Below are 57,671 nucleotides of genomic sequence, written 5' to 3'. Positions count from 1 at the left end.
CATCGTCTGGACATGGCAACCAGCGGCGTGATTGTAGTGGCTCTGAATAAAGCGGCGGAGCGGGAGCTTAAACGCCAGTTCCGCGAGCGCGAGCCGAAAAAACAGTACGTGGCGCGCGTATGGGGTCACCCGGCGCAGGAGGAAGGGCTGGTGGATTTACCGCTGATTTGCGACTGGCCGAACCGGCCAAAGCAGAAAGTGTGTTATGAAACCGGCAAGGCGGCGCAAACCGAGTATGAAGTGCTGGAGTACTCGCCGGATAACACCGCGCGCGTATTGTTAAAGCCAATTACCGGACGCTCTCACCAGCTGCGCGTACATATGCTCGCTATGGGGCATCCGATTCTGGGCGACCGCTTCTACGCACCGCCTGAAGCGCTGGCCTTAGCGCCACGTCTGCAGTTGCACGCGCAGACGCTCACCATCACTCACCCGGCCTTCGGTAACGCGATGACGTTTAAAGCCCCGGTGGACTTCTAAAAAAAGCCCGACACCGTCGGGCTTTGTTTATTTGAAACCTTTCTTCTCTTTAATGAGCTCGTACGCCTTCTGGATTTCCTGCGCTTTTTGCTTCGCCATCTCCATCATTTCTGGTGGCAGGCCTTTCGCGACCAGTTTGTCCGGATGATGCTCGCTCATGAGCTTACGATAGGCACGTTTAATCGTGGTCTGATCGTCAGAGGGCTTTACGCCAAGCACATTGCAGGCGTCCTCCAGCGTCGGGCCACGCTGCGCCTGCTGCCAGGCACCGCCAGACGACTGCTGGTGATAGCCGCCGCCAAATTGCGCACCGCCCTGCATCATCCGCAGGAACTGGTCGAACTGCATACGGGAAATCCCCAGTTCCTCCGCAATGACGTATAAAACATCACGTTCATTAGGATGAAGCGAGCCGTCGGCGAATGCCGCCTGAATTTGAATCTCCAGAAACATCCGAATTAAATCGAAACGACCGAAGCAGATGCTGCGGAACTGACGCATTTTTTCGCGCAATGGATAGTTATCAGATTTACCGATGCGGAACGCATTTTGCGCCTCCAGACGGGAGTCTCCATGCAGATTCATACGATCCATAAAGACGCTGGCAATCTGAATATCGGCTTCTGTCACGCGTCCTTTGGATTTGGTTAAGTGCCCCATGACCTCAAAGGTGGTTGAGAAAAAGAGGGACTGGCGCTCGCGCTGGTTGGCAAACCAGGCCATTTTGCGGCTGCGCGCCTTATCAAACATATGGCCGATAATAAGCCCAAGCACAATTCCCCAGAACCCGGCACCCATGATGATGGCGAACGCAACGCCGATTATTTTACCCCAATACTGCATATACTCCCCGGATAGTCATATTCCTGTACGACGCAACGCCATCATCACAGTGTTTAAGCCACGGTCAATTGAAGGACATCGCCTATAATTTGCTTTATCATACTCGTCATTCGATAGCGAGCCTAACACTCTGGCACGCAAACGGCAGGATTAACGCTGGTACTGCGCTGATGAGTAAGATAGTCTCTGAGCGTTTGTAAGCCGTAGCCACTGATGACGGAACAATAAAATACAACGTATGAAAAAACGTATCCCCACCCTCCTGGCCACAATGATTGGCACAGCCCTGTACAGTCAACAGGGGCTGGCGGCCGATCTCGCCTCGCAGTGTATGCTTGGCGTCCCAAGTTATAATCGTCCTCTGGTGAGTGGCGATACAAATAACTTACCGGTAACCATTACTGCCGACAGTTCCAAAGGTACCTATCCTGACAATGCCACGTTTACGGGTAATGTGGATATTAACCAGGGTAACAGCCGCCTGCAGGCAGATGAAGTGCAGTTGCACCAGAAGCAGCCGGAAGGTGCGGCCGAGCCGGTACGAACGGTGGATGCGCTGGGTAATGTGCACTATGACGACAATCAGGTCATCCTGAAAGGTCCGAAAGCCTGGTCAAACCTGAATACTAAAGATACTAACGTCTGGAAAGGTGATTACCAGATGGTGGGTCGCCAGGGGCGCGGTGACGCAGACCTGATGAAACAGCGCGGTGAAAACCGCTATACCATTCTGGAAAATGGTACCTTTACCTCCTGTCTGCCAGGTTCGAATACCTGGAGCGTGGTCGGGAGCGAAGTCATCCATGACCGTGAAGAACAGGTTGCCGAGATCTGGAACGCGCGCTTCAAGCTGGGTCCGGTTCCAGTGTTCTACAGCCCTTACCTGCAACTTCCCGTGGGTGACAAACGTCGCTCCGGCTTCTTGATCCCTAATGCCAAATACAGCACCACGAACTACTTTGAGTTCTACCTGCCGTATTACTGGAACATTGCGCCCAACATGGACGCCACGATCACGCCGCACTATATCCATAAGCGCGGCAACATCATGTGGGAAAACGAGTTCCGTTATCTGACTCACGCCGGTGCGGGTCTGATGGAGCTGGATTATCTGCCGTCGGATAAAGTCTTCCAGGACGAGCATCCAACGGAAGGTAACAAGCACCGCTGGATGTATTTCTGGCAGCATTCCGGGGTGATGGATCAGGTCTGGCGTTTCAACGTCAACTACACCAAGGTCAGTGACCCGAACTACTTCAACGATTTCTCGTCAAAATACGGTTCAAGTACCGATGGCTATGCCACACAGATCTTTAGCGTTGGCTATGCGGTGCAGAACTTTGATGCAACGGTCACAAGCAAGCAGTTCCAGGTCTTCTCCAGCCAAACGGCAAGTACCTATGGTGCTGAGCCACAGCTGGACGTCAACTGGTACCAGAATGACGTAGGTCCATTCGATACCCGTATTTATGGTCAGGCGGTGCATTTTGTAAACACAAACGCCAATATGCCGGAAGCCACGCGTGTTCACCTGGAGCCGACCATCAACCTGCCATGGTCGAACGACTGGGCAAGTCTGAACACAGAAGCCAAGCTGATGGCGACCCACTATCAGCAGAAAAATATTGATGATTACAATACCACCAACAATGCCCATCTTGAGGAATCCGTAAACCGTACGCTTCCTCAGTTCAAAATGGACGGTAAGCTAATCTTCGAACGCAATATGGGCCTGCTGGCGGATGGCTATACCCAGACGCTTGAGCCACGTATGCAGTACCTGTACGTGCCTTATCGCGACCAGAGCAACATCAATAACTACGACTCCTCTTTACTGCAATCTGACTATAGCGGCCTGTTCCGCGACCGTACCTACGGTGGCCTTGACCGCATTGCATCTGCGAACCAGTTAACGACCGGCGTCACATCGCGTGTTTATGATGATGCTGCCGTTGAACGTTTTAACGTTTCTGTTGGTCAAATCTACTATTTCACCGAGTCACGAACCGGTGATGACAACATTAACTGGGAGAAAGACAACAAAACGGGTTCACTGGTTTGGGCTGGTGATACTTACTGGCGTATGACTGAGCGCTGGGGCCTGCGTGGCGGAGTGCAATATGACACTCGCCTGGACAATATCGCCAACAGTACTGCGGCCATTGAATATCGCCGTGATGAAGACCGTATGGTGCAGTTGACCTATCGTTACGCCAGTCCGGAATATATTCAGGCCACATTGCCAAACTATGGTACTGGGGCACAGTATAAAGACGGCATCTCGCAGGTGGGTGGCGCAGCAAGTTGGCCAATCGCCGATCGCTGGTCAATCGTCGGGGCTTACTACTTTGACACCAACACCAGTAAATCAGCTGACCAGATGGTGGGTCTGCAATATAACTCTTGCTGTTACGCGCTGCGCGTCGGTTACGAGCGCAAACTTAACGGCTGGGATACTAAAAACAATCAAAGCGAATACGATAACGTGATTGGCTTTAACTTCGAGTTACGCGGTTTGAGTTCCAATTACGGTCTGGGTACGCAGAAAATGCTTCGTTCGAACATTCTGCCGTACCGTAGCTCTTTGTAATGTGCTTGATTTGCAACGTAATCCGCTTTGCGGTTAATTGAAATGGAAAAAGTATGAAGAACTGGAAAACGCTGCTGCTCGGTGTCGCTATGGTTGCGAATACCAGCTTCGCGGCCCCCCAGGTTGTTGATAAGGTCGCTGCTGTGGTTAACAACGGCGTCGTGCTTGAAAGTGACGTTGACGGTCTGATGAAATCTGTGAAGCTCAATTCGGGCGAAGCAGGCCAGCAACTTCCGGATGATGCAACGTTGCGCCACCAGATCCTGGAGCGTCTGATCATGGATCAGATCGTTCTGCAGATGGGTCAAAAAATGGGTGTGAAGGTCACTGACGAGCAGCTCGATCAGGCGATTGCTAACATCGCGAAACAGAACAATATGTCCATGGATCAGATGCGCAGCCGTCTGGCCTACGACGGTATCAGCTACGCCACCTACCGCAACCAGATCCGTAAAGAGATGCTGATTTCGGAAGTGCGTAACAATGAAGTGCGTCGCCGTGTCACGATCCTGCCTCAGGAAGTGGACGCGCTGGCAAAACAGGTCGGTAACCAGAATGATGCCAGCACTGAGCTGAATCTGAGCCACATTCTGATCCCACTGCCAGAGAATCCAACCTCCGATCAGGCTGCTGAAGCAGAAAGCCAGGCACGTTCTATTGTCGAACAAGCGCGTAATGGCGGTGACTTTGGCAAGCTGGCGATCACCTACTCCGCAGACCAACAGGCGCTTAAAGGCGGCCAGATGGGTTGGGGACGTATTCAGGAGCTGCCATCCATCTTTGCCCAGGCACTGAGCACAGCGAAGAAAGGCGATATCGTCGGTCCAATCCGTTCAGGTGTGGGTTTCCACATTCTGAAAGTGAACGATCTCCGTGGGCAGAGCCAGAATATTTCCGTTACGGAAGTCCATGCTCGTCATATCCTGCTGAATGTCTCTCCGATCATGAATGATGATCAGGCACGTGCGAAACTGGAACAAATTGCTGCTGACATTAAGAGCGGTAAAACATCCTTCGCAAATGCTGCAAAAGAGTTCTCTCAGGATCCAGGCTCTGCTAACCAGGGCGGCGATCTGGGCTGGGCGGCTGCGGATATTTATGATCCTGCATTCCGCGATGCACTGATGAAGCTGAACAAGGGCCAGATCAGTGCTCCGGTTCACTCTTCGTTTGGCTGGCATCTGATCGAGCTGATGGATACCCGTAACGTTGATAAAACGGACGCGGCGCAGAAAGACAGAGCCTACCGGATGCTGTTTAACCGTAAGTTCTCTGAAGAAGCGGCAACCTGGATGCAGGAACAACGCGCCAGTGCTTACGTGAAAATTCTGAGTAACTAATGAAACAGCATCGTGTTGTTATCACTCCCGGCGAACCCGCCGGGATTGGGCCTGACCTCGTTGTCCAGCTCGCCCAGCGCAGCTGGCCGGAAGAACTGGTTGTCTGCGCTGATGCAACACTGTTACAAGACCGGGCAACACTGCTCGGTCTGCCTTTAACGCTTATCCCTTACGTTGAAGGTCAACAGCCAGCACCGCAACAAGCCGGTACGCTCACGCTGCTTTCTGTTCCCCTTCGTACGCCTGTTGTCCCAGGCCAGCTCAGCACGGAAAACGGCCACTATGTCGTTGAAACCCTTGCACGCGCCTGCGACGGTTGTCTGAAAGGTGAATTTGCCGCGCTTATCACCGGCCCCGTGCACAAAGGCGTCATCAACGAAGCGGGTATCCCGTTTACCGGCCATACCGAGTTCTTTGAAGAACGCTCGCACAGCCCGAAAGTGGTGATGATGCTGGCGACGGAGGAGATGCGCGTTGCTCTGGTGACAACCCACCTGCCCATTAAGGCCATCCCTGATGCCATCACTCCGGAACTGCTGCGGGAGATCATCGGGATCCTGCATCATGACCTGCAAACCAAATTCGGCATCAAACAGCCACACGTTCTGGTCTGCGGCCTGAATCCACACGCTGGTGAAGGTGGGCACATGGGCACCGAAGAGATCGACACCATTATTCCGGTACTTGAAGAAATGCGTGCAAAAGGGATGAATTTAAGCGGGCCACTGCCTGCTGATACCCTTTTCCAGCCGAAATACCTGGATAATGCCGACGCCGTACTTGCGATGTACCACGATCAGGGCCTGCCCGTGCTAAAATACCAGGGCTTTGGCCGCGGGGTGAATATCACCCTCGGCTTACCTTTTATTCGAACGTCCGTTGACCACGGTACTGCGCTGGATCTGGCAGGCCAGGGGAAAGCGGATGTCGGCAGTTTTATTACGGCGCTTAATCTCGCCATCAAAATGATTGTTAATACTCAATGACTAATCGAGTCCATCAGGGCCACTTAGCCCGAAAACGCTTCGGGCAAAACTTCCTCAACGATCAGTTCGTGATCGACAGCATCGTCTCTGCCATTAATCCGCAGAAAGGTCAGGCTATGGTCGAAATCGGCCCAGGTCTTGCCGCACTGACCGAGCCAGTAGGTGAACGCCTCGACGAACTGACCGTTATCGAACTGGACCGCGATCTGGCCGCACGCCTGCAAACGCACCCGTTCCTGGGGCCAAAGCTGACCATCTATCAGCAGGATGCCATGACCATGAACTTTGGCGAACTGTCAGAAAAAATGGGACAGCCTCTGCGCGTATTCGGCAACCTGCCGTATAACATCTCCACACCGCTAATGTTCCATCTCTTTAGCTATACTGATGCCATTGCTGATATGCACTTCATGTTGCAAAAAGAGGTTGTTAACCGACTGGTTGCAGGGCCGAACAGTAAAGCGTATGGTCGTTTAAGCGTGATGGCGCAATATTTCTGCAACGTGATCCCGGTCCTCGAAGTTCCGCCATCTGCCTTTACGCCGCCACCGAAAGTAGACTCTGCGGTTGTGCGCCTGGTGCCGCATAAAACGATGCCGTACCCGGTCAAGGATCTGCGCGTACTGAGCCGTATCACTACGGAAGCCTTTAACCAGCGCCGTAAAACAATCCGTAATAGCCTGGGTAATCTGTTTACGGTTGACGTGCTGGCTGAGTTGGGTATCGACCCGGCAATGCGTGCAGAGAACATCTCCGTAGAGCAGTACTGCAAGCTGGCTAATTACATCAGTGAAAATGCGCCTCCGAAGGAGAGTTAAGCCATGATTGATTCGCCCCGCGTCTGTGTCCATGTACAAAGCGTCTATGTTGAATCTCAATCCTCACCGGATGAAGAACGCTATGTCTTCGCTTACACCGTGACCATTCGCAATCTGGGGCGGATGCCTGTGCAACTGCGCGGGCGCTACTGGCTTATCACCAACGGTAATGGCCGTGAAATCGAAGTTCAGGGTGAAGGTGTGGTCGGTGAACAACCCCATATCGATCCTGGCGAAGAGTATCAGTACACCAGCGGCGCGGTGATTGAAACGCCGCTGGGTACCATGCAAGGCCATTACGAAATGGTCGACGTTGATGGCAATGTGTTCCGCGTTGCTATTCCTGTGTTCCGTCTCGCCGTTACAACACTCATTCATTAATCTAATGTCTACATATCTGATTGGCGACGTTCACGGTTGCTACGATGAACTGATCGCATTATTAAAACAGGTCGACTTTACGCCCGGACAGGACACACTCTGGCTAACGGGAGATTTAGTTGCGCGTGGCCCCGGCTCTCTTGATGTTTTACGTTTCGTCAAATCGCTGGGAGACAACGTGCGCATGGTGCTGGGCAATCACGATCTGCATTTACTGGCTGTCTTCGCCGGGATCAGTCGCAACAAACCCAAAGACCGGCTCACGCCATTGCTGGATGCACCGGACGCGGACGAGCTGATCAACTGGCTACGCCGTCAGCCCTTGCTGCAGGTCGACGAAGAGAAAAAGCTGGTCATGGCCCATGCCGGGATCACGCCGCAATGGGATCTTGAAACGGCGAAAACCTGTGCGCGTGATGTTGAAGCGGTTCTGGCAAGCGACTCATATCCTTTCTTCCTCGATGCCATGTACGGCGATATGCCGAACCACTGGAGCGAAGATCTCAGCGGTCTGGCCCGCCTGCGCTTTATCACCAACGCTTTTACCCGAATGCGTTTTTGTTTCCCGAACGGGCAGCTGGACATGTATTCAAAAGAGACACCGGAAAGTGCGCCCGCCCCGCTCAAACCGTGGTTTGCCATTCCGGGGCCTGTGACAAACGAATACAGCGTGGTGTTCGGTCACTGGGCTGCGCTGGAAGGTAAAGGCACGCCTGAAGGGATCTACGGTCTTGATACCGGATGCTGCTGGGGTGGAGAGTTAACCTGCTTGCGCTGGGAAGATAAAGCTTACTTTGTCCAGCCATCCAACCGACAGCTGGACTTAGGTGAAGACGAGGCCGTTGCCTCCTGAGGTTTATTCCCTCTCCCGGACGGGAGAGGGAAAATCACTTAACGACGTTCCAGAATCTCGAAGCAGTAGCTGTGGGAGTTCTGTGCATCCGCATCGTGAAACTCACTGAAGACAGACTCCCACTCATCCGGATCGTAATCCGGGAAATGGGTATCCCCTTCCACTTCTGCATCAATGTGCGTCAGATACAGCTTCTGCGCTTTTGGCAGGAACTGCTCGTACACGCGCCCGCCACCAATCACCATGATCTCTTCGGCGTTACCGCATGCGGCAATCGCCTCGTCCACGGATTTCACCCATTCAACGCGATCGTCAGTGCCAGGCTGGCTACTGATAACGATATTCTTACGGCCCGGCAATGGACGACCAATCGACTCCCAGGTCAGGCGGCCCATCACTACCGGCTTGTTTAACGTCGTACGTTTAAACCATGCGAGATCGGCAGGCAGGTTCCACGGCATGGCATTTTCCATACCGATAACACGGTCCACCGCCAGCGCTGCAATCAGACTGATCATTGAAAATTTCCCGGATGCAAAAAATTGCCGCCACTATACGGAAAGCTTAATCTTTCGTCGACTGGCGGCAGGGTAAAGAAACAGAAATTTTTTATTATTGCTGGCAACACCTCTTCACACTGAGGGTTTACTCTCTGGTTCGTCTTCCGGGTTACCCGTGTGCTTGCCCTCTTCCGTGCCCTGCCAGCCATGACGCTGGATCAGCGACAGATGATTACGATCTTCATTGATGATCTCTGTCAGCATCGCACTGGTACGTTTAAACACTGCAGCACGCTCAGTGGCCGTACTACCCGCCATCGCCGCCATCTCTTCTACCATATCGGTATTGAAGCGGCGGAACAGGTCTGCACGCTCTCGCGCTTCATACGCGCCAAGCCCCAGATTTTCCAGCGCCATACGGCCAGATTTCAGCGCACCTTCAAACGTCTCACGCTCAGGTGCGTCGACGCCCGCCTGCCGCAAGCGGATATAATGATCCACATCGCGTGCACGGGAGATAATGGTCAGCTCCGGGAAATGTTCTTTTACCAGTTCCACCATCTGCATGCTGGTCTCTGGATCGTCGATGGCGTTAATCAGCACCTCGGCTTTTGCCGCCCCGGCAGACTCCAGCAGATCAACACGGGTCGCATCCCCGTAAAAGACTTTCATATCAAATTTACGCAGGGTATCGACATGGTCAGGATCGTGATCGAGGATGACCATTTTAACCCCGCTCGACAGCAGTAAACGACCAACGATCTGCCCATAGCGACCGAATCCGGCGATAATCACCCGCGGCTGTTCTTCATCAATTTCATCGGCCTCCCGCTCCTGCTCACTGCCCGATTTTTCCAGACGCGTCAGCACCACCAGCAGAACAGGCGTCGCCGCCATCGACAGCGCCACGGCAAGCGTCAGCGCTTTCGCCCACTCAGGCTCGAGTACGTTTGCCATCTGCGCCGCACCAAAGACCACGAACGCAAATTCGCTTCCCTGCCCCAGCAGCACGGCAAACCAGCGACGCTGTTTGCCCGGCACCTTCAGCGGACGGGCAATCAACCACAACATCGCCATTTTAATGACCAGGAAACCGACCAGCAGGATGATGATCCGCAGCGGATGTGTCACCAGCGTGCCGAAGTCGACCGACATCCCCACACCGATGAAAAACAGTCCCAGCAGTAGCCCTTTGAACGGCTCAATATCGCTTTCCAGCGCGTGACGATATTCAGAACTCGCCAGCAGAACGCCTGCGAGGAACGCTCCCATCGCCATCGACAGGCCGGCCTCTTCCAGCAGCAGACCAAAACCGAACACCAGGAACAGTGCCACCGCACTGAAGACTTCACGCAGTCCTGAGCGGGCAACAAACCGCAGCAGCGGACGAGTCACGTAGCGGCCAAGCAGGACCACCAGCGCCAGCGCCCCTACCACCTTCAATGCCGACAGCGCGAAAGCGCCAAGCGTCGTAGAGGAACCACTTGCCGCCAGCAGCGGGATCATTGCCACCAGCGGAATAGCAGCAATATCCTGGAACAACAGCACCGAAAACGCACTGCGCCCCATCTGAGAGACCGTCAGATTTCGCTCGTTCATGGCCTGCATAGCAATGGCCGTCGAGGAGAGCGCCAGCGTCATGCCGATAAGCTCAGCCACTTTCCAGTCCATTCCCAACAGAATGCAGAACCCAGCCAGCAGCAGGCCGCAGGCCACCATTTGCAGCGCGCCACCGCCAAATACCGAGGCACGAAGTTTCCACAAACGCTGCGGGTCGAGCTCAAGGCCAATCACAAACAACATCAAGACGACGCCAATTTCAGCGAAATGGAGAATCGCCTCTGCATCCGTGACCAGACGAAAGCCCCACGGCCCAATGACGCAACCCGCAATCAGGTAGCCGAGGACAGACCCCAGCCCCAGACGTACTGCCACGGGCACAATCAGCGCCGCCGCGCCGAGGTAAATCAGCGCCTGTATCAGCGTATGGCTATCCATGGTGCGCCTCCTGCCACTCAAGTAAGCGTTGTTTATAATGACGAGCCTGCGCCTGCAACGTTTCATCGTCGCATACAAAAGTACAGTGCATCGCAAAAGGCGGAAGCCAGTTCATCCCGCAATAGAGCGCGGTGGCCTGCAGCGGCTGTGCCAGGACGTCAAAACCCGGGAAGGAGCCAATATCAAAGTGGCTTTCCCCACCGCCGGTCGTGACCGCCCACATCAGGTTTTTGCCCTTCAGTGCATGGCCGTTATGACCATATGCCCAGCCATGGGAGAAGACTTTATCAATCCACAGTTTCAGAAGCGGAGGGGTGCTGTACCACTGCATAGGATGCTGCCAGATAATCAGATCAGCGCGCGAAACCGCTTCCTGCTCAGCGGCGATGTCGATATTAAAATCGGGATAAAGTTGATAGAGGGAACGTACCTCTACGTTATCAAGCGTCCTTACCTGCTCAAGCATCCGCTTATTCGCATGCGAGTGCTGCGGATAGGGATGTGCATAAATTATCAGAATCATTGATTAGCCTGTTGTTACTGCTTTCTTTTAACAAAAGAGTGTAGTCAGTAATTCAGCAGGCTAATAGTGAATATTATTGACGGGCTAACGGCAGAATTCTGAATTAGTTATCCAGCTCGCCCATAGATTTTACCTGGTCACGGTTAATCTGCTCGTTTTGACCGGTTTCGGCGTTTTTATACGACACCAGCCCGGTATCGTCATCCACCTGCGGTTTGCCGTCGGTGACAATGGTTTTGCCATCAGTGGTTTTTACGGCCTGATTAGACGAACAGCCCGCAACGGTAAACATTGTCGTGGCAGCCAGAACGGAAGCGATCAGTAATTTATTTTGCATGGTGTTTTCCCCTGCATTCAGTTGGATTTCGTTATCGACCTAACCATTTTAGGCTAACTGACTGAATGTGGATGGAAAACCAGAAGGTTCTGAAGGTGGGGATAATGCCCGGCAACAGAGTGCTGCCGGGCATTTTTACTTACTTGTTAATCTGCGCGTGCATTTCCTGCACCGAAATCACCTTCTCGGTGGCATCCGCGTTCAGCGCCATGGCTGTTGCGAAACCGCCGTTCAGGGTGGTGTCGTAGTGCACTTTGTACTGCAGCGCGCTGCGGCGAATCAGCTTGGAGTCTTCAATCGCCTGACGGCCCGCCGTGGTGTTGATGATGTAGGTGTATTCGCCATTCTTGATACGGTCCTGAATGTGCGGACGGCCTTCATGCACCTTGTTCACCAGACGTGGATTGATACCTGCTTCACCCAGCACAATCGCCGTACCGTGGGTCGCATCCAGCTCGAAGCCCTGTTTCAGCAGCTTGGCAGCCAGGTCAACCACGCGCTCTTTATCGCCTTCGCGAACAGAGAGCAGCGCACGGCCTGATTTTCTCATGGTGGAGCTGCTGCCCAGCTGCGCTTTCGCAAAGGCTTCTGCGAAGGTGCGGCCTACGCCCATCACTTCCCCGGTGGAGCGCATTTCTGGCCCTAACAGTGGGTCAACGCCCGGGAATTTGTTGAACGGCAGTACCACTTCTTTCACCGAGTAGTACGGTGGGATGATCTCTTTGGTTACGCCCTGCTGAGCCAGCGTCTGGCCTGCCATCACGCGCGCCGCCACTTTCGCCAGTGGAACACCGGTCGCTTTGGAGACGAACGGTACGGTACGTGCCGCACGGGGGTTCACTTCAATCAGGTACACTTCGTTGTCTTTAACGGCGAACTGGACGTTCATCAGACCACGAACCTGCAGCTCGAAGGCCAGCTTCTGCACCTGCTGACGCATCACGTCCTGAATCTCCTGGCTCAGGGTGTACGCAGGCAGAGAACAGGCAGAGTCACCGGAGTGAACGCCCGCCTGCTCGATGTGCTCCATGATGCCGCCAATCAGCACCATTTCGCCGTCGCAGATAGCGTCAACGTCCACTTCTACTGCATCGTCCAGGAAGCGGTCGAGCAGCACTGGCGCATCGTTAGAGACGCTTACCGCAGTCTGGAAGTAGCGACGCAGGTCTGCTTCGTCATAAACGATTTCCATCGCCCGGCCGCCCAGTACGTAAGAAGGACGCACCACCAGTGGGTAGCCAATCTCTTTCGCCTTCTCAACAGCCTGTTCAATCGCAGTTACGGTGGCGTTTGCCGGCTGTTTCAGTTTCAGACGGTCAACCGCCTGCTGGAAACGCTCACGGTCTTCTGCACGGTCAATCGCATCCGGGCTGGTACCGATAACCGGTACGCCAGCCGCTTCCAGCGCGCGCGCCAACTTCAACGGGGTCTGGCCGCCGTACTGCACGATAACGCCTTTTGGCTTCTCGATACGCACGATTTCCAGCACGTCTTCCAGTGTTACCGGCTCAAAGTACAGACGGTCAGAGGTGTCGTAGTCAGTGGATACGGTTTCCGGGTTACAGTTAACCATAATGGTTTCGTAACCGTCTTCACGCAGCGCCAGAGAGGCGTGAACGCAGCAGTAATCGAACTCAATGCCCTGGCCGATACGGTTTGGACCACCGCCCAGTACCATAATTTTGTCGCGGTCGACTGACGGGTTCGCTTCGCACTCATCTTCATACGTGGAGTACATGTACGCGGTATCGGTCGAGAATTCTGCCGCACAGGTGTCCACACGCTTGTAGACCGGGTGCAGGTTGAACTGGTCACGCAGCTTGCGGATTTCCGCTTCGCGCACGCCTGCCAGCTTAGCCAGACGCGCATCGGCGAAGCCTTTACGCTTCAGCACGCGCAGGAAGTCAGCGTCCAGACCGTTGATGCCCAGATCCGCCACTTTCTCTTCCAGACGCACCAGCTCTTCAATCTGCACCAGGAACCAGCGGTCAATGTTGGTCAGGTTGAAGACGCCGTCCACAGACAGGCCTGCGCGGAAGGCATCGGCGATATACCAGATACGCTCTGCGCCCGCGTCTTTCAGCTCGCGGCGAATTTTTGTCAGTGCTTCCGGGTCGTCCAGGCTCACTTTCGGGTCAAAACCGGTCGCGCCTACTTCCAGGCCACGCAGCGCTTTCTGCAGGGATTCCTGCTGGGTGCGGCCAATTGCCATCACTTCGCCGACAGATTTCATCTGGGTAGTCAGACGGTCGTTCGCGCCAGCGAATTTCTCGAAGTTGAAGCGAGGTATTTTCGTCACAACGTAGTCGATAGACGGTTCGAAGGACGCAGGGGTGCGGCCGCCGGTGATGTCGTTCATCAGCTCGTCGAGGGTGTAACCCACCGCCAGTTTCGCTGCTACTTTGGCAATCGGGAAGCCGGTGGCTTTAGAGGCCAGCGCCGAGGAACGGGATACACGCGGGTTCATTTCGATAACAATCAGGCGTCCGGTTTTCGGGTTCACCGAGAACTGTACGTTAGAACCGCCGGTTTCCACGCCGATTTCACGCAGTACCGCCATCGAGGCGTTACGCATGATTTGATACTCTTTGTCGGTCAGGGTCTGGGCAGGTGCCACGGTGATGGAGTCACCGGTGTGGATCCCCATCGCATCAAAGTTTTCAATGGAACAGACGATGATGCAGTTGTCGTTTTTATCACGCACCACTTCCATCTCGTACTCTTTCCAGCCAATCAGCGATTCGTCAATCAGCAGCTCTTTGGTTGGGGAAAGATCCAGACCGCGTTCGCAAATCTCTTCGAACTCTTCGCGGTTGTAAGCGATACCGCCACCGGTGCCGCCCATGGTGAAGGAAGGACGGATGATACATGGATAACCCACGTCAGCCGCGACGGCCAGCGCTTCTTCCATGTTGTGTGCAATACCGGAACGCGCGGTGTCGAGGCCGATTTTTTTCATCGCCACGTCGAAGCGACGACGGTCTTCTGCTTTATCAATCGCGTCGGCGGTCGCACCAATCATGGTTACGCCGAATTCGGCAAGCACGCCCTGACGCTCCAGCTCCAGCGCACAGTTCAGCGCCGTCTGGCCGCCCATCGTTGGCAGTACCGCATCCGGGCGCTCTTTTTCGATGATTTTGCGCACTACTTCCCAGTGAATTGGCTCGATGTAGGTTGCATCAGCCATTTCCGGGTCGGTCATGATGGTTGCCGGGTTAGAGTTCACCAGAATGACGCGGTAGCCCTCTTCACGCAGAGCTTTACACGCCTGCGCACCGGAGTAGTCAAATTCACAGGCCTGGCCGATAACAATCGGGCCAGCGCCAAGGATCAGGATGCTTTTTATGTCTGTACGTTTTGGCATTGTCTTCTCAGCTCCTGATTATTTAGCGGTCTTACGGTATTGCTCGATAAGTTCGATGAAGTGATCGAACAGCGGTGCGGCATCGTGCGGGCCCGGGCTGGCTTCAGGGTGACCCTGGAAGCTGAACGCTGGCTTGTCGGTACGGTGGATACCCTGCAGGGTGCCATCGAACAGTGATTTATGCGTCACGCGCAGGTTAGCCGGCATTGAGGCTTCATCGACAGCAAAACCGTGGTTCTGCGCGGTGATCATCACCGTGTTGTTGTCGATATCTTTCACCGGGTGGTTACCACCGTGGTGACCGAATTTCATCTTAACGGTGTTCGCACCGCTCGCCAGCGCCAGCAACTGATGGCCGAGACAGATGCCGAAGACCGGGATATCGGTTTCCAGGAAAGATTTAATGGCGTTGATAGCGTAATCGCACGGAGCCGGGTCACCCGGACCGTTAGAGAGGAAGATACCGTCCGGGTTCATCTTCAGGACTTCTTCCGCAGAGGTTTGTGCAGGCACAACGGTCAGACGGCAACCGCGGTCAACCAGCATGCGCAGGATATTGCGCTTGGCACCGAAATCGTAGGCCACCACGTGGAATGGCAGTTCGCTCTCTTTTTTCGCTTCTGGCAGGTCGCCTTCCAGCGTCCAGCTACCCTGCGTCCAGTTGTAGGCTTCAGCGGTAGTCACCTCTTTCGCCAGGTCCATGCCGTTCAGACCCGGGAAGGCTTTCGCTTTTTCCAGCGCCAGGGCCGCATCCAGGTTATCACCCGCAATGATGCAGCCGTTTTGTGCACCTTTCTCGCGCAGCAGACGCGTTAACTTACGGGTATCAATATCGGCAATCGCCACAATGTTATGGCGCTTCAGGTAAGAAGAGAGGTCTTCGGTGTTGCGGAAGTTGCTGGCAATCAGCGGCAGGTCGCGAATGACCAGACCTTGCGCATGTACCTGAGAGGATTCTTCGTCAGCCGCATTGGTGCCGACATTGCCGATATGAGGATAAGTAAGAGTAACGATTTGGCGAGAATAGGAAGGATCAGTGAGGATTTCTTGATAACCGGTCATTGAAGTATTGAAAACGACTTCCCCAACCGCCGAACCTGTTGCCCCTATGGCCCGACCGATAAACTGGGTTCCGTCTTCCAGAACCAATAGCGCTGACTTAATCAAAACACCCTCCAGAGAATATTCACTCACTTTATTTGCATATTAATTCATAACCATGTCATGGATCAATGCAAATGTGTTGCCAGCGGATTTTTGGCAAACGGCGGCATTCTGGAGATTTGGTAGGTAAAAGTCAACTTAAAACGGAGATTTTGTTTGTTCTTTTGCAAGCCTGGAGACCCAAAGGCGGCTTAACCGACAAAAAGATCAGGTAAATCACCGCAGAAAACGCTTGCGCGGCAAGTTTAATGAGAAATCTGGGGTGAGAACTATAAAAAGTAGACCAGATGGTCAAAATTTACATTTCAGCAACGAAAAAAGAGATTTAAAAGCGTGTTTTTGTATGAAAAATAGAGAATAGACAATGAAACAGGTAAAATAAAAGGGCAATAAATTATTGCCCTATGCAATCAAGTAATTACGACTGCAATAACCACATCACGATGGGTAATAAGCTCTACAAATTGTTGAGATCAAGCACATCCCGCATATCAAAAAGACCATTTCTTTTGCCTTTTAACCACAAAGCAGATCGTACGGCACCGTTTGCAAAGGTCATACGGCTGGAGGCTTTATGCGTAATTTCAACACGCTCGCCAATATCGGCGAACATCGCGGTATGTTCGCCGACGATGTCACCCGCTCGCACGGTTGCGAAGCCAATGGTTCCCGGCACGCGTTCGCCGGTGTAACCTTCGCGGGTATAGACCGCGCAGTCTTTTAAATCTTTATCAAGTGCATGAGCAATCGCTTCACCCATTGCCAGCGCCGTACCTGATGGCGCATCAACTTTGTAACGGTGGTGCGCTTCAACAATCTCAATGTCGGTATAGTTGCCCATCACCTTCGCCGCTTTCTCCAGCAGCTTGAGCATGACGTTTACGCCCACGCTAAAGTTCGCAGCAAAGACAATCGCAATTTCTTTTGATGCGTCCTGAATGGCCTGCTTACCTGCGTCGTCAAAACCGGTAGTACCGATGACCATTCCTTTGCCGTGCTGGCGGCAAAACGCCAGATGCGTCAGCGTCCCTTCCGGGCGGGTAAAGTCGATGAACACATCGAAGTCATTTTTAACCGCGTCAAGGCTGCTCTGGACGGTAACGCCCGTCTTTCCCGCCCCCGCCAGTTCACCTGCGTCGGCACCAAGAAGTGAGGAACCTTCACGCTCCAGGGCCGCACCCAGCGCCACACCATCCATCTGTAGCGCCGCCTGAATCAGCTGACGGCCCATACGTCCACCCGCGCCCGCAATCGCGACACGGATCTGTGCATCATGCATAGTTATTCTCTTACGTTAAAATGATGTAAACCGTTTTCAGATTAACCAGCCTTGCTCTGTGCTGCCAACTGAAAACACCAATAATTAGAATTTAATGATAAACAGGAAGAAATATCAGTAAAAAGCATAACGATCAGCGAAAACCGCAGGATTCCCGCACCACGAGGGCGGGGGGAAGGATAATCCGTTTTGCCGGTTCATCATTTCCTTGCATGCGGCTATACAGCAACTCTCCTGCCTTGCGCCCAATCTCTTTCGCGGCGACAGATACCGTCGTTAGTGCAGGCTGAACCAGCGCCGCTTCGGTGATGTCATCGAATCCCACCAGGGCAAAATCACGTCCGGGTTCCCGGTTCAATTTGCGTAAACACTGCATAACCCCGAGGGCCACAATATCCTGATAACAAATCGCGGCGGTGATTTCCGGATTATCGGTCAGCAAACTCTCTGCCACCCGTGCACCATCGCTTTGGCTGGCCTGTGAAGTCACAATCCAGGCCGGATTCGGCGTAATACCGTATTCCAGAAGTTTACTGGTAAATCCGCCAATACGCTGCGCCCGTGACCCCGAATTCTGGCTACCGCCGATAAATGCGATCCGCCGGTGTCCCATTTTTAAAAGATGTTCGGTCGCCATTTGGGTGCCAAGAAAGTTATCTGTTCCAACAAAATCGAACCCCGGATCGCTAAGCGGTCGTACAACCATAATCGCCGGAATATTGCGTCGCTTCAGGCTATCAAAAAATGATTGGGGCGTTTCGCGGGCGGCACAGAGCACCATGCCACCCACGTTGTTACGCATCAGCGAATCAACAAACTTTTGCTGTCGCTCGGCGGATTCTTCGCTATTTGCCAGAAACAGCATCAGCTCATGGCGCTCCATCTCATGGCTTAAGCCGGCGGTCATCTCGCCGTAGAAAGGGTTGGTGATGTCATGCAACAGCAGCCCCACCTGATTACTGCTGCGGTTTCGCAGGTTTGCCGCCGTCTGGTTATAGACATAGCCCGATTCATCCAGCGCCTTCAGTACCCTTTCGCGTGTGCTTTGCGAAATGCGCCCTTTATTGCACAGCACCATTGATACCGTTGCCGTAGATACCCCTGCGTACTTCGCAACATCTGCCAGCGTGATTCCTGTCATGTTGTCTCCTTAGTCTTCACTACAGATTAATCGAATAACCTTTTTTTTGCATTTTTCCCTGTGAGTCTCTTCACATTACGGCTATCAATCAGGATCCCATTCGTATTTATGGCGGGTTAATCGCGTTAACCACTCTTCTCAAATGCGGTTAATCGAATAACCTTAAATAACGATTACGGAGGATAAGATGACAACTTACGACAAATTCCCCACGGTGATGATTCAGGGTTATGACGACAGCGCCTGGCAAGGTTGGGAGGCGATTATCAGCAGCCTTGATGCAAAAACCCGACAGTGCAGCCGCACCGTACTGGTGATTGATTGCTATCCAGGCGTGCGCATGACCGAACTTGAGAACGCTTTGCTGCCGCAATTGCGTCCGACACTCACAATCAATGTCGAACAAGCGCGACAGGATGAGCGCACCATTCATGAAATGCTGGCACGCAACCTCACCGACGATCGCGTCTTTGGCGTACTCTCCTGCCACCAGCTCGGTGAGTTTTTCGATCCCACTCGTCTGGAAACATTGCAGGCTCAGGTGAGCCAATGCTCTGAAGGGCTGATTGTGATTTACGGCCCCGGTGCGGCGCTCGTCCATCCGGGTGATGTGCTGGTGTATGCCGATCTTCCTCGATGGGAGATCCAGCAGCGTATGCGCAGCGGTGAGATGGGGAACTGGGGCGTAGAGAATCAGCATGAAGATATCCTTCGTCGCTACAAACGCGCCTTTTTTATCGAATGGAGAGTCTTCGATCGCCACAAAACGCCGCTTCTCAAACGCGCCGATTTTTTACTGGATACAACCCGGGCAAACCAGCCCGCGATGGTCAGCGGCGAAGCCCTGCGTGCCGGGCTTGAACAAACGACCTCGCAGCCTTTCCGCGTAGTCCCCTTTTTCGACCCCGGAATCTGGGGCGGCCAGTGGATGAAACAACAATTCGATCTCGATCCCTCTGCACCCAATTACGCATGGTGTTTTGACTGTGTGCCCGAGGAAAACAGCCTGTTACTGCGTTTTGGCGCAGTGCGGATCGAGATCCCCTCTCAGGATCTGGTTCTGCTTGAGCCTCGCGCTCTGCTGGGTGAGAAAGTTCACGCACGTTTCGGCGCGGAGTTCCCGATTCGCTTTGACTTTCTCGATACCGTTGGCGGCCAAAACCTAAGCTTCCAGGTCCACCCCGTTACCGAGTACATCCAGCAACAGTTCGGGATGCATTACACCCAGGATGAGAGCTATTACATCCTGGACGCCAGGCCAGATGCCGTTGTTTATCTGGGCACCAAAACCGGTATAGATCCTAAGGACATGATGGACGATCTCAGGCGTGCGGGGCGCGGTGACAAACCGTTTGATGATGCCCGTTTCGTTAATCAAATCCCGGCCAAAAAACACGACCATTTCCTGATCCCTGCAGGCACAGTGCACTGCTCCGGCGCCGGGACCATGGTACTGGAGATCAGCGCTACGCCGTATATCTTCACCTTCAAACTATGGGACTGGGGCCGCCTTGGGCTGGACGGTCTGCCGCGCCCGGTACACCTGGACCACGGTGAAAAGGTGATCGACTGGCAGCGCGACACGCAGTGGGTGCATCAGCATCTGGTGAATCAGTTTGAACCTATCGCAGAAGGAAATTACTGGCGCGAAGAACGAACGGGGCTGCACGAGCGAGAATTTATCGAAACCCGTCGTCACTGGTTTAGCGAACCCGTGTTGCATCATACCGGTGGCGGTGTGAATGTGCTGAATCTCGTGGAGGGAGACGAAGCCATTGTCGATAGCCCAACCGGTGCGTTTGCACCTTTCACCGTCCATTACGCCGAAACCTTCATCATTCCGGCAAGCGTCGGTGAATATCGCATTTCACCGCCCGCCAATTCCTCCAGCCAACCACTGGCGACTATCAAAGCCTGGGTAAGGAGTTAACGATGATTCATTTTATTGTCGCCACCCACGGTCCGCTTGCCAGCGCTCTGCTGGAGAGCGGCCGGATGGTTTATGGCGATCTGCCCGGCGTGCACGCCGTTTGTCTGACCGAACAGGCAGGGATAGAGGGCTTCCGCCGTGACTTTTGCGCCACTCTGGAAGCAGCAAGCATAAATGCTGATGGCGTGCTGGTGCTGTGTGATATGCAAAGCGGCACGCCCTGGAATGTGGCTTGCGAGGTCGCGTTTAACCAGCATACACATCCACCTGTCGCCGTGGTCGCGGGGGTCAACTTCCCGATGCTGCTGCAAACCGACGAGGTGATGATGGCACGCGATGTTCATCATGCTGCCGCGCAAATAATCCAACTCACTCTGCCGACGCTGGTACAGGCGAAACAGATAGATTCTGAACCGACAGACGATTTTTAAGGAGCTGCATATGAGTATTTCTTTTGTTCGCATCGACGATCGCGTGATCCATGGGCAGCTCATCACACGCTGGGCCAAAGAGCTGCCCTGTGACGGCATCGTTGCCATTGATGATGCCGTTGCGGCCGATCCGCTGCTGTCGTCGGTCATGAAAGGCGCCGTCTCTGACACCAAAGTGTGGCTGTTCGATACCGCAACGGCGATTGAAAAACTGCCCAAAGTGATTGCCAGCGAGAAGCGGTATTTTGTGATAGGCAAATCGCCGCTTACGCTGCAGCGAATTGAACAGGCAGGCATTAGCCTGAAAAACAGCAACGGGAAAATCAACGTGGGGCCGATGAGCGCTCGCGCTAACACGATCACCATCGGCCCGAATCAATCGGTCACGAAAGATGAAGCGGCGGCGTTCGAGTGGCTCACCGTCCAGGGACACGCGATTGAATTCCGCCTGGTTCCAGATGCCAGTTTTTATACCTGGCAGGACGCCAGACAAAAGCTGAAATAAGGAGCGGATCATGTTTATCGAAGCGTCATTAATTGGCCTGCTGTGTTATCTGGGTGCACTCAGCAGTCCGTGGCTTTTAGGGTTGACTGGCGGTTGGTATCTCATCTCCCGACCGCTTATTTCCGGGATGCTGGTTGGCCTGATCCTGGGCGATATCAAAACCGGAATTATGATTGGCGTAGCGGTGCAGGCAGTGTATATCGCGATGGTGACCCCCGGCGGCTCGATGCCAGCAGATTTAAACTTTGTGGCTTATCCAGCCATTGCGCTGGGGATCCTTTCCGGCAAAGGACCTGAGGTTGCCGTCGCACTGGCAGCAACTATCGGTATCGCCGGAACCATTCTCTTCAATGCGATGATGGTGCTCAATTCATTCTGGAATCATCGGGCGGATGTCGCGCTGGAAAATGGCGATGAGCGAGGAATCTACCTCAACAGCGCCATATGGCCACAGGTGATGAATTTTGTGCTGCGCTTTGTCCCCACGTTTATCGCCGTCTTTTTTGGCGCGCAATACATTAGCGGCTTTATGGACAGCCTGCCGCAGATCGTACTCTCGACCATGAACGTGCTGGGCGGTATTTTGCCCGCCGTCGGTATTGCCATCCTGCTTAAGCAGATCATCAAAAGCTACACCATGCTCATCTATTTCCTGGTGGGCTTCGTCTGCATCGTTTTCCTGAAACTCAATATGGTTGCGCTGGTGATCGTGGGCGCCCTGCTGGCGCTGATTCATTACAACTACAAACCTGAGACGCCGCAGGCCGTGGCCTCTGCACCAGTCCCTGACGACGAGGATGAATTCTGATGGAAGAACGTAAACTGACCCGCAAAGATCTGCGCCGCTGCTGGCGGGCGTGGATGATGCACAACCTCTCTTCAATGAGCTTTGAACGGCTGGAATCTTTCGGCTTCTGCCTGAGCATGCTGCCGGTGGCAAAAAAACTCTATCCCGATGCAGCACAACGCACCGAGATGCTGCGTCGTCACGCGTCGTTCTACAACACAGAGCCGCAAATTGGCGCGATTGTTAACGGTATGGCGCTGGGTCTGGAAGAGAAGAAAGCCAACGGCGAGCCGATTGATGGTGAAACCATCAACACTCTGAAGGTGGGCCTGATGGGGCCGATAGCAGGGATCGGCGATTCGATGATCCCCGGAATGCTAATCCCCATCCTCCTCAGCATCGGGATGGCGCTGGCGGCAGGAGGGAACATACTTGGCCCGCTGTTTTATACCGTTGCCTGGCTGGCCATTATTATCCCGGGCTCATGGTTCCTGTTTCTTAAAGGCTACCAGATGGGATCAGGCTCTGTGGAGATGCTGGTCAGCAGCAAATCCACCCGCCTACGGGAAGCGCTCTCCCTGCTGGGCGTATTCGTCATGGGCGGCGTGGCGGCCAGCTATGTGAAGCTCGGTACCGGGCTGGAGTTCATCACCCGCGACGGCGTTAACATTCACGTGCAGCAGATGCTGGACGGTATTTTCCCGCAACTGCTTCCGCTGGTGGTGGTGCTGGGTACCTGGTACCTGATGGCAAAACGCGGCGTGTCGCCAGTCAAAGCCATGGTTCTACTGCTGGTACTCGCAGCGCTTGGCGTGGCAACCGGGGTGTTTGCAGGATAAAAAAGCCGGGGCTCTGCCCCGGCTTTTTTTATGGATGGAAATGGTGCCACAGCTCTGCCGTTCTGTCCGGGCGCGAGATAAACTGAAACCGAGCCGGATCGTCAATAAACTGCTGATAAATAGGCTCGTCCGTAATACCAAACTCACTGTAACGACGCGGTGTGATCATCTGTAACCGCCCTGCCATATAGTGGCTATTATGCTGCCATATAATATTTTTTCCCTGAACCAGCGGATACCAGGCCAGCCCCTTGCGCGCGCGAACCGCGTCATATTCAAAGCCGTACTCACGATCGCACCAGGCACCAAAAGTCAGCGGAGTATCAGGCGAGGCCGAAATAGTCGCATGACCCCAGCCAGGTGGCACCAGCACCTTTTCTCCTGGCCCCGCTAAAACGGCAAAACAGCGTCCGGGATCGTCCTCGACGTACTCCTGCATGTAAATAATCGCTTTACCTTGCCAGATCTCATAAAGCTCCGGCGGTGACCATCCGCTATGCTGGCTGATGCGGTGAATATGCCCCTGGCTGCGAATTGGCTCATCGCCGAGCGTACCTGCGGCGTAGGTAACCACACCAAAGAGCAACATCCGTTTTTCCAGCTCCGGCCTGTCCATCAGTCGCGCGACATCCATGGCGATGGCATACACCAGATCCGGCCCCTGACAGTCAGGATCGCGCAGTGACGGGCGAATCTGATCCAGACTACGGATTTCCGGCATCGGCCCGGTGACATCATCACCATAGCTAAAACCCAGCGGTTGATGGGTAATGGTCATATCAAGGCCATAGTCAGACATGACGCACCTCGACACCTTGCCCGGCGGCAAAGACTCGCAGAGCGAAACCCTCTGCCAGCGCCGCGTAGTCGTGCCCCGCGACGCTTGGCCAGACGGCCAGCGAGGAGAGCGTCTCATTACCGGTGTTGATCAAACGGTGCGCCGTAAAAGGAGGAATAATGTGTACCGACCCTGTTGCTACCTGCTCAATACGCGCATCGCCCGCCTCCGTTTGCAACAACAGTAAGCCGCTGCCACGCAGGCCAAAATAGACTTCCCCCTGTTCACGGCGCTCATGAAAATGACCGCGCGTCATAAAGAACTCATCACCAACTTTACCTGCATGAAGGTGCGTGACACCAACGTAGAGCGCCCCCTCAGCCATGGGGGATTCCAGTACCTCAACGTCGTATACGCTTTGTTGGGGGTCGCGACACCTCCACTCCTCGCGGTTAGCGAAGATGCAGGGAAGATCGGCAAGGCGGGTTGTCTTGCGAACAAGCGGGCCTCTGGCTAGCGCCCCAGTAGCCCATGCCACCTGAGGTGGCAGAATAATTTCTGGTTCCATAGTCATCTCCGGCCCAAGGAGAACAGCAACATCAGCCTATCAGATTAAACGATTAACCTGTCGATGAAGGCACCAATCTTGATGGTGAATCACAGTTAACCAGAAACAAAAATGCCGGTAGCTTTCGCCACCGGCATTTTTCAGGCAGAGAGTAAACTATTCCACTTCGCGGGCGTCGATACGCAGTTCTTTCGGGACTTCGAAAACGATGTTCTCTTCGCGTCCTTCCAGCGGTATCGCTTCGCCACCGCCCAGCTCCTGCAGACGGACAATCACGTTCTGCACCAGAATATCCGGCGCGGAAGCGCCTGCGGTAACGCCGACGCAGGCCACATTTTTCACCCACGCTTCCTGAATGTCCGTTGCATCGTCAATCAGGAATGCCGCTTTCCCCATACGCTGCGCAAGCTCGGCCAGGCGGTTGGAGTTAGAGGAGTTCTTCGAGCCAACAACCAGCACCACATCCGCCTGTTCAGCCAGTGCACGCACCGCTTCCTGGCGGTTAGTGGTCGCGTAGCAGATGTCATCTTTACGCGGCCCGACGATTTTCGGGAAACGCTGACGCAGGGCATCAATCACGTCAGAGGTATCGTCCACGGAGAGCGTCGTCTGGGTCATAAACGACAGACGGGCTTCGTTTTTCACATTCAGCGTCAGGACATCTTCCGGTGACTCAACCAGATACATGCCCCCTTCCGGGTTGCTGTACTGGCCCATGGTGCCTTCAACTTCCGGATGACCCGCGTGGCCAATCAGAATCGACTCTTCACCACGACGGCTGGCACGCGCCACTTCCATATGCACCTTTGTCACTAAAGGACAGGTGGCATCAAACACCGTCAAATCGCGGCTTTTCGCTTCGTTACGCACTGCCTGAGAAACGCCATGCGCGGAGAAAATCAGGATCGCACCATCCGGCACTTCGCTAATCTGCTCGATAAAGATGGCACCGCGCTCGCGCAGGCTGTCGACCACATAGCGGTTATGCACTACTTCGTGACGCACATAAATCGGCGCGCCGTAGATCTCCAGCGCGTTTTCAACAATGCTGATAGCGCGGTCTACACCGGCGCAGAAGCCGCGCGGGTTAGCCAACAGGATCTGCATTTCAGGCCTCCAGTACTGGGTCAATCTCCAGCACTTCAATATCAAAATGGACGGTGCGCCCGGCAAGTGGATGGTTGAAGTCAACGGTGATGGAGTCGCCGTTGATTTCGCGGATCACGCCAGGCATTTCGCTGCCATCCATAGCGGTAAAGAGCATAATCGCCCCGATTTCCGGCTCGCCCGCATCCATAAACTCGCGGCGCGAGAAATACTGGATCAGATCCGGGCTTGGCACGCCAAACGCGGCATCCGGCTCCAGTGAAAACGCCTTTTTCTCACCCTCTTTCAGACCAAGAAGCTGTTGTTCAAGACCTTCAGACAGGGAGGTATCGCCAAGACGAAACAGGGCTGGTTTGCCGTTATTGCGGGTGGATTCAGCGGTAGAGCCATCATCCAGTTTCAGCGTGAAGTGAACGAGAACCGCGCTGTTGCTCTGTACGGATTTAGACATGCAAATTGCTCGCTTGTTTTGCCCGGTGGCACTACACCACCGGGCGAGTGTGTTACGCCTGCTCTTTCGCGGCCGAGTTAGGCAAGAAGCCTTCCAGCACGATTAACGCCGCACCGATGCAAATTGCGCTATCGGCGAGGTTAAAGGTCGCGAAGTGCCAGTCGCCGACGTAGAAGTCGATCATATCGACCACAAAGCCGTGCCACAGGCGGTCAAACAGGTTGCCCAGTGCGCCGCCAATGATCAGTGCGTAGGCAATGTTATTCAGCTTTTGCGTTGCCTTCGAACGGTACATCAGCACCGCCAGCACCACACAGATACCGATCGCGATACCTGCAAAGAACCAGCGCTGCCAGCCACCGCTGTCAGCAAGGAAACTAAACGCCGCACCGTAGTTGCGTGCATAGTGCAGGTTAAGCGACGGGAACAGTGAAACCGTCTCCCCCAGAGCAAAATTCTGGAGGATCAGGAACTTGCTGCCCAGATCAATAATCAGCACCACCACAACCAGCCACAGCCAGCGCAGTCCTGTTGAACAGAGAGTTTTACTCATCAGGCAAACTTACGTTTTTCGCCGTCTCCGGCGACGTTGCTTACACAGCGTCCGCAGATATCTGCGTGATCCGCCACCTTGCCGACATCAGTGGTGTAGTGCCAGCAGCGCGGGCATTTCTCACCTTCGGCTTTGCTCAGCGCGACTTTCAGTCCTTTGAGCAACTCGCTCTGCTGAGCATCAGCAGAAGCGTCGGCATAATCTGCAACTTTCGCACCGGAGGTCAACAGGACAAATCGCAATTCATCGCCCAGCGCCGTCAGTTTTGCCGCCAGCTCAGGTTCTGCGTACAGAGTCACTGTCGCTTCCAGAGAGCCACCGACTTTCTTATCCGCACGTGCCTGCTCGATAACCTTGTTCACTTCGCCACGCACTTTCAGCAGCTCGTCCCAGAAAGCGTCATTCATCGCTTCGGTGCTGGAGAGATCGAACAGACCTTCGTACCACTCGCCCGTGAAGACATATTTCTCACGGTTGCCTGGCAGGTAGCCCCAGATTTCATCCGCGGTGAAGGACATGATCGGCGCCATCCAGCGCACCAGCGCTTCTGCGATGTGGAACAGCGCGGTCTGGCAGCTACGACGCGCCACGCTGTCCGCTTTCGCGGTGTACTGGCGGTCTTTGATGATGTCGAGGTAGAACGAGCCCATCTCGATGGAGCAGAAGCGCATCAGGCGCTGCACCACTTCGTGGAAGTCGTAAGACTCATAGGCTTTCAGGATATCTTCCTGCGCCGCTTTCGCACAGCCTACCGCCCAGCGATCCAGAACCACCATCTCTTCCGGTTTCACCATGTCTTTCACCGGATCGAAACCGTTCAGGTTCGCCAGCAGGAAGCGCGCGGTGTTACGGATACGACGATAGCTGTCGGCAGCACGTTTCAGGATCTCATCAGACACCGCCATTTCGCCGGTGTAGTCGGTCGAAGCCACCCACAGACGCAGAATGTCTGCGCCCAGCTTATTCATCACGTCCTGCGGAGAAACGGTGTTACCGATAGACTTGGACATCTTACGGCCCTGACCATCCACGGTGAAACCGTGGGTCAGTACCTGGCGGTAAGGGGCTTTGCCTTTCATAGCGGTAGAGATCATCAGAGATGACATGAACCAGCCACGGTGTTGGTCAGATCCTTCCAGATACATGTCGGCAGCGTGACCGGCAAATTCCGGGCGTACGTCAACGACTGAGGAGTGGGTAGACCCGGAGTCGAACCACACGTCCAGGGTATCCGGCACTTTCTCGTAGTTGTCTGCATCAGCGCCCAGGATGTCGCGGGAATCGAGATCCCACCACGCCTGAATACCGTCAACTTCGACGCGCTTCGCCACTTCTTCCATCAGTTCCAGGGTGTTCGGGTGCAGTTCCTGCGTCTCTTTATGCACGAACAGAGACATTGGCACGCCCCAGGTACGCTGACGGGAGATACACCAGTCAGGACGGTTCGCCACCATGGATTCGATACGCGCCTGGCCCCAGTCAGGGATCCACTGCACGCCTTTGATCTCTTTCAGAGACTGCGCGCGCAGGCCTTTCTGATCCATGCTGACGAACCACTGCGGGGTCGCACGGAAGATGATCGGCGTCTTGTGACGCCAGCAGCACGGGTAGCTGTGCTGCATTTTCTCAACGTGCAGCAGTGCGCCGCTGGTGCGCAGCATATCGACGATGATGTCGTTCGCCTTAAAGACGTTGATACCGTCCAGCGCCGGGTAGGTGCCAGGCAGGTATGAACCGTCCGGGCCAACCGGGTTGGCGATTTCCAGACCGTATTTCAGGCTGATGTTGTAGTCGTCAGGACCGTGGCCACCGGCGGTATGTACCGCACCGGTACCCGCGTCCAGCGTGACGTGGTCGCCCAGGATCGCCGGAACATCGAAGTCCAGGAACGGGTGTTTGAAGCGCATCAGCTCCAGCGCGTCGCCTTTCACGGTGCCCAGCACGGTATAGTTGGCGATATGCGCGCGTTTCAGCACGCTTTCAACCAGGTCTTTCGCCAGGATAACCGCCTGACCGTCAATCTGCACCAGTGCGTATTCGAACTCACCTGACAGGGAGATCGCGCGGTTGGCAGGCAGCGTCCACGGCGTGGTGGTCCAGATAACCAGAGAGACCGGACCGTTAACGGACGACACGCCAAATTTAGCTTTCACCGCATCCTGATCTACCGCGTGGAACGCCACGTCGATAGACGGAGAGGTTTTGTCGTAATACTCAACTTCCGCTTCTGCCAGCGCAGAACGGCAGTCCACGCACCAGTGCACCGGCTTCGCGCCTTTGTGCAGGTGGCCGTTACCGATGATTTTGCCCAGCGCACGGATGATGTTGGCTTCAGTTTTGAAGTCCATGGTCAGGTAAGGGTGTGACCAGTCGCCCAGCACGCCCAGACGGATGAAATCAGCACGCTGACCGTCAACCTGAGTGGCTGCAAATTCGCGGCATTTCGCGCGGAACTCTGCGGCGGTGAACTTCTCACCTGGCTTGCCAAACTCTTGCTCAACTTTCAGCTCGATTGGCAGACCGTGGCAGTCCCAGCCCGGAACGTAAGGCGAGTCATATCCCGCGAGTCCTTTGGACTTCACGATAATGTCTTTCAGAATCTTGTTTACAGAGTGACCAATATGAATGCTGCCATTCGCATATGGAGGGCCATCATGCAGAATGAAGGTTTTTTTGCCTTTTTTGGCTGCACGAATGATGCCGTACAGGTCATCATCAGTCCAACGCGCCAGCATTCCCGGTTCACGCTTGGCGAGATCGCCGCGCATCGGGAACCCTGTTTCCGGCAAATTCAGGGTTGATTTATAGTCACTCATCAGATTCTCGGTTCCGTATTTATCACGTAGGCATTTAAGCCGGGTTCAAAGCCCAAAAAACTCGCGGGCCGTCAATTCATCTCGCGCAATCTGCGCTTTTAGTTCATCCAGCGAAGCAAATCGCTGCTCGTTGCGTATTTTTTTACGCAGTATCACATCTATATGGCGACCATAAAGGTCCATTACAACATCCAGCAGGTGCACTTCTAACTGTTGACGCACACCCGCGACAGTTGGACGCGTGCCAATGTTAGCGACGCCGTAAAACGGCTTATCGCCCAGTCCAGCCACTTCCACCGCATAGACCCCTTTAACCGGGGAAACCTGACGACGCAGCGGTATATTCGCCGTCGGGAAACCAATAGTGCGGCCGAGCGCATCGCCATGAACGACGCGACCTGAGATGGTGAACGGATGTCCCAGCAGGGTTTCTGCCGTATCCAGTTCATCATCTGCCAGTGCCTGGCGTACCGCCGTGCTGCTGACGCGAATGCCACCTTCACAGAAGGTCATCGCGCTCGTGACGTCAAAACCGTACTCCAGACCAGCCTTCTGTAATAGCAAGAAATCGCCCTGACGACTAGCGCCAAAGCGGAAATCATCCCCCACAGCAAGAAACTGCACGCCAAGACGCTCAACCAGCAGGTCACTGACGAAACTTTGTGCTGTCAGTGCGGCAAAGCGACGATCGAAACGTACACACAATACGTAGTCCACACCGGACTCCGCCAGGTAGCGCAACTTCTCGCGCAGGCGAGTGAGACGGGCGGGAGATTTATCGCCCGCAAACAGCTCCAGCGGCTGCGGTTCGAAAATCATCACTACGACAGGTAGGCCACGGGTCTCCCCTTCTTTACGCAATCCCTGCAACAGCGCCTGATGACCACGATGCACGCCGTCGAAATTACCAATGGTCAGCACGCACCCGTGTGGTGCTCTGCTGAGATTATGTATGCCGCGTATCAGCTTCATGTCTGGCTCAAAACAGTGAAAATCGCCAAAGTATACCTTGTACGGCGGTTAAGGTTAACCGGCGATTGTTCGCGCAAAACAGAAAGCCGTAATGATTTCATCAGGCTGACCTTTCGCAGCGAAAAAATCTGCTCGTGAACTGCGATTTTTATGCCGAAAGGCTGTATTCAGGGAACACAAGCTGGTAGAATCCTGCGCCATCACTACGTAACGTAGCGTCGCTAATTAACGGCGCTTATTTGCACAAATCCATTGACAAAAGAAGGCAAAGAGGGCATATTCCTCGGCCTTTGAATTGTCCACATAGATCATATTTGGGAGTTGGACTTGGCTAATATCAAATCAGCTAAGAAACGTGCCGTTCAGTCTGAAAAGGCTCGTAAGCACAACGCAAGCCGTCGCTCTATGATGCGTACTTTCATCAAGAAAGTATACGCAGCAATCGAAGCAGGCGACAAAGCTGCAGCGCAGAACGCATTTAACGAAATGCAACCAATCGTGGATCGTCAGGCTGCTAAAGGTCTGATCCACAAAAACAAAGCAGCGCGTCATAAAGCAAACCTGACCGCGCAGATCAACAAACTGGCTTAATCGCTACTTGTTGTTGCTTGTTTAAAGAACCCGCTTAACGCGGGTTTTTTTATGCCTTCAGATTGCCGGTGGCGTAAACAGCGCCGAGTAGTCGCGGTTACAGATTCGCTGTACCGCCGGGTGCTGAATCATCCTTTCAGCAAATATGGCGTGATACTCCTCCATCACATTATCCACTCTGCCTATCTCCGTAATCTTGTCGTCCGAATAGAGATCGTGCGCGTACAGCGTTGGTGCAACGAAGATCGCATTGTGGGCTTCGCCAAAGGCTTTCATCAGAGCCGCATCATCGAACTCGCCGAGGATTTCTACCTTTAGCCCCTGCGAGTTAAACCAGTTCAGCAGCTTGCGCCCGAGCATTGAGCGCCTTCCCGGCACCAGCAGGCGGCGCTCTTCAAGGCACGCGGGGAACGGTTTTTCCGGCGGCGGGTTAATGCACCAGAAGCTGACGCCGCATTCGCCAATTTTCACTGAGAACAGCCCTTCCTGCTGGGTAGAGTCGATTGGGCAATCCGAGATAATCATGTCCAGCTTATGCTGGCTTAACTGCTCCAGCAGCATCTCGTGAGTAGATTCAAAGCAGCGCAGGTGGATTTGCTCATCTTCAACCACAGCCGCATCCAGCACGCCGCTCACCAGCCGTTTTGACAGCGCATCGGCCACACCGACATCAAAGAGCAGGTTAGACTCTTTGCGGTAGTTAACGATATCCAGCATCTCCTGGCTCAGGGTAAACATTTTGTCTGCGTAACGGAACACCAGCTCGCCCAGTTCGCTGGGCTCAATCCCACGGCCCTTACGCTTGAACAGCTTGCCCTGCAGTCGTTCTTCCAGCGCCTTGATTTGCCCGGTGATGGTTTGTGGTGTCAGGTAGAGCGCCTCTGCGGCCCCCACGACCGAGCCCTGTTTATAGACGTGCCAGAAGTAGTAAAGATGGTTGTAATTCAAATGAGACATTGCGTTTTCGCTCCCTGATAGTGTGTCGGGAGAAGGCTCCCCTCCTCCCGGTTTTCCGTTATGCCTGGACGGCCTGTCCGGACAACTTCACCTTCAACAAGGTATAACCGATCACTGCGGCCAGCAATGACCCGATAAGAATGCCCAGTTTAGCCCAGACGATAAGCTCCGGCGCATGCGTACCAAATGCCAGCGTCGAGATAAAAATCGACATCGTAAACCCGATTCCGCACAGCACACCTACGGCCATTATCTGCTTAAACGTGGTGCCGTGTGGCAATGATGCCATCCTCAGCTTTAGCGCCAGCCAGCAGAAGAGGCTAATCCCCAGCGGCTTACCGATAAACAGCCCGGCAATAATGCCCAAAGGCAGCACGGACGTCAGCCCGTCAAGCGTCACTCCGCCCAGGGAAACGCCCGCGTTGGCAAATGCGAACAGTGGCAGGATCATAAAGGCTACCCACGGGTGCAGCACATGTTCCAGCTGTTTGGCAGGCGACTTGCCGTCCTGCGGCTTAAGCGGCACGAAGAAGCCGACGATCACACCTGCCAGCGTGGCATGCACGCCCGATTTCAGCACTGCCGTCCACAGCACCATCCCCACGAGGATGTAGATGCCGATGCGACGCACATTGAAAATGTTCAGCAGCGCCAGCACTGCAATTGCCCCAGCCGCCACGCTCAGCGACAGGATCGACAGCTCGCTGGTATAGAACAGCGCGATAATCACAATAGCGCCCAAATCATCAATAATTGCCAGCGCCATCAGGAAGATCTTCAGTGCCACCGGCACACGACTTCCCAACAAGGCCAGCACCCCGAGCGCAAACGCGATATCCGTTGCCGCCGGGATCGCCCAGCCATGACGCGCAAGGGGGTCCTGCCAGGTAAATGCCAGGAAGAGTAACGCCGGAACCACCATCCCACCGATGGCGGCAATTACCGGAAACGCTGCACGCTGGCGGCTGGCAAGTGAACCCAGCACCAGCTCGCGTTTAACTTCAAGCCCCACCAGGAGGAAGAACACAGCCATCAGTGCATCGTTGATCCACAGCAACATGTTCTTGTTAATTTCCAGCGCCCCGACCTTCAGCTCGACGGGCGTTTCCAGAAATGCGTGGTATAGATCGCGGGTAACCCCCAGGTTAGCCAGCACCATCGCAGCCGCAGCGGCAATAATCAGGATCACGCCACCGGACGCTTCACTGCTAAAGAAACGGTGTAGTAATTTCACTTTAACTCTCTCTTTTACAACAATACCTCGATAAAACCATAATACCAAGCCACATAGCTCGGCAAAAACAGATTAATATTGAGTATAGATTCAGTTTTACCGAACTATCCTTACAAAAAGAAAAAGCCCGGAATTGCTTCCAGGCTTTTGCAGATTAAGGCCAGCTAACGAATTAGCGGGTCAAATCATCGAAGAATTTTTTGACGCCATCGAAGAAGCTTTTGGAACGCGGGCTGTTCTTCTCACCCGTCGGGCCGCCAAAGCTCTCCTGAAGCTCTTTCAGCAATTGTTTCTGCTTGTCGTTCAGGCCAACCGGCGTTTCCACGACGACGCGGCACAGCAGGTCGCCCTGAGCACCGCCACGAACGGATTTAACGCCTTTCCCGCGCATGCGGAACAGCTTACCGGTCTGGGTTTCACCTGGGATCTTCAGATTGACGCGACCATCCAGCGTCGGGACTTCGATTTCACCACCGAGTGCCGCCATAGCGAAGTTGATCGGCACTTCGCAATACAGGTTGTTACCTTCACGCTCGAAGATGGCGTGCTGTTTAACCTGCACCTGAACATACAGATCGCCTGCCGGTGCGCCGTGTTCCCCAGCTTCACCTTCACCCGCCAGACGAATGCGGTCGCCCGTATCGACGCCAGCCGGAATTTTAACGGACAGGGTCTTGGTTTTCTCAACGCGACCGTGGCCGTGGCATTTGGTGCACGGATCTTTAATCAGCGTACCGCGACCGTGACAGTGAGGACAGGCCTGCTGTACCGCGAAGAAGCCCTGTCGCATCTGTACCTGGCCTGAACCGTGACAGGTTGGACAGGTCTGCGGTTGGGTCCCCGCTTTTGCGCCACTTCCGTGGCAAACGTCACACTCTTCCAGCGTCGGGATACGGATCTCTTTGGTGACACCGCGAACGGCCTCTTCCAGCGTCAGTTCCATGTTGTAGCGCAGGTCCGCGCCGCGCGTTGCGCGCTGACGACCACGGCCACCACCGAAGATGTCGCCGAATACATCACCAAAGATATCGCTGAAGTCAGCACCACCGCCAAAGCCGCCACCACCGAATCCACCGCCGCCCATGCCGCCCTGTTCAAAGGCTGCGTGACCATACTGGTCATAGGCTGCACGTTTTTGTGCATCGGTCAGGACTTCGTAGGCTTCTTTGATCTCTTTAAATTTGGCTTCAGCCTCTTTGTCACCCTGGTTACGGTCCGGGTGGAATTTCATGGCCAGGCGCTTGTATGCCTTTTTGATTTCACGCTCTTCCGCAGTTTTCGGAACGCCTAAAATCTCGTAATAGTCTTGCTTTGCCATTGTTTTTTTAAGCCCCTTAACATGCGAGCACGGGCGTGGAGAGTTCTCCTACGCCCGTGCCGATTAATTACCCTGCATCAGGGCGATTATTTTTTGTCTTTAACTTCTTCGAACTCAGCGTCAACAACATCGTCGTCTTTCGCGTTGTTCTGGGAAGCGTCAGCGCCTGCCTGCTGTTGAGCGTGCTGCTGCTGAGCGATTTCCATCAGCTTCTGGGAAGCCTGTGCAAGTTCCTGCATCTTCGCTTCGATGTCCGCTTTATCTTCACCTTTCAGTGAGGATTCCAGCGCGCTCAGTGCAGCTTCGATAGCAGTCTTGTCTTCCGCTGGCAGTTTATCGCCTGCTTCTTCAACCTGCTTACGGGTGCTGTGCAGCAGATGGTCACCCTGGTTACGGGTCTGAACCAGCTCTTCGAACTTACGGTCGGATTCCGCGTTAGCTTCGGCATCGCGAACCATTTTTTCGATTTCCGCTTCGTTCAGGCCAGAAGATGCCTTGATGGTGATCTTCTGCTCTTTACCGCTGTTTTTGTCTTTCGCAGACACGTGCAGGATACCGTCAGCATCAATATCGAAGGTGACTTCGATCTGTGGCATGCCGCGTGGTGCCGGGTTGATACCATCCAGGTTGAACTGACCCAGAGACTTGTTATCCGCCGCACGTTTACGCTCACCCTGAATCACATGGATGGTTACCGCAGACTGGTTGTCTTCAGCGGTAGAGAACACCTGGCTGTGTTTCGTCGGGATGGTGGTGTTTTTGTTGATGAGCGCAGTCATCACACCACCCATGGTTTCGATACCCAGAGACAGCGGGGTAACGTCCAGCAGCAGTACGTCTTTCACTTCACCAGTCAGTACACCACCCTGAACCGCTGCACCGATAGCAACAGCTTCGTCCGGGTTCACGTCTTTACGTGGCTCTTTACCAAAGAACTCAGCCACTTTCTTCTGAACCATTGGCATACGCGTCTGACCACCCACCAGGATAACGTCCTGGATGTCAGATACAGACAGGCCAGCGTCCTGCAGAGCAACTTTCAGTGGCTCGATGGAACGGTTCACCAGGTCTTCTACCAGGCTTTCCAGTTTCGCACGGGTCACTTTGATGTTCATATGTTTAGGACCGGTCGCGTCTGCAGTGATGTACGGCAGGTTCACGTCGGTCTGCTGAGCGGAAGACAGTTCAATCTTCGCTTTCTCAGCGGCTTCTTTCAGGCGCTGCATGGCCAGCGGGTCGTTACGCAGGTCAATGCCCTGATCTTTCTTGAACTCGTCAACGAGGTAGTTGATCAGACGGGTATCGAAGTCTTCACCACCCAGGTGGGTATCACCGTTGGTTGCCAGAACTTCGAAGGTTTTTTCGCCGTCAACTTCGTCGATTTCGATAATAGAGATATCGAAGGTACCACCACCCAGGTCGTAAACCGCGATAGTACGGTTGCCAACTTCTTTATCCAGACCGTAAGCCAGTGCAGCCGCGGTTGGTTCGTTGATGATACGTTTTACTTCCAGACCTGCAATACGGCCAGCATCTTTGGTTGCCTGACGCTGAGCATCGTTGAAGTATGCAGGAACGGTGATAACAGCTTCAGTTACCGGCTCACCCAGGTAATCTTCCGCGGTTTTCTTCATTTTTTTCAGCACTTCAGCAGAGATCTGCGGTGGTGCCGTTTTGGTGCCTTTCACATCAAGCCATGCATCGCCGTTATCTGCTGCGATGATTTTGTAAGGCATGATAGAAACGTCACGCTGAACTTCTTCGTCCTGGAAGCGGCGGCCAATCAGGCGTTTAATCGCAAACAGGGTGTTTTGCGGGTTTGTCACTGCCTGACGTTTAGCCGGCTGACCAACCAGAGTTTCACCATCCTGGGTATAAGCAATGATAGAAGGCGTGGTGCGATCGCCCTCGGCGTTCTCCAGCACACGTGCAGTAGTGCCATCCATAATCGCTACACAAGAGTTGGTAGTACCCAGGTCGATACCAATAATTTTACCCATCTAAACGTCTCCACTAAAAATTCAGTCAACATGTGGTTGTGTACCTGTAATAAGGGCAGAACGTGCTTTTTCAACTGCCCAGATTTGATTTTTTTCAGGTCCACACACTGCGGTTGACTACAAGATGGGGTCGCCACAGCATCCATCAAGGGGGAAGGATAAAAAAATTTTTAATTTCACCCTGATGAGATCATAGACGCCATCGATTGCGCCCATTATGATGCCGCGCCCCGTCAGGGAGTATTGACGCGGGATTCACCATTTCACCATATTAATGATGATTTTTTTGAGGACTTATGGGCAACACTAAGTTGGCTAATCCGGCTCCGCTGGGCCTGATGGGTTTTGGCATGACCACTATCCTGCTGAACCTGCACAATATCGGGATGTTCCCGATGGATGGCATCATCCTGGCGATGGGCATTTTTTACGGCGGCATCGCGCAAATTTTCGCGGGCCTGCTGGAATATAAGAAAGGTAATACCTTCGGCTTAACCGCCTTCACCTCTTACGGCTCTTTCTGGCTGACCCTGGTTGCCATTCTGCTGATGCCTAAAATGGGTCTGGCAGATGCGGCAAACGCCCACTTCCTGGGCGTTTACCTGGGTCTGTGGGGTGTCTTCACCCTGTTCATGTTCTTCGGCACCCTGAAAGGTAACCGCGCGCTGCAGTTCGTCTTCCTGAGCCTGACCGTACTGTTCGCTCTGCTGGCGATCGGTCACCTGGTGGATAACGAAGGCATCGTTCACGTTGCCGGCTGGATTGGCCTGGTATGTGGCGCGAGCGCTATCTACCTGGCAATGGGCGAAGTGCTGAACGAGCAGTTTGACCGCACCATTCTACCGATTGGTGAAAAACACTGATCCCTCTGTCGTGCCTGCCTCGCGGGCACGACACTCCCACCCTTTGCGAAGCCAGACCCCTAACACCAGCCCCATCAGTGAGAGCGCGAGGACGTACCAGGCTGGAGCCATCGGCGATATCCCCATCAGCATGGTGACGGCAATCGGTGTTAGCCCACCAAAAATGGCATACGACACATTGTAAGAGAAAGAGATACCGGTGAAACGAACCTCTGGCGGGAACGCACGCACCATCACATACGGCACCGCCCCCACAACACCGACGCACAGCCCGACTACGCCGTACAGCAGGAACAGTTGCTCCGGGTGGCTACCCGCCAGATGGTAGAACGCCCAGCTTGATGCTGCCAGCAGCAGACTGCCGACGATAAAGGTCCGGCTCGCGCCAAAACGATCAACAGCAAGGCCAGCCGCCAGACAGCCAAAACAGAGCATAATGGTCGCAATACTGTTTGCCTGCAGGGTGACCGCTGGGGCGAAACCGTACTGTTTTTGCAGCCAGACCGGCGACATCAGGATCACGACGACGATACCCGCCGACAGCAGCCAGGTCAGCAGCATCGACACCACCACCGCACTTCTGTGACGGACCACCACCGCCTTCACCGGTAACTCCTGCGCCAGTGCCTTGCGCTGCTGCATCTCAAGGAAGATCGGCGTCTCCTGTAGCCAGCGGCGCAAGTACATCGCCACCAGACCAAAGGCCCCGCCCAGCAGGAACGGAAGACGCCAGCCCCAGTCGTGCACGGCCTGTTGCGTCATATGGGTATTCACGAGAGTTGCAACGACCGAGCCCAGCAGAATGCCGATGGTCAGGCCCGCCGTTAAGGTTCCACAGGCGATACCAATGCGACGCGCCGGAACATGCTCCGCCACAAACACCCACGCGCCAGGTACTTCACCGCCAATTGCGGCCCCCTGAAGAACGCGCATAAGCAACAGCAATAGCGGGGCAACAAGGCCCATTGAGGCATAGGTAGGCAGCAGGCCTATGGCAAGCGTAGGTACAGCCATCAGCAAAATACTGAGGGTAAACATCTTCTTACGCCCAACCAGATCGCCAAAGTGCGCCATAACAATGCCACCCAACGGACGAGCCAGATACCCGGCGGCAAAAATGCCGAAGGTTTGTACCTGGCGCAGCCATTCCGGGATATCTGCCGGGAAGAAGAGCTCCCCCACCACGGCGGCGAAGAAGACGAAGATGATGAAGTCGTAAAACTCCAGCGCGCCCCCCAGAGCAGCGAGCGTGAGGGTTTTGTAGTCCTGTCGATTCAGAGGTCGGGTGTTATGTGACATAGCGAACCATTATGCGTGTGTTGTGGATTTATTTTTACAGCAAACGTAAAGAAAAAATTACTATACCGTAAAACCTTTACCACGCCATCGCCGCTTCAGCTAATGTCACATAATCATTATTTTCAGGATATTGTCTCGCGGCGCGCGCTTTTAGGCCGAAAAGCTGCTACGACTTTCTCATCGGTTTCCACATACGGACCGTCCAGCAGCTGTATACAATACGGTACACTTGCAAAGATCCCGTGTACGATCACGCTGCCATCGTCGGATTTAAGCCCTTCCAGCGTCTCTTTGATCGACTTCGGCTGGCCCGGCAGGTTCAGGATCAACGCCTGTTTGCGGATCACGCCCACCTGGCGAGAGAGGATGGCGGTTGGAACAAAGTGTAGGCTGATCTGGCGCATTTGCTCACCGAAGCCCGGCATTTCACGGTCGGCGACTGCCAGCGTCGCATCTGGCGTGACATCGCGACGTGCAGGCCCGGTTCCACCCGTGGTCAACACCAGATGGCAGCTCATCTCATCCACCAGCTCGCACAGCGTCTGCTCAATGATCGGCTGTTCGTCTGGGATCAGGCGGGTCTGGATTTCAAAAGGGGTAGTCAGCGCGCTGCCCAGCCACTCTTCCAGAGCCGGGATGCCTTTATCCTGGTAAACACCGCTGGAGGCGCGGTCAGAAATCGACACTAAGCCGATGCGTAAGGTATTCATAGCCATTCCATCTAAAAAGTACTGATTAAAGGGAATGATACACGCAGAGAGGAAATTCAGACAGGGTACGAAAGAAGTCGCGTGACCGGGAACCCGGTCACGCAGAAATGATTACAGCAGGTCGCCGATCATTTTTTCCAGTTTGCCCTGGTCAACAGCAAACTTACGGATACCGTCCGCCAGTTTGTCTACTGCCATTGGATCCTGGTTGTGCTGCCACAGGAACTCGGACTCAGTGATGCGCTCTGGGCGCGCTTTCACTTCACCGGTGTAAGACAGCTTACGCTCGATCGCGCCTTCGCTTTCTGCCAGCTCTTTCAGCAGTGCAGGGGCGATGGTCAGGCGGTCACAGCCAGCCAGCTCGATGATTTCACCGACGTTACGGAAGCTTGCGCCCATAACAACAGTCTCATAGCCGTGCTGTTTGTAGTATTCGTAGATTTCAGTAACGGAAACCACGCCTGGATCTTCAGCAGGTGCGTACTCTTTCTTATCGGTGTTGGCTTTGTACCAGTCCAGAATACGGCCTACGAACGGAGAAATCAGGTAGACACCGGCTTCTGCACATGCACGCGCCTGCGCGAAGGAGAACAGCAGAGTCAGGTTACAGTTGATGCCGTCTTTTTCCAGCTGCTCAGCCGCGCGAATGCCCTGCCAGGTAGAGGCCAGTTTGATCAGGATGCGGTCGTTGCTGATACCCGCATCGTTGTACATTTTGATCAGGCGTTTTGCTTTGGCGATTGACGCTTCGGTGTCGTAGGAGAGGCGTGCATCCACTTCGGTAGAGATGCGGCCAGGAACCAGTTTCAGGATTTCCAGACCGATGTTCACTGCCAGTTTGTCAGTGGCATCAACGATCTGCTGCGCGCGGTCATTGCTCTGCGCTTTCGCCCAGGTCACAGCGTCGTCAATCAGTTTGCGATACTCAGGGATCTGTGCAGCGTTCAGGATCAGAGAAGGGTTAGTTGTGGCATCCTGCGGCTGGTACAACTTCATTGCCGCGATATCTCCGGTGTCAGCTACGACAGTGGTGAACTGACGAAGGGAGGTCAATTTATCCGTCATGATAGTGTTTCTCTTTTAACGTGCCCTGGATAATTCACGCTACCGACAGCATGCCTGCAGCGGAAAAATGACAGGTTTACTTGTTAGGGGGATGTAACCGGTCTGCCCAGATGATAACACGAGTGAGAGGTAGCGCAACCGCAGACAGTGCGCTTAGACAGAGTATGATAAACTCAGAATATTAACAGGCTGCTAAGTAACAGCATGCTCAATCAGTGGTAGCGCTTACATATTCATATTGGCATCAACAAGAGGGACGTTAATGCCTGATTTCCTTTTCTTTATCAACGAAATCCTCTGGGGTTCGATAATGATATATCTGCTATTAGGGGCAGGTATATGGTTCACACTGCGCAGTGGTTTTATCCAGTTTAGATATATACGCAAGTTTGGCAGAAGTCTGAAAAACAGCATTACGCCGCAGCCAGGCGGACTCACCTCGTTTCAGGCGCTTTGTACCAGTCTCGCCGCACGCGTCGGTAGCGGTAACCTGGCGGGTGTAGCGCTGGCCATCAGCGCCGGTGGTCCTGGCGCCGTCTTCTGGATGTGGGTCACCGCGATCGTTGGCATGGCCACCTCGTTTGCCGAATGCTCTCTCGCACAGCTGTACAAGGAGAAGGACAAACACGGTCAGTTTCGCGGCGGTCCGGCCTGGTATATGGCGCGTGGGTTAGGGATGCGCTGGATGGGCGTTCTGTTCTCGCTTTTTTTACTGCTCGCTTATGGCCTTATTTTTAATACGGTTCAGGCTAATTCTGTCGCCAATGCTCTGCGCTATGCCTTCGCCTGCCCGGAGTGGATCACAGGCATCGTTTTATCCCTCTTCGTTCTGTTCACCATTTCTGCTGGTCTCAAAGGCATCGCCCGCCTGATGCAGTGGATGGTTCCCGTGATGGCGCTGCTCTGGGTTGGCGCGAGCCTGTTTGTCGCCGCACTGCATGCCGACCAGGTTCCAGGAATCATTACCACTATCTTCAAAAGCGCTTTTGGCTGGCGTGAGGCGGCATCAGGTGCGCTGGGCTACACCTTCAGCCAGGCGCTGATGGCGGGTTTTCAGCGAGGAATGTTTTCCAATGAAGCGGGTATGGGGTCAACCCCCAACGCGGCGGCAGCCGCCTCTTCCTGGCCGCCACACCCTGCCGCACAAGGCATTGTGCAAATGATTGGCGTCTTTACCGATACCATTATTATCTGCTCCGCCAGCGCCATGATTTTGCTACTGGCAGGCCCCGTACCGCATTCGTCGGGAAACGCCGGGATACAGCTTCTTCAGCAGGCTCTGGTGAACCTTACTGGCAGCTGGGGGGCCGGTTTTGTCGCGATCATACTGATATTGTTCGCCTTCAGCTCAATTGTGGTGAATTACCTTTACGCCGAAAATAACCTTATCTTCCTGAAACTCGACTCCCGCGCCGCAATCAGTGCGTTGCGCCTGGGAGTGATACTGATGGTCATTGCAGGATCCCTGCTCAGCATGCCGTTGGTCTGGCAACTGGCTGACGTCATCATGGCACTGATGGCCATCACCAACCTTACGGCGATCCTGCTGCTCTCCCCCATTGTTAGCCTGATTGCCCGGGACTATCTTCGTCAACGCAAACTGGGTGTTCCACCGGTATTTGATCCCACACGCTATCCTGAAGTTGACGCGCAACTGGCCCCCGGCACATGGGATGATTTGCCCCGGCGATAACAGCTATCGATCAATTCAGGGCGATTTTTTGCTAAAGTCGCTCTAAATTTCCTGCAAGGACTGGATATGCTGATTCTTATTTCACCTGCAAAAACGCTCGACTACCAGAGCCCGCTCGCCACCGAGCGCTATACGCAACCTGAACTGCTGGACTATTCGCAACAGCTGATCCGCGAAGCGCGTAAACTCTCTGCACCACAAATCGCCTCGCTGATGAGCATCAGCGATAAGCTCGCAGATCTTAACGCCACCCGCTTCCACGAGTGGCACCCGGATTTCACGCCAGCCAACGCTCGCCAGGCGCTGCTGGCGTTTAAAGGTGATGTGTATACCGGCCTGCAGGCGGAAGAGTTCTGCGAAGCCGATTTCGATTTTGCCCAGCAGCACCTGCGCATGCTCTCAGGCCTGTACGGCGTTCTGCGTCCGCTGGATTTGATGCAACCTTACCGTCTTGAGATGGGTATCCGATTAGAGAATGCAAAAGGCAAAGATCTGTACCATTTCTGGGGTGACATCATCACCGACAAGCTAAACGCAGCGCTACATGCCCAGGGCGATAACGTGGTGATTAACCTGGCCTCTGACGAATACTACAAGTCCGTGAAGCCAAAGAAACTGGATGCGGAAATCATCAAGCCGGTCTTCCTTGATGAGAAAAACGGTAAGTTCAAAGTGATCAGTTTCTACGCCAAAAAAGCGCGTGGTCTGATGAGCCGCTACATCATTCAGAACCGACTGACGAAGCTGGAGCAGTTGACCGGATTTAACAGCGAAGGGTATTTCTTTGACGAAGCGTCGTCAGGGAAAGGTGAACTGGTGTTTAAGCGCCACGAGCAGTAAAACAAAACCCCGCCAGCTGGCGGGGTTTGCATTAATGGTGCTTCCAGTCCGGACCTGGACGATGATCGTCGTGACGGTGGTCTGGATGGTCGTCACGATCGCGATGTTCGTCATGAGGACGCCAGTGATTATCGCGCCAGTCATAATGGGCCTTCCACCAGTCATGGTCGCGCCAGCGACCGCCATCCCAGTAGTGTCCGTGGTTATCCTGGTCACCAATCTGCAGTTTTACCGCAGGCACGAGTGTGATTTCAGATGCCTGTACCGCCATAGGAGCGACCAGCATCAGTGAAAGTGCGATGAGGACAGGTTTCAACGTAGACATAGGTGACTCCTTATTCTTCTTGCCCAACGTGGGCCGATGTAAGGAGGTTACGTGAGGGGAACCGGGGTTGTTATTCTCTGCAATCCTAATCTCTAAGTTACCGCATTTATTGGGAATTTCTGCATTTTCCCTTCTTTTTTTCTCCTTAATTTCTCCATAAAAAAGCCGGGGGGCGCCGTCGCCTTACCCGGCCTACGTTCTGAGCCGTTGTAGGTCGGGTAAGGCGTAGCCGTCACCCGACAAAAATCACGCTCGAGCCATCATCAACTTACGCAGCGCGGCAAAATCCGCAGGTAGTTCATGAGACAGCAGCGGCAGGTCGGCACGTTCGGCCAGCTCTTTCGGCAGCGGCAGCGTTTCACCCAGAATCTCTTCCACGCTCTCTTTGAATTTTGCCGGATGCGCCGTCCCCAGGAACAGGCCATATTCACCTGGATTAAGCTGATCGCGCAAAGCACGGTAAGCAATTGCGGCGTGCGGTTCGGAGGTATACCCCACCGCTTTCAGCTCACGCATGGTCTCTTTGGTGGTTTCATCCGTCACCGCTGCGTAACCCAGATCGCCAAGACGCCAGATTTTGCGGCGGAACAGTTCTTCCACTCGCGGCCAGTTATTCGGCTGCGACACATCCATCGCATTGGAGAGCGTTGCCTGCGTCGCGTTCGGCGCCCATTTGCCGTCTTTCAGGAAACGCGGCACGGTGTCGTTAGCGTTGGTGGCAGCGATAAAGCGTTTCACCGGCAGACCCAGGGATTTTGCCAGCAGGCCAGCCGTCAGGTCACCAAAGTTACCGCTTGGCACAGAGACAACAAGCTGATTACGCGCTTCCTGCGGGAGCTGTGCAACCGCTTCGAAATAGTAGCAAATCTGCGCCAGCAGACGGCTGATGTTGATGGAGTTCGCCGAGTTCAGACCCAGCGCCGCCTTCAGCTCTTCATCATCGAAGGCCTGTTTGACCAGTGCCTGGCAGGCGTCGAAATCACCGTCGATAGCCACGGTCTCAATGTTGCCGCCGAGGGTACAGAACAGTTTTTCCTGCAGCGGGCTGATTTTGCCTTTCGGGTAGAGGATCACCACACGAACGTTTTTCAGGCCGTAGAACGCATGCGCAACCGCCGCACCGGTATCACCGGAGGTAGCCGTCAGAATGGTTACCGGTTTGTCGCCGCTGATGTGGGTCAGCATCTGCGCCATAAAGCGGCCACCGAAATCTTTGAACGCCAGGGTCGGGCCGTGAAACAGTTCCAGACAGCCAACGTCAGGCTCCACCTGCTGAACCGGAGCCGGGAAAGCGAACGCCGACCGCACGCGTTCTTCCAGCAGATCCTGCGGGATTTCGTCGCCGATAAACGCAGACAGAATTTTGGTACTGCGGGTGACAAAATCCAGCTTCAGCAGTTCATCAATCTCGGTCAGCTGAAATTCCGGCAGGTCATGGGGGAAGAATAACCCCTGATTTTTGCCCAGTCCCTGAGTCACCGCCTGCGCGAAGCTGACCTGCTCGTTATGATCTTTAAGATTGTAGAGTTTCATTCGTTATCCCAGTACTCGTGCGCCAGCCGTGTCCAGACGGCAAATATGAACAAAGCCTTCCTGATTTTGCAGGTAGTGTTTAGAGAGCCAGTCCGCTACGCGTTGCGCAGTGTCTGGTTTATCGCATAAGGCGAACAGCGTCGGGCCGGAGCCGGAGATGCCGCATGCCTGCGCGCCAATATCCAAAGATGCCTGTCGTGCCTCGTTAAAACCAGGCAGCAGTTTGGTACGGTATGGCTCGGCAATAACATCTTTCATCAATTTCGCCGCCAGCTGCGGCTGACGGGTATAGCAGGCGTGAATAAAGCCGGCCAGATGACGTCCGTGCGCGATACAGTCCTGGCGACGATACTGCGCGGGCAGGATCGCACGCGCTTCAGCGGTGGAAACCTTAATACCCGGATAGGCCAGCACCCACAGCCACTCATCAAACCCTGGCACCTGCTGGCTGATGATGCCATTTTCTTCGATCATCAACTGCATGCCGCCAAGGAAGCACGGCGCGACGTTGTCATAATGAATGCTGCCAGAGATCCGCCCTTCCAGCTCGCCCATTAACCCCAGCAGGCGGTTATTGTTCAGCGGTTTGCCGCAGTGTTCATTCATGGCCACCAGCGCAGCGACCACCGAGCAGGCGCTGGAGCCCAGCCCTGAGCCAATCGGCATACTTTTTTCCAGCGTCATGGTGACCGGCACATTTTTGCCAATCTCCTGACAGAAGCGCTCCCAGCACTGATAGACGATATTCTCGCGCGGGTCCGACGGCAGTTTGCTGGCAAAGCGGCCCACGTTATTCAGGCTGAAGCTATTTGCCGCTTCAACCGTGACCGTATCGCCCAGCAGAGAACCATCAACCGGCGTGACCGCCGCACCCAGCACATCAAATCCGACGCTCATATTGGCGCTGGAAGCCGGGGCATAAACTTTGACCATGTTAAACTCCTAACTTCCATGACAGGGTACGCAGCAGATCGGCAAACACACCCGCCGCTGTAACATCGTTCCCTGCGCCATAACCGCGAAGCACCAGCGGCAATGGCTGATAATAGTGGCTGTAAAACGCAAGGGCGTTTTCGCCGTTTTTGACTTTGTACAGCGGATCGTTGCCATCCACTTCGGCAATCTTCACCCGGCACACACCATCTTCTTCAATATTGCCAACATAGCGCAATACCTTACCTTCATCACGGGCTTTCGCAACGCGTGCGGCAAACGCATCGTCAAGCTGCGGCAAATTAGCCATAAAGGCACCGACATCACCGGAGCTATCAAATTCTGCTGGCAGAACCGGTTCAATCACGATATCGGAAAGCTCCAGCTCACGACCTGTTTCACGCGCCAGGATCAGCAGCTTACGCGCCACATCCATCCCGGAGAGATCGTCACGCGGATCCGGCTCGGTATAACCCAGTTCACGCGCAGCGCGGGTCGCTTCTGAAAGGCTCATGCCTTCATCCAGTTTGCCGAAAATAAACGACAGCGATCCGGAGAGGATACCGGAGAAACGCTGCAGTTCATCCCCCGCGTTCAGCAGGTTTTGCAGGTTCTCGATAACCGGCAAACCAGCACCCACGTTGGTGTCATACAGGAATTTGCGACGCGATTTGCTCGCCGCCAGGCGCAACTGGTGGTAGTAGTTCATCGACGAGGTGTTGGCCTTTTTGTTCGGCGTCACCACGTGGAAGCCTTCACGCAGGAAGTCAGCGTACTGATCGGCAACCGCCTGGTTCGACGTACAGTCGACAATCACCGGGTTGAGCAGGTGATACTCTTTCACCAGTCGGATCAGGCGTCCCAGATTAAACGGCTCTTTCGCCTCGTTCATTTCCGCCTGCCAGTTTTCCAGATTCAGGCCATGCACGTTGGTCAGCAACGCTTTTGAGTTGGCGATCCCGCAGACGCGCAGATCAATATGTTTCTTCTTCAGCCACGCCTGCTGGCGCTTCACCTGCTCCAGCAGCGCGCCGCCAACGCCGCCCACGCCAATCAGGAACAGTTCGATGACCTGATCGGTGTTGAACAGCATCTGGTGAACCACGCGAACGCCAGTGGTGGCGTCATCGTTGTCCACAACAACAGAGATTGAACGCTCTGACGAGCCCTGGGCAATCGCAACGATATTGATATTGGCGCGTGCCAGCGCAGCGAAGAACTTGGCGGAGATACCACGAAGCGTGCGCATGCCATCGCCCACCACCGAGATGATCGCCAGACGTTCCTGAATGTACAGCGGCTCAAGCAGTTCTTCTTTCAGCTCAAGATAGAATTCTTCTTCCAGCGCGCGGCGGGCGCGCAGGCAGTCGGCCTGCGGCACGCAGAAGCTGATGCTGTATTCGGAAGAAGACTGGGTGATCAACACCACGGAGATGCCGTTGCGGGACATGGCTGCAAACACGCGCGCCGCCATACCGACCATCCCTTTCATCCCCGGACCGGAGACGCTGAACATCGCCATGTTGTTGAGGTTAGAGATGCCTTTCACCGGCAGGCCGTCTTCATCGTTACTCGCGCCAATCAGCGTACCGGGTGCCTGCGGGTTACCGGTGTTTTTAATCAGGCAAGGGATCTGGAACTGGGCAATCGGGGAGATGGTACGCGGGTGAAGGACTTTAGCGCCGAAGTAGGAAAGCTCCATCGCTTCCTGGTACGACATCGACTTCAACAGCCTGGCGTCCGGTACCTGGCGCGGGTCGCAGGTATAAACACCATCAACGTCAGTCCAGATCTCACAACAGTCCGCGCGTAAACAGGCGGCCAGCACGGCGGCGGAGTAGTCGGAGCCGTTACGGCCCAGCACCACCAGCTCACCCTTCTCGTTACCGGCGGTGAAGCCTGCCATCAGGATCATGTGGTCAGACGGAATTTTGCTTGCAGCGATGCGGCGAGTTGATTCGGCAATATCAACAGTGGATTCGAGGTAGTGGCCCACCGCCAGCAGTTTTTCAACCGGATCGATCACAGTCACGTGATGACCGCGCGCTTCAAGCACGCCCGCCATGATAGCGATAGAGAGTTTTTCGCCGCGGCAGATCAGTGCCGCGTTGATGCTGTCCGGACACTGGCCGAGAAGGCTGATGCCGTGCAGAACATGTTTAATTTGCGCGAATTCCTGCTCAACGAAGGACTTCAGTTGAGCGTGCGGAAAGCCTGGCTGCGCCTCTGCCAGCCCTTGCAGTAAGTCAGCGAAGATGCGCTCTGCGTCGCTGATGTTCGGGAGTGCATCCTGACCACCGATGGTTTTTTCAATCATCGCCACCAGATGGTTCGTGATTTTTGCCGGGGCAGAGAGCACGGTCGCAACCTGCCCCTGCCTGGCGTTGCTTTCCAGGATATCGGCTACGCGCAGAAAACGTTCTGCATTTGCCACTGATGTACCGCCGAACTTCAACACTCGCATGGTTCTACCTCGTTTCCTTTAGCCGAAAAAAAAGCCCGCACTGTTCAGGTGCGGGCTTTTTTTTGTTTTTCCTGTACGCGTCAGCCCGCATCGTTACCTGTGGTAATGATGATGGTTGTGGTAATGGTGGTGATGCTGATGCGTTTCATGGATGTTGTGTACTCTGTCATTATTATCTGTCTGTGCTGTATTCTTTTAGGGTTAAATGATCGGGCACCTTAAGTCAATGGATTTTTAATTTGATCACATTTCGGGAGACTCTCACGTCCCGCTGCGTGCAGATTTATTTTCATCCGATTCCCCCAAGTGCAACCCATCCAGACAGACTTATTCGCCATAGTAAAAACTTATGGCAGTATTTTACTCGGCCAATTTTTTTTCAATATCGTGCAGCAAACGGTGCAGCATGGCGGTGTCCCGCTGCTCAAGACGCCCCAAACGCTGCTGCAGCCAGTCAGCCATTTTTTGATCGTCCGCTACCCCCAATTGAGATAACAGTTGCTCAACACGAGCGCGCAGTGCGGCCAGCTGGTTTTCGTTTGCCCCCTCAGCCTGTGGCTGAGAGATTTGCATTAGGGAAGCTAATTGATAGCAGTAGACCATGACCGCCTGGCCTAAATTCAGGGACGGATAATCGGCCACCATCGGTGCCCCCGTGAGCACGTCAGCGAGTTCCAGCTCTTCGTTTGTTAACCCGGAATCTTCACGGCCAAACACCAGCGCGGCTTTCTCCAGCCACTGGCTTTTCTCTTTCAGCATGGGCACCAGTTCAGCAGGGGTGGCGTAGTAGTGGAATTTCGCACGGCTGCGCGCGGTGGTCGCAACGGTAAACGAAATGTCGTGCAACGCGGCGGCTAGTGTGTCGTAAGTAGTTATATTATCGAGAATATCTCCCGACCCGTGCGCCACCCACCGGGCGGCAGGCTCCAGATGGGCCGCGCTGTCCACAATACGTAAATCGGTAAAACCCATGGTCTTCATGGCACGCGCCGCTGCGCCTATATTTTCGGCTCTGGCTGGGGCAACCAGTACAATCGACAGATGCATTTATGCTCTCTTTTTAATCAGTTAGCGGGTAAAAATGTGATGCACATCAACATATTACGCAGCGCGAATTTACAAAATTGCAACACAAATCACCGAAATAGCGTTTCATAACAAATTAAAAACGCTAAACTATTTTGTGTCTGAACAATCAGTTAGAATGTTAACAGAAGACTATTATCCTTATGTTTTATAATGATAATAGCGACATGAATACCCTATTCTGATTGGATTCACTTCGTTTATAAATCAAGGTCCGCAACTAGTTGGTTTATTGAAAAATTGTGATAAAGGCTAGCATTCAGCTACGATGATTTCATCAAACTGTTAACGTGCTACAATTGAACTTGATATATGTCAACGAAGCGTAGTTTTATTGGGTGTCTGGTGTCACTTAGCCTGTTATGTTGCTGTTAAAATGGTTAGGATGACAGCCGTTTTTGACACTGTCGGGTCCAAAGGGAAAGTACCCAAGACCAAGCTAATGATGTTGTTGACGTTGATGGAAAGTGCATCAAGAACGCAATTACGTACTTTAGTCACGTTAGGCCGGTCATGTTAATTTGCGACATGTATCAGGCAGGTCAGGGACTTTTGTACTTCCTGTTTCGATTTAGTTGGCAATTTAGGTAGCAAACATGCAGACCCCGCACATTCTTATCGTTGAAGACGAGTTGGTAACACGCAACACGTTAAAGAGCATTTTCGAAGCAGAAGGCTACGATGTCTTTGAAGCGACCGATGGCGCAGAGATGCATCAGATCCTTTCTGAAAATGATATCAACCTGGTGATCATGGATATTAACCTTCCGGGCAAAAACGGTCTTCTTCTGGCGCGCGAACTGCGTGAACAGGCGAACGTCGCGTTGATGTTCCTGACAGGCCGTGACAACGAAGTTGATAAAATTCTTGGCCTGGAAATCGGTGCGGATGACTACATCACCAAGCCGTTCAACCCTCGCGAGTTAACCATTCGTGCACGCAACCTGCTGTCTCGCACCATGAACCTGGGTACGGTCAGCGAAGAGCGTCGTAGCGTCGATAGCTACAAATTCAACGGCTGGGAACTTGATATCAATAGCCGTTCACTGATTAGCCCGAACGGTGAGCAGTATAAACTGCCGCGCAGTGAATTCCGCGCCATGCTGCACTTCTGCGAAAACCCGGGCAAAATTCAGTCCCGTGCAGAATTGCTGAAGAAAATGACCGGCCGTGAGCTGAAACCGCACGACCGTACCGTAGACGTAACGATCCGTCGTATTCGTAAACATTTCGAATCTACGCCGGATACCCCGGAAATCATCGCCACGATCCACGGCGAAGGGTACCGTTTCTGCGGTGATCTGCAGGAGTAATCCCGCAGTTAACGCATTAAAAAACGGCGCATTTGCGCCGTTTTTTTATTTCCAAATCCGCATCGTATCGTCATCCGGTGCTGCAGGTGGCTCAGGTCGCTTCGGCTGAGAGAGCGAGTACCAGTCGAAATGCCGGGTCAGGTACATCACCGCAAACAGCGCCAGCGCGAGAACCGCTGACCCCAACAGCAGCGCGCTGTCCTCCGAACGCAGCAGGAACCACATCACCACGTCCAGCCCGAGTAGCGCCAGCACAAACAGCCCGCTGCGCTTCCAGCTTTTCAGCACGGCCTGCAGGTACATTCCGTTCATCGCTGCGCCAACCAGACTTGCAACAACCCAGGCGGGCGTAAACCCGACGTGTTCAGACAGCGCCAGCAGCACCAGATAGAACAGGACCAGCGACAGCCCCACCAGCAGATACTGCATCGGGTGAAGGCGTAATCCGGTTAAGGTTTCGAAGACAAAGAAGGCCATAAACGTCAGCGCAATCAGCAAAATAGCGTACTTGATCGCACGGTCAGTCAGCTGATACTGGTCGGCTGGCGTCGCTACCGTGATGCTGAAGGCCGGGAGCGCCTCCCACTCCGGCGACTCCTTGTCGTAGAACCAGCTCTCAAGGTTATTTGCAAACCAGCTGCTCTGCCAGTTCGCCTGGAAACCGGACTCGCCTATCTGATGCTTAACGGGGAGATAATCGCCCATAAAACCCGGATGCGGCCAGTTGCTGGTGAGCGTCATTTCGCTATTACGCCCTACCGGTACCACCGCAAAACTGCCCGTTCCCGCCAGGCTGAGGGACATCTCAAGCGCAAACGTTTTGGCTTCCAGCGCTTTGTCGGTCAGCGGGATGTGGATCCCAGCAAGCGCCCCGTAGACGCCTGAACCGGGTTCCACGCTTAGCGTCTCACCGTTGATTTTAGAGATACTGACCGTGCCAATGCCCCGCGCGTCGCCAACGCCCGTTACGATAAACGGTTGCCCTGTTGTTATCGTTTCCCCTCTCAGTTGTTTTAGCTCTTCGGTATTAAACTGTGCTTTTATCTTCAGGTCAGCGTTCCAGATTTGCCCGTCGTAGATGCCAATATTTCGGGACTCCACGCGCTGGTTACCTTCCACAACCAGAGATTCCGGCAGAATGAAATGCATATAGCTTTTCTTGTATTCGACCTTCTTCTCGTCCTCTATCTTGTAAAAGATCTCCGTCATCGGAATCGCAATCATCGGACCGACCAGCTTTTGCGGTCCGCTGGTGCTCTGACGAAGCGTATTTTCAACATCGTTGCGGTAGTTTTCACGCTCTGAAATCAGGTTACTGACCATAAAAAGCGGGACTAACAACAGCAGGATGCACCCCAGCAGAGTGCTTACTTTCCAGAACAGGGGGGATTTCATCATTACGTCTCCTTTGTGATGAGGAGAGCGTAACCGGGCTATGTGGGGCCAGTTTGAAGTTATGTGAAGGGACGGTGAAGTATCAGCGTGGCCATCACGCCACCTTCATCACGATTACGCAATGTGATCTCCCCCTGGTGCAGACGCGCCACCTCCTGTACAAAGGCCAGCCCAAGGCCGCTGCTTTTCAATCCGTTGTCACGAGGAAGAGAGTAAAAACGTGCGAAAATTCGCGTCAGGGCATAATCCGGGATCCCGCTGCCGCTGTCGGTGACGGTAAAGTGTATCTGCTTGTCCCCTTCATGGGCTGCAAGCTGAACAGCCCCGCCCTCCGGCGTGAAGTCGATGGCGTTATCCAGTAAATTACCCAATGCCTGTTCAAGCAGCTCCGCATCACCTTCCACACACAGCGCGGTGCTTTTACAGGTCAGGGTGATATTTTTAGCGGTCAGTAGCGTCGAGCGGGCGTCAGCTAGCCGCGCAAACAGCGCATCGACATCAACGCTTGTGGGGACAATCTCCACCCGATTTTCAAGCCGGGCCTGGGCAAGCAACTTTTCGACCAACGATTGCATACGCGCGTTTTGCACCAGGATGTTGTCGATAAACCGCCTGGCGACCTGCGGTGAGGGCTGCTCAGCAAGAATTTCCGCCGCGCCCCGGATTGCGGCCAGCGGGCTTTTCAGCTCGTGGGTGAGCGAGTGGACATAGTGTTCAATGTAATTTTTCCCTTCCAGGCGAATACGCATATTCTCCAGCGCCTGCGCCAGCTTGCGCAGTTCACTGCTGCCGGGATTCGGTAATGGCAGAGGGGAATCGGTGGTAACCGCGTCAGCGTAGCGCGACAACGTACCGATAGAACGATTGATCCACCACGCCACAACAAGGCCAATCAGCAAAGCAATGCCAAGCAATGCACCACCCGCCCACAGGATCCGTCGCTCGCTGCGATGGATAACCGGGGCCATCGCGCTGTTGGGTTTCCCGACCGACAGCACGCCAATAATCTTACCGTTGTCCACAACCGGAGCCGCAACATACATCACCGTGCTCTCTGGATCGTCAGGATTGCTCTGGGTGCTCCGCGCGCCGTATTCGCCACGAAGGGTCAGCCAGACATCGTTCCAGCGGGAGTAATCTTTCCCCACAGCCAGACTCGCGGAATCAAACACCACTCTGCCCTGCGCATCGGTCATGTAGACGTGGTATTCGTTGCGCACTTTATGAATGCCGCCGATATTGGCGCGGAAAGGCCGCTGATGAAGTTGTGAAAAGGCCTGCGCCAGTTTGCCCTGCTGCGCATTGCCCGAAAGGAGATCCTCGCGCCCGACTTCGGCTAGCAAGGTCGCGGTATCGATCAACGTCCCTTCAGTTGCCCTGCGCACGCCGGGCTTCACTTCCTGAACAAAGATCGACAGCACAAACCACGCGGCGATACCCACGATCAGGAAGTACCCCAGCAGCAGCCGCATCCCAATGCGCATTAATAAAGCCCCAGGCTGTAGCCCATACCACGATGGGTGCTGATGGGTGAAAGCTCCTCGTTCACCGCCCGCAGCTTGGCGCGCAGGGTTTTGATATGGGTGTCCACGGTACGATCGAAACTGTCCCCGTCTTCGCCCCACACCTTGTCCATTAGCTGCTGGCGGGAGTACACACGTCCGGGAGCCTGTAACAATGTTTTAAGTAACAAAAACTCGTAGCGCGTGAGGGGTAACACCTCACCGCACCAGCTGATTCGTGCCGCAGGTTCGTTCAGTTCAAACTGGCCGATACGCACAACATCCGAAGGCGCGGCTGATTTTTGCATCCGCCGTAAAATTGTCCGCACCCGGGCACACACTTCGCGCGGTGAGAAAGGTTTAGCGACGTAGTCATCAGCCCCCATCTCCAGACCGAGCAGTTTATCCACCTCGTCGCTTCGCGCCGTTAGAAACAGCACCGGCAACGCCGGATGCAGCGCCAGCAGTTGACGGCACAGCTCAAAGCCGCTGATGTCCGGCAACCCGACATCAAGAATTGCCAGCGCGGGTAACTGCCGCCGCGCCTCTTCCAGCACGGGCAGACCGCGTTCAAACGCCTTCACCGCGAATCCTTCCTGCTGAAGCATGTAGATAAGTGTGTCAGCGATGCTGATTTCGTCTTCAACCAGCCAGACCACAGGTAGTTGCATGGTTCGTCCCTGAATTAACGCCACGGCATGATTGGCACCGCGCTAATCGCATTTTTCGGTGAGCCTTCCACCACTTTGTCGGAATAGGCCAGGTAAGCCAGGGTGTTGCGTTTCGCATCATAGAAACGTACTACCTGCAGCTTTTTAAACACCAGCGAGGTGCGTTTCTGGAACACCACGTCGCCCTGCGCTTTACCGTTCTTAATTTTATCGCTTAACTCAACCGGACCCACCTGCTGGCAAGAGATTGCCGCATCGGAGGTATCTTCCGCCAGTCCCAGGCCACCTTTGATACCGCCGGTTTTCGCCCGGCTGACATAGCAGGTGACATTTTTCACGTCCGGATCGTCAAACGCCTCGACCACAATTTTGTGGTCCGGGCCAAACATTTTGAACACGGTATCGACGGAACCAATCTGTTCTGCCTGCGCCACGCGCCCGACCATCAGCATCAACGCGGTGAAGATCAAAGTCTTGTATTTCATATTGTTACCATTCTTTAAAATTACACTGGGCGATTATTCAACACTTTAGACAAAAATGTAGCAAGATCACAGGATTAGAATATATTTGCCCACAATGTGCTCCAAAAAGCATGAATGCGCAAAAAAAACACTGAATGCTAAAACATCAAAAAATGCTATTATCCGCTAACCTGTTATCAGGCACCTGCTGTTTTAAGGATGAGGATAGTATATGGATCAGGCTGGAATTATTCGCGACCTGCTCACCTGGCTGGAAGGTCATCTCGACCAGCCTTTGTCACTGGATAATGTGGCGGCTAAAGCAGGCTATTCCAAGTGGCATCTGCAAAGGATGTTCAAGGATGTCACCGGTCATGCTATCGGGGCCTATATTCGCGCGCGTCGTCTGTCTAAGTCTGCTGTGGCATTGCGCCTTACGGCACGGCCGATTCTGGATATTGCCCTGCAATATCGTTTCGATTCGCAGCAAACCTTCACCCGAGCCTTTAAAAAACAGTTCTCGTTAACGCCAGCGCTTTATCGTCGCTCGCCTGACTGGAGCTCGTTTGGTATGCGTCCACCGCTGCGTCTGGGCGAGTTCGCGATGCCAAAATACGAAATTGTCACGTTGCCTGAAACCCATCTGATCGGTACGACGCAGAGCTATTCCTGTTCTCTGGAGCAGATTTCTGAGTTCCGTCATCAGATGCGCGTACAGTTCTGGCGCGACTTCCTGAGCCACGCCCCGGCGATCCCGCCGATTCTGTATGGCCTCAACGAAACGCATCCAAGTCAGGAAAAAGACGACGAGCAGGAGGTGTTCTACACCACCGCGCTGACCCCAGAGATGGCCAATGGCTATATTCAGGGTTCGAAGCCTGTCGTGCTCGAAGGCGGCGAATACGTGATGTTCGCCTATGAAGGGCTGGGAACGGGCGTTCAGGAGTTTATCCTGACTGTTTACGGAACCTGCATGCCTATGCTGAATCTGAATCGCCGTAAAGGTCAGGACATTGAGCGCTACTACCCGGCGCAGGATGCCAAACCGGAAGAAGGCCCAATCAATCTGCGTATGGAATTCTTAATTCCGATTCGTCGTTAACGCTGCAGTTCGTCAAGTGCAGGGGCATCGAGATGCGAAATGTCCCCTGCCATCTCCACCACCCACCCCGACGCCAGCCATGCGCTTTCCTGGTAATCAATCCGGGAAATGGAGCAGTTGCGCAGACGCAAACGGCGTTCAGCGTAAGCCGGTAACCCCAGGATGGTGCTCACCAGGCAACCCAACGCAATCCCGTGACTCACCAGCAGCGGACGGCTTCCCGCCGGAAGCTTCAGGCATTCCGCGAGTGCGGCATGCATACGAACGCTCAGCTCTTGCATGGATTCGCCTTCAGGAATACGGCCATCTTCGGTACCGTTAACCAGCGTACGACGCCAGCCCTCCTCCTTCTCCGTCAGCGTATCAATATGGCGTTTTTCCAGCACGCCCATATCCAGCTCGCGCAGGCGCGGCTCAAGCATGACGTCACAGCCACAGGCGTCCGCGATGATGCGTGCCGTCTGCTGTGTGCGACCGAGATCGCTGGTGATAACGTGGGTAATGCCCAGCGTTCGGGCGCGTTCCGCCACCTGCCACGCTTGCTGTACCCCCTTTTCAGTGAGGGGACTGTCTGACTGGCCTTGAATACGTCGCTCGGCGTTCCACTGCGTTTCACCGTGGCGAACAAGGTATACCTGTAACATGCTTTTTTTCCGTTATACTGCGATGAGTTTTTTTTCGAATCGAGCTTAATTATGCACCATGTTGTCTCTGCTACCACTAATCCTGCCAAAATTCAGGCAATTCTAAGGGCATTTGAAGAGATCTTCGGCGAAGGATCCTGCCATATTGATGCTATCGGCGTCGAGAGTGGTGTTCCTGAACAGCCGTTTGGCAGCGAGGAAACGCGGGCTGGCGCACGAAATCGCGTGGCAAATGCCAAAGTTGCGGCACCTGAGGCTGACTTCTGGGTGGCGATCGAAGCGGGTATCGACGAAGGCGCAACCTTTAGCTGGGTGGTGATTGAAAGCCGCGAACAGCGTGGAGAGGCGCGTTCAGCCACCCTGCCGCTGCCAGAGATCATTCTGGAAAAAGTCCGTGCGGGTGACGCGCTGGGGCCGGTGATGTCACAGTACACCGGCATTGATGAGATTGGTCGTAAAGAAGGGGCTATTGGCGTCTTTACTGCAGGCGCACTGACGCGTTCAGGCGTTTACCACCAGGCGGTGATCCTGGCCTTAAGCCCGTTCCATAACGCGATTTATCGCTGATCGCCCAGCAGCACAGACTCCAGCCACTGACGCAGCTCAACCGGTGCCGATTTCAGGCTGTTCGATCCGCGGGTAATCGTTGCGATACCCGCGCCGAGCTCATTTTTGAGTTCACGCTGGCTCATTTCGCCGCGCAACAGCTCTTCAATGATCCGCACGCGCGTGCCCAGCGCTTCACGCTCATCTGGCGTGAGCATCAGCTGCATAAGGGGCAAATGCAAATCCTGATCGTAAGACTGGCGGAGCAACTCCACAAAACGAAGCCACTCCTGATGACGTTGTTCGGCCATTGCCGAGGAATACGGGGAATGCTGGGTCATGTTATGCTGCCTCTTGTACTCTTTAGCGAGTACAGCATAACACAACCCGCGCCGATCAGTAACGTCTCTGCCACTCGGCATCGCTCATCAGGGTATCTTTCTGCCCCATGAAGTAGCGATAGTATGCGTCATACGCCAGCACGTTCTTCACGTAGCCACGCGTTTCCGAAAACGGAATACTCTCGACAAACGCCACGGCATCGATACGTCCGGCGCTGTTGCCAAGCCAGGTGCGCACGCGACCAGGGCCCGCGTTATACGCCGCAGACGAGAAGATACGGTTGTTACCGAACTGCTGATAAACATACTGCAGGTAGCTGGTACCGATATTGATGTTGGTATCCGGATCGAGAAGCTGTGACGGGCTGCTGTACCCCGGGATATTAAACATCTTCACCGTGTGCGTTGCCGTGCCCGGCATGATCTGCATCAGACCGCTGGCACCCAC

Annotated in this window: 56 protein-coding genes, 1 pseudogene and 1 other annotated feature (2 of these 58 running past the window's edge); of the genes and pseudogenes, 19 read left to right on the top strand and 38 right to left on the bottom strand. The window is 54.3% G+C overall.

What is annotated here, in order from left to right; translation table 11 throughout:
* A protein-coding gene (rluA, locus tag LCD46_03510; protein UOY71415.1) for a bifunctional tRNA pseudouridine(32) synthase/23S rRNA pseudouridine(746) synthase RluA crosses the window boundary here: on the top strand, window positions 1-480 show its 3' portion. The gene continues 180 nt to the left of window position 1, outside the view; the window shows 480 of its 660 coding nt (coding positions 181-660); the start codon falls outside the window, past its left edge; the stop codon is at window positions 478-480.
* Between the two features lie 27 nt (window positions 481-507).
* Here the strand turns inward: rluA and djlA are convergent, their stop codons facing one another.
* Window positions 508-1,323 carry a co-chaperone DjlA gene (gene djlA, locus LCD46_03505; GenBank protein ID UOY71414.1) on the bottom strand — a complete coding sequence of 272 codons (816 nt, stop codon included), beginning with the start codon at window positions 1,321-1,323 and terminating at the stop codon, window positions 508-510.
* A 238-nt stretch (window positions 1,324-1,561) separates the two neighbouring features.
* Here djlA and lptD point away from each other — a divergent pair, with 238 nt between their 5' ends.
* Genes lptD through apaH form a run of 6 tightly spaced genes read left to right on the top strand, consistent with a single transcriptional unit; the run spans window position 1,562 to window position 8,291 of the window.
* Window positions 1,562-3,913: an LPS assembly protein LptD gene (gene lptD / locus LCD46_03500; protein UOY71413.1), complete on the top strand. Its 2,352-nt coding sequence runs from the start codon at window positions 1,562-1,564 to the stop codon at window positions 3,911-3,913.
* 53 nt (window positions 3,914-3,966) lie between these two features.
* The gene (gene surA / locus LCD46_03495; GenBank protein ID UOY71412.1) at window positions 3,967-5,253 is read left to right on the top strand and encodes a peptidylprolyl isomerase SurA; all 1,287 of its coding nucleotides are present in this window, start codon (window positions 3,967-3,969) and stop codon (window positions 5,251-5,253) included.
* Window positions 5,253-6,239, top strand: a complete 987-nt coding sequence (pdxA, locus tag LCD46_03490) for a 4-hydroxythreonine-4-phosphate dehydrogenase PdxA (GenBank protein UOY71411.1) — start codon at window positions 5,253-5,255, stop codon at window positions 6,237-6,239. Before surA ends, pdxA begins: the two co-directional genes overlap by 1 nt.
* Window positions 6,236-7,057, top strand: coding sequence for a 16S rRNA (adenine(1518)-N(6)/adenine(1519)-N(6))-dimethyltransferase RsmA (gene rsmA / locus LCD46_03485; protein UOY71410.1), 822 nt, complete (start codon window positions 6,236-6,238; stop codon window positions 7,055-7,057). The genes pdxA and rsmA overlap by 4 nt, the downstream gene beginning before the upstream one ends.
* Before the next feature lie 3 nt (window positions 7,058-7,060).
* On the top strand, window positions 7,061-7,438 hold the full coding sequence (gene apaG / locus LCD46_03480; GenBank protein UOY71409.1) for a Co2+/Mg2+ efflux protein ApaG: 378 nt from the start codon (window positions 7,061-7,063) through the stop codon (window positions 7,436-7,438).
* Window positions 7,439-7,442: 4 nt separating this feature from the next.
* Window positions 7,443-8,291, top strand: coding sequence for a bis(5'-nucleosyl)-tetraphosphatase (symmetrical) ApaH (gene apaH / locus LCD46_03475; protein UOY71408.1), 849 nt, complete (start codon window positions 7,443-7,445; stop codon window positions 8,289-8,291).
* A gap of 38 nt (window positions 8,292-8,329) precedes the next feature.
* On the opposite strand, the gene folA is transcribed toward apaH, so the two are convergent.
* The 8 genes from folA to LCD46_03435 all read right to left on the bottom strand — a co-directional run bounded on the left by folA (window position 8,330) and on the right by LCD46_03435 (window position 18,597).
* Window positions 8,330-8,809, bottom strand: a complete 480-nt coding sequence (gene folA / locus LCD46_03470; protein UOY71407.1) for a type 3 dihydrofolate reductase — start codon at window positions 8,807-8,809, stop codon at window positions 8,330-8,332.
* A 114-nt stretch (window positions 8,810-8,923) separates the two neighbouring features.
* The gene (kefC, locus tag LCD46_03465) at window positions 8,924-10,789 is read right to left on the bottom strand and encodes a glutathione-regulated potassium-efflux system protein KefC (protein UOY71406.1); all 1,866 of its coding nucleotides are present in this window, start codon (window positions 10,787-10,789) and stop codon (window positions 8,924-8,926) included.
* Entirely contained in the window at window positions 10,782-11,312 is a 531-nt protein-coding gene (kefF, locus tag LCD46_03460) for a glutathione-regulated potassium-efflux system oxidoreductase KefF (GenBank protein UOY71405.1), read from the bottom strand. The genes kefC and kefF overlap by 8 nt, the downstream gene beginning before the upstream one ends.
* Window positions 11,313-11,415: 103 nt before the next feature.
* Window positions 11,416-11,649 carry a YgdI/YgdR family lipoprotein gene (locus tag LCD46_03455; protein ID UOY71404.1) on the bottom strand — a complete coding sequence of 78 codons (234 nt, stop codon included), beginning with the start codon at window positions 11,647-11,649 and terminating at the stop codon, window positions 11,416-11,418.
* Window positions 11,650-11,788: 139 nt separating this feature from the next.
* The gene (gene carB / locus LCD46_03450; protein UOY71403.1) at window positions 11,789-15,013 is read right to left on the bottom strand and encodes a carbamoyl-phosphate synthase large subunit; all 3,225 of its coding nucleotides are present in this window, start codon (window positions 15,011-15,013) and stop codon (window positions 11,789-11,791) included.
* 18 nt (window positions 15,014-15,031) lie between these two features.
* Entirely contained in the window at window positions 15,032-16,180 is a 1,149-nt protein-coding gene (gene carA, locus LCD46_03445) for a glutamine-hydrolyzing carbamoyl-phosphate synthase small subunit (protein UOY71402.1), read from the bottom strand.
* A 454-nt stretch (window positions 16,181-16,634) separates the two neighbouring features.
* A complete protein-coding gene (gene dapB / locus LCD46_03440) occupies window positions 16,635-17,456 on the bottom strand; it encodes a 4-hydroxy-tetrahydrodipicolinate reductase (GenBank protein ID UOY71401.1) in 822 nt (273 codons plus the stop codon).
* A gap of 133 nt (window positions 17,457-17,589) precedes the next feature.
* Window positions 17,590-18,597, bottom strand: a complete 1,008-nt coding sequence (locus LCD46_03435; GenBank protein ID UOY71400.1) for a LacI family DNA-binding transcriptional regulator — start codon at window positions 18,595-18,597, stop codon at window positions 17,590-17,592.
* Between the two features lie 187 nt (window positions 18,598-18,784).
* Between LCD46_03435 and LCD46_03430 the strand changes: the two genes are divergently transcribed.
* Genes LCD46_03430 through LCD46_03410 form a run of 5 tightly spaced genes read left to right on the top strand, consistent with a single transcriptional unit; the run spans window position 18,785 to window position 23,089 of the window.
* Window positions 18,785-20,527: a class I mannose-6-phosphate isomerase gene (locus LCD46_03430; protein ID UOY71399.1), complete on the top strand. Its 1,743-nt coding sequence runs from the start codon at window positions 18,785-18,787 to the stop codon at window positions 20,525-20,527.
* Window positions 20,528-20,529: 2 nt separating this feature from the next.
* Complete coding sequence (locus tag LCD46_03425) at window positions 20,530-20,958, top strand: PTS sugar transporter subunit IIA (GenBank protein ID UOY71398.1); 429 nt, start codon at window positions 20,530-20,532, stop codon at window positions 20,956-20,958.
* 10 nt (window positions 20,959-20,968) lie between these two features.
* Window positions 20,969-21,463: a PTS sugar transporter subunit IIB gene (locus tag LCD46_03420; GenBank protein UOY71397.1), complete on the top strand. Its 495-nt coding sequence runs from the start codon at window positions 20,969-20,971 to the stop codon at window positions 21,461-21,463.
* A gap of 10 nt (window positions 21,464-21,473) precedes the next feature.
* A complete protein-coding gene (locus LCD46_03415; protein UOY71396.1) occupies window positions 21,474-22,271 on the top strand; it encodes a PTS sugar transporter subunit IIC in 798 nt (265 codons plus the stop codon).
* A complete protein-coding gene (locus LCD46_03410; protein ID UOY71395.1) occupies window positions 22,271-23,089 on the top strand; it encodes a PTS system mannose/fructose/sorbose family transporter subunit IID in 819 nt (272 codons plus the stop codon). The genes LCD46_03415 and LCD46_03410 overlap by 1 nt, the downstream gene beginning before the upstream one ends.
* Window positions 23,090-23,117: 28 nt before the next feature.
* On the opposite strand, the gene LCD46_03405 is transcribed toward LCD46_03410, so the two are convergent.
* The 8 genes and pseudogenes from LCD46_03405 to LCD46_03370 form a co-directional block, all read right to left on the bottom strand.
* Entirely contained in the window at window positions 23,118-23,888 is a 771-nt protein-coding gene (locus tag LCD46_03405) for a glucose-6-phosphate isomerase (GenBank protein UOY71394.1), read from the bottom strand.
* Window positions 23,881-24,435, bottom strand: a complete 555-nt coding sequence (locus tag LCD46_03400) for a glucose-6-phosphate isomerase (GenBank protein UOY71393.1) — start codon at window positions 24,433-24,435, stop codon at window positions 23,881-23,883. The genes LCD46_03405 and LCD46_03400 overlap by 8 nt, the downstream gene beginning before the upstream one ends.
* 156 nt (window positions 24,436-24,591) lie before the next feature.
* Window positions 24,592-25,542, bottom strand: a complete 951-nt coding sequence (gene ispH / locus LCD46_03395; protein ID UOY71392.1) for a 4-hydroxy-3-methylbut-2-enyl diphosphate reductase — start codon at window positions 25,540-25,542, stop codon at window positions 24,592-24,594.
* A gap of 1 nt (window position 25,543) precedes the next feature.
* Entirely contained in the window at window positions 25,544-25,993 is a 450-nt protein-coding gene (gene fkpB, locus LCD46_03390; GenBank protein ID UOY71391.1) for an FKBP-type peptidyl-prolyl cis-trans isomerase, read from the bottom strand.
* A 52-nt stretch (window positions 25,994-26,045) separates the two neighbouring features.
* Window positions 26,046-26,546 carry a signal peptidase II gene (gene lspA / locus LCD46_03385; GenBank protein UOY71390.1) on the bottom strand — a complete coding sequence of 167 codons (501 nt, stop codon included), beginning with the start codon at window positions 26,544-26,546 and terminating at the stop codon, window positions 26,046-26,048.
* Window positions 26,546-29,362, bottom strand: a complete 2,817-nt coding sequence (ileS, locus tag LCD46_03380; protein UOY71389.1) for an isoleucine--tRNA ligase — start codon at window positions 29,360-29,362, stop codon at window positions 26,546-26,548. Before ileS ends, lspA begins: the two co-directional genes overlap by 1 nt.
* Window positions 29,363-29,407: 45 nt before the next feature.
* The gene (gene ribF, locus LCD46_03375; GenBank protein UOY71388.1) at window positions 29,408-30,334 is read right to left on the bottom strand and encodes a bifunctional riboflavin kinase/FAD synthetase; all 927 of its coding nucleotides are present in this window, start codon (window positions 30,332-30,334) and stop codon (window positions 29,408-29,410) included.
* Between the two features lie 7 nt (window positions 30,335-30,341).
* A pseudogene (locus LCD46_03370) lies at window positions 30,342-30,560 on the bottom strand (DUF2575 domain-containing protein).
* Between the two features lie 101 nt (window positions 30,561-30,661).
* Here LCD46_03370 and rpsT point away from each other — a divergent pair.
* A complete protein-coding gene (gene rpsT / locus LCD46_03365; GenBank protein ID UOY71387.1) occupies window positions 30,662-30,925 on the top strand; it encodes a 30S ribosomal protein S20 in 264 nt (87 codons plus the stop codon).
* A 57-nt stretch (window positions 30,926-30,982) separates the two neighbouring features.
* Here the strand turns inward: rpsT and nhaR are convergent, their stop codons facing one another.
* From nhaR to dnaK, 4 genes are all read right to left on the bottom strand, one after another.
* The gene (nhaR, locus tag LCD46_03360; protein UOY71386.1) at window positions 30,983-31,882 is read right to left on the bottom strand and encodes a transcriptional activator NhaR; all 900 of its coding nucleotides are present in this window, start codon (window positions 31,880-31,882) and stop codon (window positions 30,983-30,985) included.
* A 58-nt stretch (window positions 31,883-31,940) separates the two neighbouring features.
* Complete coding sequence (gene nhaA / locus LCD46_03355) at window positions 31,941-33,116, bottom strand: Na+/H+ antiporter NhaA (GenBank protein UOY71385.1); 1,176 nt, start codon at window positions 33,114-33,116, stop codon at window positions 31,941-31,943.
* Window positions 33,117-33,288: 172 nt separating this feature from the next.
* Complete coding sequence (dnaJ, locus tag LCD46_03350; GenBank protein UOY71384.1) at window positions 33,289-34,434, bottom strand: molecular chaperone DnaJ; 1,146 nt, start codon at window positions 34,432-34,434, stop codon at window positions 33,289-33,291.
* 86 nt (window positions 34,435-34,520) lie between these two features.
* Window positions 34,521-36,434: a molecular chaperone DnaK gene (gene dnaK, locus LCD46_03345; GenBank protein ID UOY71383.1), complete on the bottom strand. Its 1,914-nt coding sequence runs from the start codon at window positions 36,432-36,434 to the stop codon at window positions 34,521-34,523.
* 296 nt (window positions 36,435-36,730) lie between these two features.
* Between dnaK and satP the strand changes: the two genes are divergently transcribed.
* On the top strand, window positions 36,731-37,297 hold the full coding sequence (satP, locus tag LCD46_03340) for an acetate uptake transporter (GenBank protein UOY71382.1): 567 nt from the start codon (window positions 36,731-36,733) through the stop codon (window positions 37,295-37,297).
* Here satP and LCD46_03335 read toward each other — a convergent pair.
* From LCD46_03335 to tal, 3 genes are all read right to left on the bottom strand, one after another.
* The gene (locus LCD46_03335; protein ID UOY71381.1) at window positions 37,274-38,596 is read right to left on the bottom strand and encodes an MFS transporter; all 1,323 of its coding nucleotides are present in this window, start codon (window positions 38,594-38,596) and stop codon (window positions 37,274-37,276) included. The genes satP and LCD46_03335 overlap by 24 nt on opposite strands.
* 122 nt (window positions 38,597-38,718) lie before the next feature.
* A complete protein-coding gene (gene mog, locus LCD46_03330; GenBank protein ID UOY71380.1) occupies window positions 38,719-39,306 on the bottom strand; it encodes a molybdopterin adenylyltransferase in 588 nt (195 codons plus the stop codon).
* Between the two features lie 111 nt (window positions 39,307-39,417).
* A complete protein-coding gene (gene tal / locus LCD46_03325) occupies window positions 39,418-40,371 on the bottom strand; it encodes a transaldolase (protein ID UOY71379.1) in 954 nt (317 codons plus the stop codon).
* 262 nt (window positions 40,372-40,633) lie between these two features.
* Between tal and LCD46_03320 the strand changes: the two genes are divergently transcribed.
* Entirely contained in the window at window positions 40,634-42,064 is a 1,431-nt protein-coding gene (locus LCD46_03320) for a sodium:alanine symporter family protein (GenBank protein UOY71378.1), read from the top strand.
* A 66-nt stretch (window positions 42,065-42,130) separates the two neighbouring features.
* On the top strand, window positions 42,131-42,904 hold the full coding sequence (yaaA, locus tag LCD46_03315) for a peroxide stress protein YaaA (protein UOY71377.1): 774 nt from the start codon (window positions 42,131-42,133) through the stop codon (window positions 42,902-42,904).
* 31 nt (window positions 42,905-42,935) lie between these two features.
* Here the strand turns inward: yaaA and LCD46_03310 are convergent, their stop codons facing one another.
* From LCD46_03310 to LCD46_03280, 7 genes are all read right to left on the bottom strand, one after another.
* Window positions 42,936-43,229, bottom strand: coding sequence for a DUF2502 domain-containing protein (locus LCD46_03310; GenBank protein UOY71376.1), 294 nt, complete (start codon window positions 43,227-43,229; stop codon window positions 42,936-42,938).
* A 246-nt stretch (window positions 43,230-43,475) separates the two neighbouring features.
* On the bottom strand, window positions 43,476-44,762 hold the full coding sequence (gene thrC, locus LCD46_03305) for a threonine synthase (protein UOY71375.1): 1,287 nt from the start codon (window positions 44,760-44,762) through the stop codon (window positions 43,476-43,478).
* A 3-nt stretch (window positions 44,763-44,765) separates the two neighbouring features.
* Window positions 44,766-45,695: a homoserine kinase gene (gene thrB / locus LCD46_03300; GenBank protein UOY71374.1), complete on the bottom strand. Its 930-nt coding sequence runs from the start codon at window positions 45,693-45,695 to the stop codon at window positions 44,766-44,768.
* Between the two features lies 1 nt (window position 45,696).
* Window positions 45,697-48,159, bottom strand: coding sequence for a bifunctional aspartate kinase/homoserine dehydrogenase I (gene thrA, locus LCD46_03295; GenBank protein ID UOY71373.1), 2,463 nt, complete (start codon window positions 48,157-48,159; stop codon window positions 45,697-45,699).
* Between the two features lie 24 nt (window positions 48,160-48,183).
* Window positions 48,184-48,301: a sequence feature (Thr leader region), on the bottom strand.
* On the bottom strand, window positions 48,240-48,308 hold the full coding sequence (gene thrL, locus LCD46_03290) for a thr operon leader peptide (GenBank protein ID UOY72884.1): 69 nt from the start codon (window positions 48,306-48,308) through the stop codon (window positions 48,240-48,242). (Overlaps the previous feature by 62 nt.)
* A 211-nt stretch (window positions 48,309-48,519) precedes the next feature.
* Entirely contained in the window at window positions 48,520-49,206 is a 687-nt protein-coding gene (locus LCD46_03285; protein ID UOY71372.1) for a tRNA/rRNA methyltransferase, read from the bottom strand.
* A 399-nt stretch (window positions 49,207-49,605) separates the two neighbouring features.
* Window positions 49,606-49,746: a hypothetical protein gene (locus tag LCD46_03280; protein UOY71371.1), complete on the bottom strand. Its 141-nt coding sequence runs from the start codon at window positions 49,744-49,746 to the stop codon at window positions 49,606-49,608.
* Between the two features lie 95 nt (window positions 49,747-49,841).
* On the opposite strand from LCD46_03280, the gene arcA reads away from it, so the two are divergent.
* A complete protein-coding gene (gene arcA, locus LCD46_03275) occupies window positions 49,842-50,558 on the top strand; it encodes a two-component system response regulator ArcA (GenBank protein UOY71370.1) in 717 nt (238 codons plus the stop codon).
* A gap of 45 nt (window positions 50,559-50,603) precedes the next feature.
* Here the strand turns inward: arcA and creD are convergent, their stop codons facing one another.
* Genes creD through creA form a run of 4 tightly spaced genes read right to left on the bottom strand, consistent with a single transcriptional unit; the run spans window position 50,604 to window position 54,611 of the window.
* Window positions 50,604-51,956: a cell envelope integrity protein CreD gene (creD, locus tag LCD46_03270; protein ID UOY71369.1), complete on the bottom strand. Its 1,353-nt coding sequence runs from the start codon at window positions 51,954-51,956 to the stop codon at window positions 50,604-50,606.
* Between the two features lie 56 nt (window positions 51,957-52,012).
* On the bottom strand, window positions 52,013-53,437 hold the full coding sequence (gene creC / locus LCD46_03265) for a two-component system sensor histidine kinase CreC (GenBank protein UOY71368.1): 1,425 nt from the start codon (window positions 53,435-53,437) through the stop codon (window positions 52,013-52,015).
* Entirely contained in the window at window positions 53,437-54,126 is a 690-nt protein-coding gene (gene creB / locus LCD46_03260; protein ID UOY71367.1) for a two-component system response regulator CreB, read from the bottom strand. The genes creC and creB overlap by 1 nt, the downstream gene beginning before the upstream one ends.
* Before the next feature lie 14 nt (window positions 54,127-54,140).
* The gene (gene creA, locus LCD46_03255; GenBank protein ID UOY71366.1) at window positions 54,141-54,611 is read right to left on the bottom strand and encodes a protein CreA; all 471 of its coding nucleotides are present in this window, start codon (window positions 54,609-54,611) and stop codon (window positions 54,141-54,143) included.
* Window positions 54,612-54,822: 211 nt separating this feature from the next.
* Here creA and robA point away from each other — a divergent pair, with 211 nt between their 5' ends.
* Window positions 54,823-55,692 carry an MDR efflux pump AcrAB transcriptional activator RobA gene (robA, locus tag LCD46_03250; protein UOY71365.1) on the top strand — a complete coding sequence of 290 codons (870 nt, stop codon included), beginning with the start codon at window positions 54,823-54,825 and terminating at the stop codon, window positions 55,690-55,692.
* Here the strand turns inward: robA and gpmB are convergent.
* A complete protein-coding gene (gpmB, locus tag LCD46_03245; GenBank protein UOY71364.1) occupies window positions 55,689-56,336 on the bottom strand; it encodes a 2,3-diphosphoglycerate-dependent phosphoglycerate mutase GpmB in 648 nt (215 codons plus the stop codon). The two genes, robA and gpmB, sit on opposite strands and share 4 nt — an antisense overlap.
* Window positions 56,337-56,387: 51 nt before the next feature.
* Here gpmB and yjjX point away from each other — a divergent pair, with 51 nt between their 5' ends.
* On the top strand, window positions 56,388-56,903 hold the full coding sequence (yjjX, locus tag LCD46_03240) for an inosine/xanthosine triphosphatase (GenBank protein ID UOY71363.1): 516 nt from the start codon (window positions 56,388-56,390) through the stop codon (window positions 56,901-56,903).
* On the opposite strand, the gene trpR is transcribed toward yjjX, so the two are convergent.
* Both trpR and sltY read right to left on the bottom strand, forming a co-directional pair.
* Window positions 56,894-57,223 carry a trp operon repressor gene (gene trpR / locus LCD46_03235; GenBank protein UOY71362.1) on the bottom strand — a complete coding sequence of 110 codons (330 nt, stop codon included), beginning with the start codon at window positions 57,221-57,223 and terminating at the stop codon, window positions 56,894-56,896. The genes yjjX and trpR overlap by 10 nt on opposite strands.
* Window positions 57,224-57,278: 55 nt before the next feature.
* Window positions 57,279-57,671, bottom strand: partial view of a murein transglycosylase gene (sltY, locus tag LCD46_03230; protein UOY71361.1) — the final stretch only. The gene runs 1,545 nt beyond the window's last position; the window shows 393 of its 1,938 coding nt (coding positions 1,546-1,938); its start codon lies off the right edge, out of view; its stop codon occupies window positions 57,279-57,281.

It is taken from the genome of Enterobacter ludwigii, from assembly GCA_023023105.1.
Lineage (GTDB): Bacteria > Pseudomonadota > Gammaproteobacteria > Enterobacterales > Enterobacteriaceae > Enterobacter > Enterobacter adelaidei.
The sequence above is the reverse complement of the archived record's forward strand: the minus strand, read 5'-3'. Positions and strand labels throughout refer to the sequence as shown.

Coding starts and splice junctions, on each gene's coding strand:
- LCD46_03410 (UOY71395.1), top strand. CDS start 22,271: ATGGAAGAACGTAAACTGACCCGCAAAGATCTGCGCCGCTGCTGGCGG.
- nhaR (UOY71386.1), bottom strand. CDS start 31,882: ATGTCTCATTTGAATTACAACCATCTTTACTACTTCTGGCACGTCTAT.
- LCD46_03405 (UOY71394.1), bottom strand. CDS start 23,888: ATGTCTGACTATGGCCTTGATATGACCATTACCCATCAACCGCTGGGT.
- ispH (UOY71392.1), bottom strand. CDS start 25,542: ATGCAGATCCTGTTGGCTAACCCGCGCGGCTTCTGCGCCGGTGTAGAC.
- djlA (UOY71414.1), bottom strand. CDS start 1,323: ATGCAGTATTGGGGTAAAATAATCGGCGTTGCGTTCGCCATCATCATG.
- dnaK (UOY71383.1), bottom strand. CDS start 36,434: ATGGGTAAAATTATTGGTATCGACCTGGGTACTACCAACTCTTGTGTA.
- LCD46_03425 (UOY71398.1), top strand. CDS start 20,530: ATGATTCATTTTATTGTCGCCACCCACGGTCCGCTTGCCAGCGCTCTG.
- LCD46_03430 (UOY71399.1), top strand. CDS start 18,785: ATGACAACTTACGACAAATTCCCCACGGTGATGATTCAGGGTTATGAC.
- yjjX (UOY71363.1), top strand. CDS start 56,388: ATGCACCATGTTGTCTCTGCTACCACTAATCCTGCCAAAATTCAGGCA.
- LCD46_03285 (UOY71372.1), bottom strand. CDS start 49,206: ATGCATCTGTCGATTGTACTGGTTGCCCCAGCCAGAGCCGAAAATATA.
- thrC (UOY71375.1), bottom strand. CDS start 44,762: ATGAAACTCTACAATCTTAAAGATCATAACGAGCAGGTCAGCTTCGCG.
- surA (UOY71412.1), top strand. CDS start 3,967: ATGAAGAACTGGAAAACGCTGCTGCTCGGTGTCGCTATGGTTGCGAAT.
- LCD46_03415 (UOY71396.1), top strand. CDS start 21,474: ATGTTTATCGAAGCGTCATTAATTGGCCTGCTGTGTTATCTGGGTGCA.
- creB (UOY71367.1), bottom strand. CDS start 54,126: ATGCAACTACCTGTGGTCTGGCTGGTTGAAGACGAAATCAGCATCGCT.
- thrA (UOY71373.1), bottom strand. CDS start 48,159: ATGCGAGTGTTGAAGTTCGGCGGTACATCAGTGGCAAATGCAGAACGT.
- pdxA (UOY71411.1), top strand. CDS start 5,253: ATGAAACAGCATCGTGTTGTTATCACTCCCGGCGAACCCGCCGGGATT.
- carB (UOY71403.1), bottom strand. CDS start 15,013: ATGCCAAAACGTACAGACATAAAAAGCATCCTGATCCTTGGCGCTGGC.
- LCD46_03435 (UOY71400.1), bottom strand. CDS start 18,597: ATGACAGGAATCACGCTGGCAGATGTTGCGAAGTACGCAGGGGTATCT.
- arcA (UOY71370.1), top strand. CDS start 49,842: ATGCAGACCCCGCACATTCTTATCGTTGAAGACGAGTTGGTAACACGC.
- robA (UOY71365.1), top strand. CDS start 54,823: ATGGATCAGGCTGGAATTATTCGCGACCTGCTCACCTGGCTGGAAGGT.
- trpR (UOY71362.1), bottom strand. CDS start 57,223: ATGACCCAGCATTCCCCGTATTCCTCGGCAATGGCCGAACAACGTCAT.
- kefF (UOY71405.1), bottom strand. CDS start 11,312: ATGATTCTGATAATTTATGCACATCCCTATCCGCAGCACTCGCATGCG.
- LCD46_03420 (UOY71397.1), top strand. CDS start 20,969: ATGAGTATTTCTTTTGTTCGCATCGACGATCGCGTGATCCATGGGCAG.
- mog (UOY71380.1), bottom strand. CDS start 39,306: ATGAATACCTTACGCATCGGCTTAGTGTCGATTTCTGACCGCGCCTCC.
- tal (UOY71379.1), bottom strand. CDS start 40,371: ATGACGGATAAATTGACCTCCCTTCGTCAGTTCACCACTGTCGTAGCT.
- ileS (UOY71389.1), bottom strand. CDS start 29,362: ATGAGTGACTATAAATCAACCCTGAATTTGCCGGAAACAGGGTTCCCG.
- dnaJ (UOY71384.1), bottom strand. CDS start 34,434: ATGGCAAAGCAAGACTATTACGAGATTTTAGGCGTTCCGAAAACTGCG.
- gpmB (UOY71364.1), bottom strand. CDS start 56,336: ATGTTACAGGTATACCTTGTTCGCCACGGTGAAACGCAGTGGAACGCC.
- LCD46_03455 (UOY71404.1), bottom strand. CDS start 11,649: ATGCAAAATAAATTACTGATCGCTTCCGTTCTGGCTGCCACGACAATG.
- apaH (UOY71408.1), top strand. CDS start 7,443: ATGTCTACATATCTGATTGGCGACGTTCACGGTTGCTACGATGAACTG.
- LCD46_03320 (UOY71378.1), top strand. CDS start 40,634: ATGCCTGATTTCCTTTTCTTTATCAACGAAATCCTCTGGGGTTCGATA.
- lptD (UOY71413.1), top strand. CDS start 1,562: ATGAAAAAACGTATCCCCACCCTCCTGGCCACAATGATTGGCACAGCC.
- creA (UOY71366.1), bottom strand. CDS start 54,611: ATGAAATACAAGACTTTGATCTTCACCGCGTTGATGCTGATGGTCGGG.
- LCD46_03400 (UOY71393.1), bottom strand. CDS start 24,435: ATGGAACCAGAAATTATTCTGCCACCTCAGGTGGCATGGGCTACTGGG.
- folA (UOY71407.1), bottom strand. CDS start 8,809: ATGATCAGTCTGATTGCAGCGCTGGCGGTGGACCGTGTTATCGGTATG.
- satP (UOY71382.1), top strand. CDS start 36,731: ATGGGCAACACTAAGTTGGCTAATCCGGCTCCGCTGGGCCTGATGGGT.
- rsmA (UOY71410.1), top strand. CDS start 6,236: ATGACTAATCGAGTCCATCAGGGCCACTTAGCCCGAAAACGCTTCGGG.
- ribF (UOY71388.1), bottom strand. CDS start 30,334: ATGAAGCTGATACGCGGCATACATAATCTCAGCAGAGCACCACACGGG.
- LCD46_03335 (UOY71381.1), bottom strand. CDS start 38,596: ATGTCACATAACACCCGACCTCTGAATCGACAGGACTACAAAACCCTC.
- apaG (UOY71409.1), top strand. CDS start 7,061: ATGATTGATTCGCCCCGCGTCTGTGTCCATGTACAAAGCGTCTATGTT.
- dapB (UOY71401.1), bottom strand. CDS start 17,456: ATGCATGATGCACAGATCCGTGTCGCGATTGCGGGCGCGGGTGGACGT.
- LCD46_03310 (UOY71376.1), bottom strand. CDS start 43,229: ATGTCTACGTTGAAACCTGTCCTCATCGCACTTTCACTGATGCTGGTC.
- fkpB (UOY71391.1), bottom strand. CDS start 25,993: ATGTCTAAATCCGTACAGAGCAACAGCGCGGTTCTCGTTCACTTCACG.
- creC (UOY71368.1), bottom strand. CDS start 53,437: ATGCGCATTGGGATGCGGCTGCTGCTGGGGTACTTCCTGATCGTGGGT.
- yaaA (UOY71377.1), top strand. CDS start 42,131: ATGCTGATTCTTATTTCACCTGCAAAAACGCTCGACTACCAGAGCCCG.
- creD (UOY71369.1), bottom strand. CDS start 51,956: ATGATGAAATCCCCCCTGTTCTGGAAAGTAAGCACTCTGCTGGGGTGC.
- thrB (UOY71374.1), bottom strand. CDS start 45,695: ATGGTCAAAGTTTATGCCCCGGCTTCCAGCGCCAATATGAGCGTCGGA.
- kefC (UOY71406.1), bottom strand. CDS start 10,789: ATGGATAGCCATACGCTGATACAGGCGCTGATTTACCTCGGCGCGGCG.
- lspA (UOY71390.1), bottom strand. CDS start 26,546: ATGAGTAAAACTCTCTGTTCAACAGGACTGCGCTGGCTGTGGCTGGTT.